The organism is Streptosporangiales bacterium, assembly GCA_009379955.1.
Taxonomy (GTDB): Bacteria; Actinomycetota; Actinomycetes; order Streptosporangiales; family WHST01; genus WHST01.
Window position 1 is genome coordinate 1 of the sequence record WHST01000007.1, and the last position, 57202, is coordinate 57202.

A 57202-nucleotide genomic window follows, 5' to 3' on the forward strand; every position below is an offset into this window, starting at 1 on the left:
CTGGCAACACGGTGCACTCCCCAGCGGCTCGACGACGGGAGCCGTGTGACGCGAGAGTGTCACGCACGGTTCTACGAGCGGCGGCGGGTGCAACTCCCGCCGCCGACTCACCACCGGCTCAAGGACGAGAACACCGGCTGGCGACTGAAGGCCCACCCCGACGGATCCGTCACCTGGACCTCACCCGCGGGCCGCGAGTACACCGAACATCCCCACGACTACGGCGACGCTGAGGCAGGACACTAGGCTGCCGGGGTGACCCTGCCCGCCCTCCGCCATGTCTTCGCGATCCCCATGCGGGAGCGGTTCCGCGGCACCGAGGTCCGCGAGGGCGTGCTGCTGCGCGGCCCTTCGGGGTGGGCCGAGTTCTCGCCGTTCGCCGACTACACGTCCCGCGAGTGCGTGCCGTGGCTCGCCGCCGCGCGGGAGGCCGCGTTCGGCACGTGGCCGGCGGCCGTTCGCATGCATGTGCCGGTGAACTGCACCGTGCCCGCGGTCGGGCCGGAACGTGCGGCTGAGCTGGTCAAGGCGAGCAACGGGTGTACGACGGCGAAGGTCAAGGTCGCTGAGCGGGGTCAGGATGTGCGTGACGACCTGGCGAGGGTCGAGGCGGTGCGCGATGCGCTTGGTCCCGGTGGTCGGGTGCGGGTCGACGCGAACGGTGCCTGGGACGTCGACACGGCGGTCTCGATGATCCGTCGGCTCGATGCCGCTGCGGGTGGCCTGGAGTACGTCGAGCAGCCGTGCGCGGCCGTGGAGGATCTCGCGCTCGTCCGGCGGCGGGTGGACGTGCGGGTCGCGGCGGACGAGTCGATCCGGCGGGCGGCGGATCCGTACCGGGTGGCGGCGCTCGACGCCGCGGACATCGCGGTGCTCAAGGTGCAACCTGTCGGTGGGGTGGCGGCGTGCCTGCGGATCGCGGAGGACATCGGTCTGCCCGTCGTGGTGTCGAGTGCGGTGGAGACGAGCGTGGGGCTCGCGGCGGGCGTCGCGCTGGCCGCGGCGCTGCCCGAGCTGCCGTACGCGTGTGGGCTCGGCACTGTGCCATTGCTCACGCGGGATGTCGTCGATCACTCGCTGTCGCCGATCAACGGTCGGATCCGCGTGGATCGGCCGGAACCTGCCGCCGAACGGCTGACCGCGTGCCGTCCCGACGACGCGACCGTGCGACGCTGGGAGGAGAGAATGTCGGCCGTAGAGGGTGTCTTCGAGGAGTCGTGACGACAGGAGTGTGCCGCCGGTGAATCCGTCGAGCGCGTTCGGACGCGTGTTCGTGGACGAGCTCGTTCGTGGTGGTGTCCGTGAGGCCGTGCTGTCGCCCGGTTCCCGCTCCGCGCCGCTGGCCCTCGTACTCGCCGGGGACGACCGCGTCCGGCTGCACGTGCGGTACGACGAGCGGTCGGCGGCGTACCTCGCGCTCGGTCTGGCGAAGGTGTCGCGGCGTCCCGTCCCGGTGCTGTGCACGTCGGGGACGGCGGTGGCGTCGCTGCACCCGGCGATGCGGGAGGCGTCGCACGCCCGCGTGCCGCTCGTCGCGCTTACCGCGGACCGGCCGCCCGAGATGCAGGCGACGGGCGCCAACCAGACGACCGACCAGGTCGGGATCTTCGGCTCGGCGGCGCGCTGGGCGTTCGACATCGGCGTGCCCGAGCGGCGTGCCGGGGCGGTCGCGCACTGGCGGTCGGTCGCCGCGCGGGTCTGCGCCGTCGCGGTCGACCCGGCGAACGCCGGGCCCGTGCACGTCAACCTGCCGTTGCGCGAGCCGCTCGTGCCCGACGGCGACGACGACTGGATCGAGCCGCTCGACGGGCGTCCGGCCGGCGCGCCGTGGGTGGTCGTCGAGCACCCACGAGCGTCGGCGAGCGTGCTCGCCGACGCTCCGGAACGCGGGGCCGTCGTCGTCGGCGAGGGCTGCGTCGCCCCCGCCGCCGCGGCCCGGCTCGCCGCCGACCTCGCGTGGCCACTGCTGTCCGAGCCGACCGGCGACGCGCGCGTGGGGGCCGAGGCGATCGGCACGTTCCCGCTGCTGCTCGCCGACGACGGCTTCGCCGCCGCGCACCGACCCGACATGATCGTCGTCGTGGGTGCGCCCGGCCTGAGCCGCAGCGTGCTCGCCTGGCTGCGCACGGCGCTCGACCACGTCGTGGTCGAGCCGGTGGCCGGCTTCGCCGACCCGACGCGCACGGCCACGCGCGTGCTGCCCGCGGTGCCCGTGGCCGCGGCACCGAGGCGTACGACGGCATGGCTGCGCTCGTGGCACGACGCCGACGCGGCGGCGCGAGCGGCGGTCGACGCCGTGCTCGACGAGACCGAGGAGCTCGCGGAGCCGCGGGTGGCGCGCGAGCTGATGGCCGCGATGCCCGAAGGCGCGCTGCTGTTCGCGGGCTCGAGCAGGCCGGGACGCGACATCGAGGCGTACGCGATCCCCCGCGCGGGCGTCCGGGTGGTAGGCAACCGCGGCCTCGCCGGCATCGACGGGTCCGTCTCGTCCGCCCTCGGCGCCGCGCTCGCCCACCAGCGCGAGGGCGGCGGTCACGCGTACGCCCTGATCGGCGACCTGGCCCTGCTGCACGACGTGAACGGGTTCGCCGTGCCCCTCGGCGAGCGTAGACCCGACCTCACCCTGGTCGTCGTCGACAACGACGGCGGCGGGATCTTCTCGATGCTCGAGCAGGAGGGCCAGCCCGGGTTCGAGCGGGTCTTCGGCACCCCTCACGACCTCGACCTGGCTTCGGTGCTCGCGGCGTACGGCGTCGCGGCCTCCGACGTCGCCAAGGCCGACGACCTGCGCACCGCGCTCGAGCCCGGTCGCGGCCTGCGCGCCGTGATCGTCCGCACCGACCGGGTGGAGAACGCCGCCGTGCACACCCGCCTCCAGACGTCGGTGACGGCGGCCCTCGCCGTCTAGGCCTGCGCGTCCCTCGCGCGGTCGTGCGCGAGCTTGCCGGCGACGGCGAGCAGGAGGGCCGTCAGTGCCATGAGTGCGACGAAGGTCGGCAGGGCCGCGTGGGCCTCCAGGCCCTCGTGTCCCAGGTAGCCGTCGGGCACCTCGACGAGCCGGTTCCAGACGGCGGCCACACCGGCGAGCACCGCAAGGATCGCCGCGGTGACGGAGGCGCTCGTCTGGAAGGAGAACACCGCGGCGGCCAGCGCGGGAAGAAGGAGAACCACGGCGCCGATCAGTACGACGCTGGGGGCCTCGTGGAACTTGAAGTCGTTCAGCGTCCAGGCGGTGAACTCGCCGTAGCTGCCCGGACCCGTGCCCCCGTCATCGTCCTGGTAGCTCAGCCACGGCAGCGCCATGGTGACCACGGCGGCGACGTAGCACGCGGCGGCGACCGCACGGCACAGCACGGCGTTGTGCGAGGCGACGTCCGGGCCGTGCAACCGCAGCACGTCCAGGGCCTCCTCCCTGGCGACCCGGCGCAGCGCGCGCGTCTCGTCGGTCCGCTGTCGTGGGTCGTCGGCTGCCATGCAGGTCCTCCGGTCGTCTCACCACCGGTGAGGTGGGCACCGGAGAGGCTACCGGGGGAGGATGGGCGGATGAGCGAATCGCAGGTGTCGGCCGTCTTCGTGTCTCCCGTCGGCAAGCTCGGCGTCACGGTCGACGATGCCGGCGTACGGCTGATCGACTTCCTCGGCCACCGGTCGGGGGCGCCGGTCGACGGCGAGATCGCCCACCCGTTGCTGCGTGACGTGCGCGACCAGCTCGCCGCGTACTTCGCCGAGGAGCTCACCGCGTTCGACCTGCCGCTGGCGATGCGCGGCTCGCCGTTCCAGCTGCGGGTGTGGGAGGCGCTGGTCGAGGTGCCGTACGGCTACACCTGGACGTACAAGGAGCTCGCGGAGCGCGTGGGCGGGTCGGCGAACCCGCGGTCGGTCGGCGGGGCGAACGGGCAGAACCCCGTGCCGATCGTGGTGCCGTGCCATCGGGTCGTCGGCGCGAACGGCACCCTCGTCGGGTACGGCGGCGGGCTCGACAACAAGCGGCACCTGCTCGAGCTCGAGGCGCGGGTGCGCATCGCGCACGAGTTCGCGCCGTGACGGCGGATCCGGCGCCGCCCGAGGTGCTCAGGCGCGCGGCGGGAGTGGCGGGCGGGGAGGTCGTCCTGCGGGTGCGCGGTGACGTCCACGAGCTCGTCGTCGACGGGGTGTTCGCGATGGACACCGTCGACACGTCCACCGAACGGCTGCTCGCGTCGGCGGCACTCGCCCGGCTCGACGGCACCGGCCTGCACGTGGTCGTCGGCGGACTCGGCCTCGGCTTCACCCTGCGCGCCCTGCTCGGAGAGGCGCGCGTCGCCCGCGTCGACGTCGTCGAGCTGGAGCCGGCACTCGTCGAGTGGCTGCGCGACGGCGTCGTGCCCGGTGCCGAGCGGGCGCTCGCCGACCCGCGGGTCCGTGTCCACGCCGGCGACGTCCGCGAGGTGGTGCCCACCCTGCCGCCCGGAGCGGTCGACGCCGTGCTGCTCGACGTCGACAACGGTCTCTCGTTCCTCGTGCACGGCGCCAACGCCTCGGTGTACGAGGAGCGCTTCCTGCGCACCTGCCTCGACCGGCTGCGACCGGGCGGCGTGCTCGCCGTCTGGTCGTCCGACGCGGAGCCCGCCCTGCACACCCGCCTGGCCGCGCTGGCCGGCGGGTGCGAGGAGCAGGAGCTCACCGTCGAGCGCGAGGGCAGGACCTTCGCCTACGCCCTCTACGTCGCGCGGGCCGCCGCCGCTACTTCGGCGCCTTCAGCTCGTCGAGCGCCTTGACCGCTCCGGGGTGTAGCTCGACGGGCGCGGTCTTGCGCGCGTTGTCGAGCGTGATCTGCTTCGCGGACGGGTGCACCTTCGCCAGGTCGGCGTTCTTGTCGAAGACCAGCTTGGTGATGGCGCAGGCGTTGGCCTCGGCGAAGTCGTCCTTCACGAGCAGCACGTTGGGCACGTTGATCGTCGGGACGTCCTCGTCGGTCTTGTAGGTGGCCTTCGGGATCGTCGCCTCCTCGTACGTCGTGCTGATCTCCTGCATCTTCGGCAGCTGCGGCGTGACGTCGACGAACTTCACCTTGTCGCCCTGCGACGTGACGAGGTCGGTGATGGCGGGTGTCGGCAGACCGCCGGACCAGAACAGGCCGTCGATCGAGCCGTCCTTCATGCCGTCGACCGTCTTCGTGAGGTCGAGCCGCTGCGCCTTGACGTCCTTCGCGGGGTCGAGCCCTGCCTGCTCGAGCAGGCGGTTCGCGATCACCTCGGTGCCAGACTTCGGCGAGCCGGTGGAGATCGTCTTGCCCTTCATGTCCTCGAGGGAGTCGATGCCGGCGTTCGCGTTGACGACGACGTGGGTGGTGTTGGGGTACAACCGGGTCAGTGCCCTGATCGGCTGCGGCCCGTCGAACGACTCCTTGCCCTCGACCGCGTCGGCCGCGGTGTCGGCCAGCGAGAACGCGACGTCGTACGTGCCGGACACGAGCTGCTCGATGTTCTGCACCGAGGCGCCGGTCTCGGCCGCTGTCGCGCGCAGCTCGGTGTTCTTGCTGATGACCTGGGCGAGACCGCCGCCGAGCACGTAGTAGACGCCGGTGGAGTTGCCGGTGGCGATGGTGATGGAGCCCTTGCCGGCCACGCAGGCATCGCCGCCGCCCCCCGCGGTGGGTTCGCGTTTGCCTCCGCACCCGGCGACCGTGACCGCCATGGCGACGGCGAGTGCCGGTGCGAGCAGTTTGATGAGCGATTTCCTCACGACGACGTCCTCTCAGCAACGAGACGGTGACGGAATCTTCGCACGAGGTGGACGAGGACCGCAGCCGCCACGAACCCGAAGCCGATGCCGATCGTGAGCGGCTGGAGGTAGAGCAGCAGCACGGCCCCAGGGATGCACAGGATGCGTTCGAGCCACGACGCAGGCCCGACGATCCATCCGCCCGTGACGATCGCCAGCGCTGCCACGGCACACGCCGCGACGAGCGTCGTCCAGAGCACGCCGAGCAGCGAGCCCTGGAACAGCAGGTGCGCCCCGTTGTCGGTGAGGACGAACGCCAGCGGGACGAGGAACGCGGGAAGGCTGTACTTGCAGGCCTGCCAGATCGTCTGCATCACCCGGCCGCCGGTGATGGCGGACGCCGCGACCGCGGCGAGCGCGGTCGGCGGCGAGACCTCGGACAGCACGGCGTAGTAGAAGATGAACATCGCGACCTCGGGCGGCGCGACGTTCAAGTCGAGGAGTGCCGGGCCGATGACGACCCAGCTGATGATGAACGACGCGGTCACGGGCACGGCGAGACCGAGCACGCCGACCGCGATCGCCGCCACGAGCGCGGTGAGGATCAGCACGCCGGTCGGGTCGTCGGTGATCGCGCGTGCGACGGAGACGAGCAGGTCGCTCAGCTCCTGCCCCAGGCCGGTCTTGGTGATGACCGACGTGATGATGCCGGCCGCCGCGCAGACCGCGACCACCGCGAGCACCGAGCGGACACCGGCGGACAGTGCCGTGTACAGGCCCTTGACGAAGCCGGTGAGCGAGGCGCCGAGTGGCAGCCGTTCGGCGTGCGGGTCGCGCGGGTCGCGGCGTGCGATGACGCGCTCGGCGAGGCCGAACAGGAGTGCCACGCCCGTCGCGTAGACGACGGCGCGGAACGGCGGGATGTCGAGCGCGAGGAACACGACGATGATGGCGAGGGAGAGGAAGTGGTAACCGAAGCGCAGCAACAGCTTGAGCGCACTCGCGGACGTCACGTCGACGGCCTTGGCGCCGAACCTGCGGGCGTCGATCTCGACGGCGAGGACGATGCCGACGTAGTAGAGCAGGGTGGGCACGATCGCCCAGATGAGGACGTGGAGGTACGACGTCTGCAGGTACTCGGCGATGATGAACGCGGCGGCGCCGAGGGTGGGCGGGGAGAGGATCGCGCCGATGCCGGACGCCGCGAGCATGCCGCCGGCGTTCTCGCGCGGGTAGCCCGCGCGCTTGAGGATCGGCCAGGTCACCGACCCGAGACTGACCGCCGTGGCGGTGCCCGAGCCCGAGACCGTGCCGAGCAGGAAGCCCGAGAGCGCGACCGTACGTCCGGGCGCGGACCGTGACCTGCGGAAGGCGGCGAAGCTGAAGTCGATGAAGAAGCGTCCCGCGCCGGACATGTCGAGCACGGCGCCGTAGATGGTGAAGAGGACGATGTAGCTCGCCGCGACGTCGAGTGGCGTGCCGTAGAACCCGCTCTGGTCGTTGTAGAGCGCGTTGACGATCTGGTCGATGTCGATGCCGGCGTGCGCGATCGGCAGCGACTGCGGCAGGTAGCCGCCGTAGTAGGCGTAGAGGAAGAACGCGACACAGACCCCGGGCAGGATCCACCCCGTCGTACGTCGGCAGGCCTCGAGTACCAGGAGCAGGAGCAGGCCGCCCATGACGACGTCGAGCGGGGTGAGCGAGCCCTGCCGGTCGAGGAATGCGTCGAACCCACCTCCGCCGGCGGCGCCGAACGACACCGGGAGGACGGGGTAGAGGCACGTCACCAGCGTCACCGCCGCGAGCACCCAGTCGAGCACGCCGGGGTTGTCGCCGGTGCCGCGGCGCTTGCCCGTCATCCGGTAGCAGACGAACACGATCGGCAGCACGAACGCGAGGAACAGCATCAGGTAGAACTGGTTGCCGCTGCGCAACGGCAAGAAGACCTGGACGACCACGAAGAGCGACACCGCGAAGCACGCGACCGTGACGGCGATCGCGACCGGTCCGGTCAGATGGCGTGAGGGACGTTCCTCGTCGTGCTGCTCGGCGATCGCGGTGACGTCGGGGCCGTCCTCGTCCTTGGTCGCCGTGGCCATAGGGCGGGACGCTACTGGCATACCCCTGGATCCGGGAAGTGGCGTGCGCGGGAGACTGGCCGCATGACACGTGCCGACCTGAGCAAGCGGCCCGACGAGGTCGCGGCAATGTTCGACCAGGTCGCCGCGCGCTACGACGTCACCAACCTCGTCATGACGCTCGGCCAGGACCGTCTGCTCTGGCGTCCCGCGGTCGTCCGTGCCGTCGACGCGCGGAGCGGTGACCGGGTGCTCGACCTCGCCGCAGGCACGGGGCCGTCGACGGTGCCGCTGGCCGCGCGCGGCGCGACGGTCGTGGCGTGCGACTTCTCCACCGGCATGCTGCGCGTGGGCAGGCAGCGGCACCCCGAGGTGTCGTTCGTCGCGGGTGACGCCATGCGGCTGCCGTTCGCCGACCGGTCGTTCGACGCGGTGACGATCTCGTTCGGCCTGCGCAACGTCGCCGACCCGCGGGCGGCGCTCGCCGAGATGCTACGGGTGACCAGGCCGGGCGGCAGGGTCGTGGTGTGCGAGGTGTCCACGCCGACGTGGACGCCGTTCCGCCGCGCGTACGAGGTGTTCCTCGGCCGCGTGCTCCCCGCCGCGGGCCGGGTGGTGTCGAGCGACCCGGTGGCGTACGACTACCTGGTCGAGTCGATCCGCGACTGGCCCGACCAGCCGACGCTGGCGCGGGTGCTGCAGGCGGCGGGCTGGGAGCGGGTCGCCTGGCGCGACCTGAGCGGCGGTGCCGTCGCGCTGCACCGCGGCTTCCGCCCGGCCGCCTAGGACACCTCGTCCTGCCGGATCGCGCGGACGAACGCCGGCAGGCCGGTCAGCAGGGCGGTGCGCTCGGCGCGGGTCATGCGGGCGATCCAGCGTTCGAAGCTCTCGTGGAAGCCGCCCGCCATCTCGCGGTGCATCGCGCGGCCACGGTCGGTCAGTCGCAGCCGGTGGGTCCGCCGGTTGGCCGGGTCGCGTTCCCGGACGAGGAGGCCCTTGCCCTCCATCACCGCCACGAGCCGGCTCACGCTGCTCTTCTCCAACCGCAGGCGTTCGGCCAGCTCGCGCTGCGACAGCGGCACATCGGTGTCGAGCTCGTGCAGGGCGAACGTCTGGGAGAGGGTGAGCGGCAGCCCGGGCATCGTCTGGTCGGGGTGGAGCAGCCCGGCCATCCGGATCATGTCCATGAAGACGCCGTGCAGCCGCTCCGACTCGGTGCGGTCCACCGCCACCTCCAGGGTCCATCAATAGTTGCAAGTGACAACTGTGCGACGTAGTGTCGATGACAGTTGCACCTTACAACTCTGGAGTGAGTCCGATGCAGGCATCTACCCACCACCACCATCAGACCCGCGTCCTGCCGAAGGTCTTCGCCGGCCACAGCACCCGGGTGTACGACCTCTTGGCCCGCCGCCTGCTGCGCGGGTTCTACCGGCGGATCGCGGAGGACGTCGCCGACGCGGCGCCCGACGGCGGCGCGGTGCTCGACGTCGGCACGGGGCCGGGCGTACTCCTCACCGAGATCGCCCGCCGGCGTGCCGACGTCAGGCTCACCGGGATCGACCTGTCCGCCGACATGGTCGCGACGGCGCAGCGCAACGTCGCCGAGCTTGGCGAGCGGGTGTCCGCCCAGGTGGCCGACGTGGCCGGCCTGCCGTTCCCCGACGACGCGTTCGATCTCGTCGTCACGTCGCTCAGCCTGCACCACTGGGACGACGTCGAGAGTGCCGTCGCCGAGCTCGCCCGCGTCCTGCGACCGGGCGGCCGCCTGTACGTCTACGACTTCCCGGCCGCGCCGTTCAGCGACGTCGTCGCGACGGCGGACGCACGTGGACTGTTCACCGGGGGAGCCTCGCGCCGCACGACCATCAGGACCGGCGTGCTCTTCCCGCGTCGCTGCGTCAGGCACGTCATGTACGCCGCCGGCGGGTGACGTCAGCGGTGCCGTTCCCATGCGGCGCCACGTCCGACGCCGTCGACGGAGACGAGTCCGGCGCGACGCAGGTCGTCCAGGGCGATCCGTATCGTCTGGTCGCTGACTACGGGTAGCGCGGTACGGACGTCGGCTATGCGGAATCGGGCCGGGGCGTGCCGTAGTACGTAGTCGCGCACGCGGTCCTGCTTCGTCCCGCCGGAGCGTGCGGCAGCGGCGCGATCCCCGAAGCGCTCGTAGGCCCCCGCCAGGATCGTCGTCAGGTAGCCGAGCCAGGGCCACGGATCCGACTCGCCGGCGTGCCAGCCATGCGTGGATCGGAGCAGTGTCTCGTAGTACTCGTCGGCTCTGTCGGCAATGCTCTCCTCCAGGCTCACGTAGCGCCCCACCGAGTAGCCGGCATCGAAGAGCAGTGCCGTCGTGACGGCGCGGGTGACCCGGCCGTTGCCGTCCTCGAAGGGGTGGACGACCAGGAGGTCGAGGGCGAACAGCCCGATCACCAGCACGGGATGGTGCCGGCCTGCCCGGTATGCGACATCGAATCGCTCGACGAGCTCGGCGACGTAGAACTCCGTCTCGGCAGCGGCGACCGGACGGAACCGGGTCGTGACGCGACCGTCCGCCGCGCAGTCCACGACCAGGTTGTCGTGCGCCTTGAAGCGTCCTCCAGTGGCGGACGCATGGGCGAAGAGCATGCGATGGACGTGGAGCAGGAGGCCGGCGTTCAGCGGTTTCCAGTTCTCGCGGAAGAGGTAGTCCTGGGCGTCGCGGTAGCCGGCGAGCTCCTGCTCGCTCCGGGTGCGCAGGACGTCGGCCCGCCCGGAGATGATCCGCTCGGCGCGGGCGGGTGAGTCGATGACGACACCCTCGATCGCCGACGACGCGGTGATCGAGGCGATGCGGGCGCGGTCGGCCAGGCTGGTGAGGAGACCCGGGAGCTGCTCCCGGTAGAGCAGCTCCGACCCGCGGCCATGGTCGATCGCGCTCAGGTTGAGTACGACCGCCGCCGGCACCGAACCGAGGATGCCGTCGAGGTCGATGAAGCTCCGCACCGAAACCTCCCGACGAACGACCTAAACACCATAAGATGGTGTGATCTTACTAGGTTTGTGTCGTTCGTTGAGAGATTTCGGAGAGCGCCACCTACGGGGAGTGGCGCTGCAGGAAGGAGTAGACCTCGGTGTCGTCGACGCCGGGGAAGGTGCCGGGGGGCAGCGCCGCCAGCAGGTGGGAGTGGGCGCGGGCGCTCGGCCAGGCGTAGCCGGACCAGCGCTCCGCCAGCTCGCGCGGTGCCGCGCGGCAGCACGTCTGGTCGGGGCAGCCGGACTCGGCGCGCTCGGTGGTGTCGCGGCCGCGGAACCACTTCGAGTGCACGTACGGCACGCCGACCGTGATGGAGAACTCGCCCTCGGCCGCCGGCTCGGTGCGCGCCGTGCACCAGTAGGTGCCACGCGGGTTGTCGGTGTACTGGTAGTACGACGCGAACTTGTCCTGCACGCCGAACACCACCCGCGACGCCCAGTTGCGGCAGGCGAGCTGCCCCTCGACCGCACCCGTCGGGTCGGTGGGGAAGTTGACACCGTCGTTCTCGTACGCCTTGTAGAGCGTGCCGTTCTCGTGTACCCGCATGAAGTGCACAGGGATGGCGAGGTGGTGGGTGGCGAGGTTGGTGAACCGGTGCGCAGCGGTCTCGTACGACACGGCGAACACGTCGCGGAGGTCCTGGACGGCGAGGTTGCGCTCCCCCTTGGCGCGGGTGAGGAAGTCGACGGCCTGCCGCTCGGGCACGAGCAGCGCCGCGGCGAGGTAGTTGGTCTCGACGCGCTGGCTGAGGAAGTCGGCGAAGCTCTCGGGGTCGGTGTGCTTCAGCACGACCGAGCCGAGCGCCTGGAGGACGACGCCGCGCGGGTCGTGCCCGCCGGCGGTCTGGGTCTGCGGCAGGTAGATGCGCCGGTGTCGCTGGTCGATCACCGATCTGGTCGAGTGCGGCAGGTCGCGGACGTGGTGCAGCGTGTAGCCCAGGTGACCGGCGAGATCGGAGATCACGTGGTGCGACAGCGGGCCGCCGCTGTAGCCGACCGCGTCGAGGAGCGTGGCGGCCGCCTGCTCGATGTCGGCGTAGTAGTTCTCGCGTGACCGCATCCGCTCGCGCAGCTCGGTGTTGGCCCTGCGCGCCTCCTCCGGCGTCGCCGCCTGCTCGTGCACCCGCCGTTCGAGCTCGGCCTGCAGGCCCGCGAGCGCCTCGAGCACCTCGGACGGCAGCCGCTTGCCGACCTTGACCCGGGGGAGCTGCAGCGAGGCGTAGAGCGGACCGCGCTGCGCGCGCTCGACGGCGATCTCGAGCGCGGCCCTGCGGTTCGGCGGCGCCGTGCCGAGCAGCTCGCCCATCGGCACGTCGAGGGCGTCCGCGAGCTGCTGCAGCAGCGACAGCCGCGGCTCGCGCCGGCCGTTCTCGACGAGGGACAGCTGGGACGGCGCGCGGCCGACGACCGCGCCGAGCTCGGCGAGCGTCAGGCCCTTGCGCTGCCGCAGGTGCCTGAGTCGCTGGCCCAGGGTGAGGACGTCGACGGCGGGTTGCTCCGGAGACATGGATTCACCATACGGAAACTTCTGCACTTCTTCTACCGCGAATGCGTTGAAGTGGATCATGCTTTGCGAACAGAGTCATAGGTATCCCGTCCGAACGACGACTTTCGGGGAGAGACCGATGACGACCGACACCAGCACCGCCCGTACCGACTCGAAGCTCGTGCAGGCGGCACAGCGCCTGGCCCGCTCCTGGGACGCGGACCCCCGGTGGGCCGACGTGGAGCGTACGTACACGGCGCAGGACGTCATCAGGCTGCGCGGCCGCGTGGTCGAGGAGTACACCCTCGCCAGGCGCGGCGCCGACCGGCTGTGGGACCTGCTGCACAGCGAGGACTACGTCCACGCGCTCGGCGCCCTCACCGGCAACCAGGCGGTGCAGATGGTCCGCGCCGGGCTCAAGGCGATCTACCTGTCCGGCTGGCAGGTGGCGGCGGACGCCAACCTCGCCGGGCAGACCTACCCGGACCAGAGCCTGTACCCGGCGAACTCGGTGCCGGCCGTCGTGCGCAGGATCAACAACGCGCTGCTGCGTGCCGACCAGATCGACTACGCCGAGAACCCCGCCGGCGACGCCGAGTGGCTGGCGCCGATCGTCGCCGACGCCGAGGCCGGCTTCGGCGGGCCGCTGAACGCGTTCGAGCTGATGCGCGGCATGATCGCCGCCGGCGCCGCGGGCGTCCACTTCGAGGACCAGCTCGCGTCGGAGAAGAAGTGCGGCCACATGGGCGGCAAGGTGCTCGTGCCGACGTCGCAGCACGTGCGGACGCTCAACGCGGCGCGTCTCGCCGCGGACGTCTGCGGCGTGCCGAGCCTCGTGATCGCCCGTACCGACGCGCTCGCCGCGAACCTGATCACCACGGACGTCGACGAGCGCGACCAGCCGTTCCTCACCGGGGAGCGCACGGCCGAGGGCTTCTACCGCGTGCACGGCGGCGTCGAGCCGGTCATCGCGCGGTGCCTGGAGTACTCCAAGTACGCGGACATGCTCTGGGTCGAGACGGGCACGCCCGACCTCGAGTTCGCTCGCAAGGTCGCCGACGCCGTGCACGAGAGGTTCCCGAACCAGCTGCTGGCGTACAACTGCTCGCCGTCGTTCAACTGGCGCAAGCACATCGATGACGACACCATCGCGCGGTTCCAGCGTGAGCTCGGCGCGATGGGCTACAAGTTCCAGTTCATCACCCTGGCCGGCTTCCACGCCCTCAACCACTCGACCTACGAGCTGGCGCGCGGCTACGCGGCCGAGGGCATGCCCGCGTACGTGCGCCTGCAGGAGGCCGAGTTCGCCGCGGCCGAGGACGGCTACACGGCGGTGAAGCACCAGCGTGAGGTGGGCACGGGCTACTTCGACCAGGTGAGCACCGCGATCAACCCGGACTCCGGCACGCTGGCGCTGCGCGGGTCGACGGAGGAGGAGCAGTTCTCATGAGGACCGCGACGGTGAATGATGGCCCTGGCACGTTCACGTTCGGCCAGGGAGGTCTGATGCCAGGAAGCGCAACGATCGACGTCGTGGGTCCGAGTGGCGAGAGGTACGGCGAGATCCTCACGCCCGAGGCGCTGGACTTCGTCGCTCGGCTGCACGGGGCGTTCGCCGAGCGCAGGCACGAGCTGCTGACCGCGCGCGGCGAGCGCAGGCGGCTCATCGCGTCCGGCGTCGACCTCGACTTCCGCGACGACACCAGGTCGATCCGTGAGGACATGACCTGGCGAGTGGCGCCGCCGTCGCCCGGGCTGGTCGACCGCCGGGTCGAGATCACCGGGCCGACCGACAAGAAGATGACCGTGAACGCCCTCAACTCGGGCGCGAAGGTCTGGCTCGCCGACCTCGAGGACGCCAACAGCCCGACGTGGTCGAACATGGTCGAGGGTCACCTCAACCTCGCCGACGCCCTCGACCGCAGGATCGACTTCGCGACTCCCGACGGCAAGGAGTACCGGCTGGGTGACGAGCGGGACCTCGCGACGATCGTCGTGCGGCCGCGCGGCTGGCACCTCACCGAGAAGCACCTGCTCGTCGGCGGTGAGCCGGTCTCCGCGAGCCTGGTCGACTTCGGCCTCTACTTCTTCCACTGCGCGCAGCGCCAGCTCGACCGCGGCCAGGGACCGTACTTCTACCTGGCGAAGCTGGAGAGTCACGAGGAGGCGCGGCTCTGGAACGACGTGTTCGTCCTCGCGCAGGAGCTGCTCGGCCTGCCCCGCGGCACTATCCGCGCAACGGTGCTCATCGAGACGATCACCGCGGCGTTCGAGATGGAGGAGATCCTGTACGAGCTGCGCGAGCACTCGGCCGGACTCAACGCCGGACGCTGGGACTACATCTTCAGCATCATCAAGAACTTCCGCACCCGCGGTCCGGACTTCGTCCTGCCCGACCGTGCGGCCGTCACGATGACGGTGCCGTTCATGCGCGCGTACACCGAGCTGCTGGTGAAGACCTGCCACCGGAGGTCCGCGCACGCCATCGGCGGCATGTCGGCGTTCATCCCGAGCAGGCGTGACGCCGAGGTCAACGAGAAGGCGTTCACCCAGGTGCGCGCCGACAAGGAGCGCGAGGCGGGCGACGGGTTCGACGGGTCCTGGGTCGCGCACCCCGACCTCGTGCCGCTCGTCAAGGAGATCTTCGACGGCGTGCTCGGCGAGAAGGAGAATCAGGTCGACCGGCTGCGCGAGGAGGTCAAGGTGTCGGCCGCGCAGCTGCGCGACATCAAGTCGACGCCGGGATCGGTGACGGAGCAGGGGCTGCGCGCCAACGTCGGTGTCGGGCTCGCGTACATCGAGTCGTGGCTGCGCGGGGTCGGGGCCGCCGCGATCAACAACCTGATGGAGGACGCCGCGACCGCGGAGATCTCCCGTTCGCAGGTGTGGCAGTGGATCCAGCAGGGCACGCCGCTCGCCGAGGGAGGCACGGTCACCCGCGACCTCGTCGTCCGCATCCTGGACGACGAGGAGGAGACGCGCACGAAGGCCGCGGGGCCCGCCAACCGCTTCGCCGACGCGCGCCGGCTCTTCGAGGAGGTCGCGCTGGGCGAGGAGTACCCGACGTTCCTCACGATCCCCGGCTATGCCAAGTACCTCGTCGACAGCCAGGCCCGCCGCGCCCACCGCCCCCGATGAGTTGTCAGTCATCCATCGCCGCTGGTACGGCGGTCCCGGGCGGGTGACAAGGGTGGACTCGGTCGTGGTGTCGGTCGCCTCGCGGCCGCAACACGTGAACGGCACCCTCACCGTGCCGGGGCATGGTGAGGGTGCCGTTCACGGGTGCACGCCGAGGGTCATCGGCGGAGCTTCACCTCACCGACATGGACTTCACCTCGTCCCGGCACGAGGTGAAGTCCACGTTGATCACGTGCACGTGATCAAACGGTGCGGGCGGCGAGCCTATTGACGATTCAGACCCTTCAGCGGGCCATGACCCGCTGAGGGTCTGACAACTCTGGTCAGCCGGTCGCCTCGCGCAATCGCTCGTACAGCGGCATGCACGCCGCGGCCACCCTCGCCAGCTCGCCGGACAGCCGCACCTCGCGGGGACGGTACGGGGCGAAGCCGGTCGACCGCTCGACCGCGGCGTACCAGTGCGGTGCCCAGATGCCGTCGCTCTCCCGGCGACCGGAAGGCCAGCGCAGCATGCGGTCGCTGAATTCGACGCCCACGTACGCACACAGCGCGCGCAGGTGCCGTTCCGGGTCGCGCAGGAAGTCGGCCGCGTCGATGACGGGTGGCGGAGTGTCCTCGGCGGCGAGCTCGTCGTAGAGCGCCACCTGTTGCGGGAGCCCGATGTCGTCGGGCGTGACACTCGCTCTCGCCTTCGTGTACGAGGCGACCACCTCGCGCGGGTCGCGGATGAGGAGCACGTTGGTGAGCCGCCTGATCCACGAGCGGTCGACCTCCGGCAGCAGGTGGCCGTTCATGTGCTTCTGGTAGAAGACCGCGGTGCCCGCGGGCACGCTACCGAGCAACGTCTCCACCACGCGACGCCAGTCGGTCTCGCCCGCCGCCACGATCTCGTCGCGTGCCGGGTGGTCGAGGCGTGTCGTCGCGAGGTAGTACGCGTACAACGGCTCGTCCACGACCACGGTGTCGGCGCGGTTCTCCCAGGACCGCATCAGAGCGGTCGAGATGTTGCGCGGTCCCGACCAGACGGCCAGGCGTACGGGGTCGTCGCTCACGGGGGCCATCCTGCCCGAGGCTCCGTCGCACCGCGTCACCGTCGGCCGAGGGCCTAGATCGATTGCATGATGCAGGACTACGCTTGGGCCGCAGTTGACGACCCAGAGCGACAGGCAACGAGGCCGGTTCGCGTGCCTCGTCTCCTTCGCGCCAGTGGTCGGCGCGTGGGCTTCCCGCCCAAGGACGAGATGAGGGAGCCGTCATGGCGGATACCAGTGACCGCGGGGGCGCCGAGGGGACAGCGACGCTACCGAGCCGGTATCTACCGGCCGGCGAGCTGAGGGATCTGCCCGAACCCGTACGGTTGCGCAAGATCGTCGGTGCGAGCGTCATCATCCTGGCCACGGCGATCGGCTCGGGCGAGATCATCCTCTGGCCGTACATCACCACACAGATCGGCTTCGCCTTCATGTGGGCGGCGGTCGTGGGGTTCGGCATCCAGTTCTTCCTGAACATGGAGATCGAGCGTTACACGCTTGCTACGGGAGAGTCGGTGGTCACGGGGTTCTCCCGGCAGTGGAAGCCATGGTGGTGGCTGTTCATCGTCTTCGCGCTGTGCCAGAACTTCTGGCCGGGGTGGGCGACCGGAGCGGCGACCTCGCTGACGTTCGTTCTGGGCCTGGGTGAGGGCGCGCCGATCGTGCCGATCACCATCGCGGGCCTCGTCGCCATCGGCCTGGCGCTCACCCTCTCGCCGGTCGTCTACCAGACGGTAGAGAAGATCCAGGGCGCGATGGTCATCCTCATCATGCTCTTCGTCATCGTCGCGATCCCGGTCGCCACCTCGGGCGAGGCGTGGGGCGCGCTCGTCACCGAGGGCATCGGCAGCCCGGGCTTCCCGGTCGGGCAGGAGGGACTCGGTATCGCGCTGCTCCTGGGCGCGCTGGCCTTCGCCGGTGCCGGCGGTGCGAACAACCTGGTGCAGAGCAACTACATCAGGGACAAGGGCATGGGCATGGGCCAGCACATCCCTCGGATCGTCTCGCCCATCACCGGGCACGAGGAGGCGCGGCCCTCGCTCGGCTACCTGTTCCCGACGACCCCGGAGAACATGCGCCGGTGGCGTGGCTGGTGGCGCATCGCCAACTGGGAGCAGTTCATCACCTTCTTCGTCATCGGTGTGGTCTCGCTGGTCGTCCTGGCCGTACTGGCGTACTCGACCCTGCCGGTGGGACAGGTCGACCAACAGGACCTCTCCTTCCTCCTCCTCGAGGGGCAGACCCTGCAGGCGACCATCGCACCCTGGTTCGGCACCGCCTTCTGGATCGCCGCTGTGCTCACGCTGTTCTCGACGAACCTGGGCATCATCGACTACACCTGTCGGCTGGTCGCCGACCAGCTCAAGATCAACGCCTTCAGGACCAGCACGTTCTGGTCGGAGAGCCGCGTCTACGCGGCGGCCGTGTGGCTGATGATCGCGGTCGGCATCGTGATCCTCGTCGCGGGTCTCGACCAGCCGTTCGTGCTCCTCGTGATCGCGTCGTCCATCGCGGGCGTGCAGATGTTCATCTACTCGGGGCTGCTGATCCTGCTCAACCGCAGGGCACTGCCCAAGCCGTTGCGGGTAGGCGGCATCCGGCTCGCGGTGCTCGCGCTGTCGTTCCTGTTCTTCGGGTTCCTGTCGGTGCTCCTGGTCCTCGACAACCTGGGTATCAGTCTCTGAGATGGCCCCGTGCTGAAGCGACTGTGGCTGCGCATCCTGGTGGCGCTGACGATCTGGATCGCGCTCGTCGCGCTGATGTGGGCCGTGGGCATGCTCGACTGACGGCGTGACAACGCCTTCAGGTCGGGGTCACGCCCGCGCGTGCGGCGACGTCGGCCTCGACCAGGTCGCCGTAGAGCCGCTGCAGCCGTTCGACGGTCGGTCCGCGATGTCCGTCGCCGATGACACGACCGTCGACCTCGCGGACGGGCACGAGGCCGGCGAACGTGCCGGTGACGAACGCCTCCTCGGCGCCGTACACGTCGGTGAGGCTGAACGCCCGCTCGTACGCGGGGATGCCGGCGTCGCGGCAGACGCGCAGCACGTTGCCGCGGGTGATGCCGCCGAGGCAGTACTGACCAGTCGACGTCCACACCTGCCGCTCCCCGTCGGGCCCGCGGCGCACGACGAAGAAGTGCGTGGAGTTGCAGGTGGCGACGAAGCCGTGCGGGTCGAGCATCAGCGCCTCGTCGGCGCCCGCGGTGTAGGCCTGGATGCACGCGGTGATGTCGTTCAGCTTGCTGTGCGCGTTGAGCTTCGGGTCGAGGACGTCGGGGGCGCTGCGCCGCACGTGCACGGTGAACAGCGTGATGCCCTCGGACAGCGTGCGCGGCAACGGCTCCTTGTGCTCCGCCACGACCACGATGGTCGCGGGGCCGACCGTCACCCGGGGATCCTGGTACGGCGTGCTCTTCACGCCCCGGGTGACCATCAGCCGCACGTGGACGCCGTCGGTCATCTCGTTCGCACGCAGCACGGCGTAGACCTCGTCGGTGAGCTCGGCGCGCGTACGCCCGACGTCGAGCGCGATCGCCTTCGCGCCCTCGTACAGCCGGTCGAGGTGGCGGTCGAGGAACGCCGGGTGCCCGCGATGCACCCGCAGTCCCTCCCACACGCCGTCGCCGAGCACGAAGCCGGAGTCGAACACCGACACGACGGCCTCGCCGCGCGGCTTCAGCTCGCCGTTGACGGAAACGAGGATGTCGGCGTTGCGCGGATCGTCGGAGTGGTCATGCGTGCCATGGGCCATGCCGGGACACTAGTACTTGGGCATCACCGGGGTCGCCGACATCGCGGCCGGGTCGTGGAACGCGTAGCTCTCCCTGTTCTTCTCGTACGCCTCCGCGTACGCCGCTACCTTCTCGTCGTCGAGCTCGACGCCGATGCCCGGCCCGTCTGGCACCTCGAGGCAGCCGTCGACGTAGGGGAGCGGGCTCGCGCCCGCCACGACGTCGTCGGTGAGCAGCGACGCGTAGCCCTGGTTGGCGTAGACGAAGTTCGGCGTCGACGCCATCACGTGGACCGCCGCGTACATCGCGACGCCGAGCTCGCCGAGGCTGTGCTTGAGCACCGGCAGCCCGGCCGCCTCGGCCATGCCCGCGGACCGCTTGAGGTTGAGCAGGCCGCCGTCCATCTGGTTGTCGACACTGAGCACGTCCGCGGCCACGTGCCTGATCACCTCGAGCTGGTCCCAGCGCGTCCACGACGCCTCGTTGGCCAGCAGCGGCATCGGCAGGCGCTGCCGCAGGTACGCCATCTCCGGCAGGTTGCGGCCGGAGACGGGTTGCTCCGCCAGCTCGATGCGGTGCGCGTGCATCTCGGTGAGGATGCGGATCGCGGCGGACGACGACCAGGCCTCGTTCGCGTCGACCCGGATCTTGACGTCGGGGCCGCCGCCGTCGCGGATCGCCGCCACGCGCTCGATGTCGATGCGCGGGTCGTCCGACCCGACCTTGAGGTAGAAGGTGCGGAACCCGGCCACCGCGCCCTTGGCGGTGTCGGCGGCGAGCTCCGCGGGCGGCTTGCGGCTCAGGTAGTAGAAGTACTCCACCCGGTCGCGTACCCGGCCGCCGAAGAGGTTGACGAGCGGCTGCCCGCAGACCTTGCCGACGATGTCCCAGCACGCCATCTCGACGGCGCCGATCGCCGGGCTCGTCGCCTTCACGTGGTGCCAGGTGCCGACGACATTGACCCGCTTCATGATCCGCTCGACCGCGAACGGGTCCTCGCCGACCACGAGCGGCTCGATCGACGTCAGGACGGCGTTCACGATGTCGGCGGACGGGTACGCCGCCGCCTCGCCGAGTCCGGTCACGCCCTCGTCGGTCGTGACGCGGACGAGGAGGCTGATCATTCCCTTGCGGGCGCCGAACGCCCAGCGTTCGTCCTCGTGGAACGGCACCGCCACCGGCGTCGCCTCGATGCCTGTGATCCGCAACGGATCCTCCTTCTACGTAGCGATGAGCGGTTCCCGGGAGGCCGAGGTGAGGATCTCGCCTCCCGACGGCGTGACGAGCACGGTGTCGGACACGACGAAGTCGGCGGGGTCCTGGCCGAGCAGCCACGACAGCACGTGGAACGCCATGCCCTCCCGCAGCACCAGGTCGCTGCCCGGGCGGAGCCCGACGACCCGGCTGCCGCCGACCCAGCTCGGCGGGAAGCCGATGCCGACGAGGTAGCCGCAGTGGTGCCTGCGGTACCTGTCGTGGCCGAGCCCTTCGTCGACGACCCGTTGCCAGGCCTCGTACACCTTCTCGGCCCGCACGCCGGGCAGCAGCGCGTCGCGCACCGCGTGGAGGCCGGCGACGGCGATCTCGCCGGCCCGTTCGGTGCCGCGCGGCGGGTCGCCGAGGTAGACCATCCTGGTCATCGGCGCGTGGTACCTTGCCACGCAGCCGGACAGTTCGAGGAACAGCGCGTCGCCGGAGTCGAGCACCCGGTCGCCCCAGGTCACGTGCTCCTGAAGCAGCCGGTCACGCGACCTGATGAGTGGGACGAAGCCCGGGTACTCACTGCCGGCGAGGATCATCGCCTCGTACACGGCCGCGGCCACCCGCCGCTCGGTCGTGCCGGGCGTCACCGCCTCGATCCCCGCCCGCATCGCCGCCGACGTCGTCGCCGCGGCCCGCCTGACGTACGCGACCTCCTCAGGCGACGGCACGAGCCGCGCCTGCTCCACCACGCCGGAGCCGTCGACGAGGTCGCGGTCGACGAACCTCGTGCGGAGCACGTCCCACGCCGCGGGCGGCAGCGCCATCAGGTCCCGCTCCACGCCGATGTGCCCGCCCGCACCCGTCGCCTCGTGGATCGCGCGGGCGACGCCGTCGACCGGCTCCTCGACGTCGGTGTACGGCATGTGCGCGCAGCCGACCGCCTGCGCCGCGACCGTCGGGTGCTCCATCGCCCTGGTGACGAGCAGCGGTGTCGCCGACTCCGGCACGACGAGGGCGTTGAGGGCGAAGAAGCCCTGGCAGTCGAGGCCCGTCAGGTAGTGGATGTTCTCCGCCCCGACGACCACGAGGGCCGACAGCCCGCGATCGGCCATGGTCTGCCTGACCATGCCGAGCCGACGCCCGTACTCTTCGACGGAGAAGCGGGACACTGGGCACTCCTGGGGAACGGTGTTTCCTCGGATGATCAGCGACCCGACCGGGGACCGTCAAGCCCAATTGCGGAGGGAGCACCATGGAGAGCCCGCACCCGATCTGCCGCACGCTCGTCAACACCGGCGTGCACCTCGCTTGACCCGGTTATGTATTGCTCTCATACTTATTCTCTGCCGAGGAGTGGAGAGTGTCATGGGCGGAGCACGGCGTGCAGTGGTGGCGGCGGTCCTGGTCACCGGTCTCGCTGCCGGCTGCGGTGGCGGTGGGGGCGCAGGCGGCGAGAAGGCCGACGCGATCACCGTCGCGGTGTCGTCGAGCCCGAGTGCCACGGCGCTGAAGGCGATCGCGAAGGAGTACACGAAGGAGAGCGGCGTCGCCGTGAAGTTCGTCGACCTCCCGTACAACGAGCTCGCCACCAAGACGCTGCTCGCCGCGCGCAAGCCGAAGCAGGGCTACGACGTGGTCCAGTTCGACAGTCCCATGCTCGCGCCGCTGGTCTCCGGTGGCGCGCTCGCCGACATCGGCGAGCAGGCCGGGTCATCGAAGGCGTACGCACTCGACGACTTCCCCGAGCAGGTGCAGGAGTACGCGAAGTACCGCGGCAAGACGTACGGTCTGCCGCTGTCGACCGAGCCGTACGTGCTCTGGTACAACACCAAGCTGTTCGAGAAGCACGACCTGAAGCCACCGAAGACCTGGGCACAGTACGTCGCCAACGCACGGAAGCTAAAGGCGGCCGGCGCGTACGGGAGCGACTCCGGGTTCGGCAGCCAGATCGGCGGGTACTACTGGCTCGAGTCCCTCTACCTCTCGGGCGGTCAGCTGCTGAAGCCCGGCACGTGCACGCCCGACCTCGACAGCGACGTCGCGCGCAAGGCGACAGAGACGTACCTGTCGTTGAAGCCGCACACGCCGGCGACCGCGGTGAACGGCGGCGGCAACGAGATGACGACCGCGTTCGTGCAGGGCGACGTCGGGCAGATGGTCAACGCGACCGGCTACTACTCGATCATGGCCGACCCGAAGCAGTCGAAGATTCCGGGTGACTTCGACGCGGCCCTGCCGCCCGGTGTCGACGACGGGGGCCGCACGCTGCTGTTCGGCTGGCTGATCGGCGTCGGGAAGAACGCGAAGGCGCCCGACGAGGCCTGGGACTTCCTCGAGTTCGCGCTCGGCAAGGAGTCGGCGTCCAGGCTGATCGACGAGGGTGCCCCGCCGCCGGCTCGGCAGTCGCTGCTCGACGACCCGGCCGCGACGAAGGAGCTGCCCTACTTGCCGACGCTCGTCGAGGCGTCGAAGAAGGGTGAGCACCTGCCGTACCTGAAGCAGATGCCCGAGATCATCACCGCGCTGTCGGCCGAGCTCAGCAAGGCGGCGACGGGTGACTGGACCGCCGAACGCCTGACCGCGTCGGCGAACGGCAAGGTGAAGGACGTCCTCGCCGGGGTGGACAGCTGCGCGTGACGGCACTCGCGCCGACCTCGCCGGGCCGGAACGCCTCGCGCCGCCGTAACCTCACCCGGTGGGCGGGCACGCTGTTCACCGGACCGGCGTGGGTACTGCTCCTGGCGGTGGTCCTCGCGCCGCTGGTGACGGCGGTGTACGCGTCGACGACCGACGAGAGCCTCACGTCGATCGAACGGACCGGTGTCGGCGGGCAGAACTACGCGACCCAGGTGTTCGACGGCGCGTTCGCAAGTAGCCTGTTCGTGACCGTCGCGATCATCGTGCTGAGCCTCGCCGTGCAGGTGCCGGTGGGCTACGCGCTCGCCCTCGCGCTCGCGCGGCCGTTCCGCGGGCGCGTGGTGTTCCGCGCCGCCGTGACGATGCCGATGATGCTGACGCCCGTGGCCGTCGGGCTGATGTGGCGCTTCCTCGCCGACCCCGACCTCGGCGTCGTGCGCTGGATCGCGTCGACCGTGCACGAGTCGGCGCATCCCAACCTGCTCGGCCACCCGGTCTCTGCACTGCTGCTCGTCGTCGTGGTGAACTCCTGGATCAACGTCCCGTTCGTCACCCTGCTGCTGCTCGCGGGGCTGATCGGCATCCCCGACGAGCTGTACGAGGCCGCGGCACTCGACGGCGCCAACCGGTTCCAGGTCGGGCGCTACGTCACGTTGCCGATGCTGGCCCCGGTCCTCGGCGTCGCGTGCCTGCTCAGGGTCGCGGCCGACTACCGGATGTTCGACCTCGTCTACACCGTGACGAGAGGCGGGCCGGGAGACGCGACGCGCAACCTGTCGATGCTCGCGTACCAGCAGGGCCTGGTGAACTTCCAGATCGGTCGCGCCTGTGCGATCGCCGTGGCGATGGCGGTCATCGCGCTGCCGGCGTATCTCCTGTTCTCCCGGGTGACCCGATCGTGAGGCGCCCGCGGCCGATCGGCGCGTACGTCGTCCTCACCGTGGCGGGACTCGTCGCGCTGCTGCCCGTGCTCTGGACGCTATCGACGTCGTTCAAGACGCAGGTCGAGGCGCAGGGCTACCCGCCGTCGCTGGTGCCGCGCGACGCCACGTTCGACAACTACGCCGGGCTCTTCGCCTCGAGCGACTTCGTCAACGCCCTCGTGACGACGGGGGTCGTAGCGGTCTTCGCGACGGTGCTCGTGCTCTGTGTCTCGTACCCGTGTGCGTACGCGCTCGTCCGGATGCGCCCGCACGGCCGAGGTCTGCTGATCCTGCTCGTCACGTTCGCGCAGACGGTGCCCGGCATCGTGTTCGTCATCCCGCTGTACTCGCTGTCGCTGCGGGTCGGGCTGTACGACACGCGCCTGCTGCTCGTGCTGGTGTACGCGGGGTTCCTCACGCCGTTCGCGACGCTGATCCTCTCGTCGTTCATCCGCGGCCTGCCCGTCGAGATCGAGGAGGCCGCGCTCGTCGATGGGGCCGGGCGCCTCGGCGTCGTCCTGCGCATCGTGCTGCCGATGACGCGCCCGGGCCTCGCGTCCGCGGCGGTGTTCACCGGGTTGTACGCGTGGAACGAGTTCCTCATCCCGGTCATCCTCGGCGGCGAGCTCGCGCGGCCGCTGACCGTGTACGTCGCGTCGTTCGTGACGCAGAAGACGATCGAGTGGGGTCCGCTGACGGCCGCCGTGACCGTCGTCCTGCTCCCCGTCGTCATCGTCGTCGTGGCGTTGCAACGCCATCTCGTCGCCGGGCTGACGACCGGCTCGATGAAGGGGTGAGAGCGGGTGACTGAAGAGACGTTGCGACGGCTGCGGGTCGGGATCGTCGGGGCCGGTGTCATGGGCACGGTCTACGCCGGCGCGATCGCGCGCGGCGACACGCGGTGGCGCGCGAGCGTCGCGGGGATCTGCGACCGCGACGTCCTGGCCGCGAACCGGCTGGCGGCCGACTGCGGCGCACCGGCGTACACGGACCTCGCCGAGATGCTGGAACGGGAACGGCCCGACCTCGTCTATGTCGCCGTGCCCGACCACCTGCACAAGGAGCCGTTCCTCACCTGCATGGAGCACCGCGTCCCGTGCCTCGTCGAGAAGCCGCTGGCGACGACGCTGCCCGACGCGGTCGAGATGCGCGACGCCGCGCGTGCGGCCGGGGTCGTCACCGAGGTCAACTTCGCCAACCGCTTCAACCCCGCGTTCGTCCGGATGCGCGAGGCGATCGTCGCCGGTGACGTCGGCGAGGTGGTCGGGGTCAACGCGCGGTTGAGCAACGTGCTCGACTACCCGCTGCGCGCGCTGTCGTGGGCGGGACGGACGACGTGCGGCTGGTTCCTGCTGAGCCACGTCTTCGACCTGGCGCACTGGCTGACCGGCGCGTCCGCCGTCGACGTCACCGCGCACGGAGTCAAGGGCCGCCTGGTGGCCGACGGCGTCGACACGTACGACGTCATCCAGTCGCTGGTGCGCTACGACGCGGGGTTCGGCGGGATCTATGAGTCGGCGTGGGTGCTGCCGGACTCGCTGCCTGCGGGCGTCGACTTCAAGGTCGAGCTGCTCGGCACCGAGGGAGCGCTCTATGTCGACACCCAGGACCAGATGGTCCACCTCGCGACGTCCCGCCGCTTCACCTATCCGGGCACGCTCGACTGGACCCAGACCCGGCTTTCGGCGTTCCTCGACCGCGTCGCCGAGAACGACGTCCCGGCCGGGGTGCTCGACGACGGGGTGGAGAACACGGCACTCCTCGTTGCCCTGCACGACGCGATCACGGCGGGGGCGACCGTGCGGCTCGCGGAGCAGGTGCGATGACCGCGCTGCGGGTCGGCGCGGCGAGCCGCGTGCTCACGCCGGAGGTCGGCCGCGCGATGGCCGGGTACGCGGCACGTCGCGGACCCGCCACGGCCGTGGTCGACGACCTCTACTGCCAGGCGGTCGTCCTGCGTGACGGCGACACGACGGTGGCGCTCGCCGTCTGCGACCTCCTGTACGTGACAGGCCCGCTGACCGCGGCGGTGCGCGCCGAGCTGTCGAGCCGGCTGGGTGTGCCGGGGCAGCACGTCATGCTCGCGGCGACGCACACCCACTGCGGTCCCGCCGGCCTCGGCTCGACGCCGGACGACGAGTCGCTGCGTGAACGGCTGGTGGCCGGCATCGTCGACGCGGTCGCCGATGCCGCGGACGCCGCGGTGCCCGCCCGCCTGGTCGCCGGGCGCACGCACGTGCCGGGAGTCGCGTGCAACCGGCGCGATCCCGACGGTCCCGTCGACGACGTCGTGCGGGTCGTGACGGCACTGCCGGTCGACGGTGACGATGCCATCGCGGTGCTCGTGAACTTCGCCTGCCACGCGACGGTGCTCGACCACGAGACGTGCGCGTACTCCGCCGACTACCCGGGTGCTGTCCGGCGCGCGGTCGAGAGCCTCTGCGGCGGTCATGCGATCTTCCTGCAGGGCTGCGCGGGCGACGTCAACCCGGCGTTCGCCGCCCAGACGCCCGCCGAGGCACGGCGCGTCGGCCACGTCGTCGGTGCCGCCGCCGCCGAGTGCGCGCTGCGGCTGTCCTGGCTCGGCCGGGACAGGCGGACCATCAACCTGAGCCGGCGCGAGCAGCTCGCCGTACCGGGGTCCGTGGACGGCGACGTCGTCCACCCGGCGCCGCTGTCCGCGGCGGAGGAGGAGATTGTCGCCACCGTCCGCGTGCGTCCCGACCTCGAACAGGTTCGTCGCGAGCAGGCGGACGTCACGACCGGGCCCCGCGCGGTGGAGCTGTGGATCGAGGAGCTGTTCGCCGCCGAGCCGTGGCACTTCGCGAGCATGGACCGTCCGCCGGGTGACACGGCGGCGCTGCCGGTCCAGATGCTGCGGCTCGGCGCCGACCTCGCCGTCGTCGGCCTGCCCGGCGAGCCGTTCACGGCGACCGCGGCGGCGATCAGGGACGCCACGTCGAGCACGGTGCTCGTCGCCGGGTACGCGAACCTCGCCGCCGGGTACCTGCCGACGCGCGAGGAGTTCGAGCGCAGCGGCTACGAGGTCGGCAGCACGCAGTACGTCCCCGGCACCGCCGAGGAGCTGGCGGAGGCGGCCGTACGCCTGCTGGCCGGCGCGAGGGAGACCTGATCGTGCCGGCGGGGTCGGGCACCCGCCGCGGGCGGGGATCGTCGAGGCTGCTCCGTACCGCCGATGTCGGTGCCGCCAACCGGGCACGGGTGCTGCAGGCGCTCGCCGACCACGGCCCGCTGTCGCGTGCCGACCTCGCCAGGCTCGCCGACGTCCCGCGGGCGACCATCGGCAGCATCGTCGCGAACCTGCTCGCCTCCGGCGTACTCGAGGAGACCGCGCCGCGACGTCAGGCGAGTGGCGCGGGTAAGCCGGCGCGGCCGCTGTGGTTCGGCGCCGACGTCGGCCTCACCGGCGGCGTGCTCGTCCGTCCCGGCACGATCGAGACCGCGGTCGTGAGCACGAGCGGCGAGATCGTGAGCAGGGGAGCGAGCCCGTTCGCGGTGTCCGCGAGCCGCGCCGACCTCGACCGGCAGCTCGTCTCCGCGGCGGCGGCGGTCCTGCGGCCGTACCGCGGCCGGCTGGTGGGGACGGGCGTGGCGATGCCGGCGAGCTGCGACGGGGAGACCGGCGAGGTGGTCGCGTGCACGCCCGTGCCCGGGCTGGTCGGCACGCGGCTGCCCGCGCTGCTGCGCCGCGCGACCGGGGTGCCCGTCGTCCTGGAGGAGGACGCGCGCGCACTCGCGGTCGGCCAGCGGTGGTTCGGTCAGGCGCGCGGCGTCGACGACTTCGTCGCGGTGCAGATCGGCGCGGGCATCGGGGCCGGCATCATGCTTGACGGCCGGCTGTACCGCGCCGGCCCCGCGACGTCGGAGATCGGGCACACCTGCGTCGACATCCGCGGTGAGCGGTGCCGGTGCGGGCTGACCGGGTGCTGGGAGACGATCGCGTCGCTTCGCTGGCTGCGGCGCGAGGCGGTCGCACGCCGCCTGCGCGCCGGCCGCACCCTGACCCCCGGCGGGCTCGTCGAGCGGGCCGGCGACCCTGCGGTCGCGGACCTGCTCGACACGTACGCCGACCACGTCGCGGTCGGCATTGCCAACCTCGTCCAGCTGCTCTCGCTGCGCGTGTTCATCCTGCACGGCGAGGTCGTCGGCGGCGGTGAGCCGCTGCGCCTGCTGATCGAGCGGGCGGTCGTCCGGCGGACCCTGCCGGTGCTCGCCGGCGCAGTGCGCGTCGAGTTCGCCGCCCTAGACCAGGACGCCGGCCTCCTGGGCGCCGCAGCAGCGGCACTGACGAAAGAGCTGGCGATAGTGGCCTGACGTAGCGCGGTGCGCCAGGGTCAGCCCAGTCGCTGCCTGGCACGCAGCTTGCGGAGCGCGTCCTCGCGTCGCGGGTCGTCGGCCTTCGTCCTCGCGCCGCTCTCCGCCTGGCAGAACTCGTCGGTCTCCGGCAGGCTGCCGCCGAGCAGGAACCGTGTGGTCGCGTTGTCCGCGCAGGCGTTCCCCTCGGTCAGGTAGACGCCGTGGCCGCCGCCGTCGACGGTGACCATGCGGGCACGCTTGCCCAACGCCCGTCTGAGGTCGACGGCGCCGCTCTCGATCGTCGCCGGGTCACGGGTGTTCTGCGGGATCAGCACGTTCGCCGGGCCGTCGTCGGTGATCTCCACGGTCTTGTCCAGCGGCGGCTGCCAGAACGCGCACGGCGAGATGTTCGCGGCGAAGGCGCCGAGGAGCGGGTAGCGCCTGCGGTCGGTCCGCACGTCCTTCTTGTACGAGGCGACCGCGCGCGGCCAGGACGTGTCGTTGCACAGGATCGACAGCAGGGTCGCGGCGCTGCTGTCCTCCGGCGGGGCCGCGCGCAGCAGACCGGCCTCGCGCGCGGTCTCGCGCGCCCCGGCGGCGTCGTCGAGCTTCAGCTGCTGCCAGGCCTGCGCGAACGCCGGGAACCCGTCCTCGCCGTAGAGCGTTCCGCGCATGATCTGCCGGAAGGTGCTGCCGTCGATGCCGCCGACCGGCTCCTTCGCGAGCTTGTGCGCGAAGGCGAGGAAGTTGCGGCGGACCTGTGCCGGTGTCGCGCCGAGCCCGAACGTGAGGACCGCCCGCTGGGGTCCCCGGTCGTGGTGCCAGGGCCCGCTGGGGTCCCCGGCTGTGGTGCCTAGGAGCGTGGGTCAGTAACACGCCAATACGGACCCACGCTCCTAGGCCCGCTGGGGTCCCCGGTGTGGTTCCGGCCCCCGCCGGGGTCCCCAGCCGGTACCGGAGGGTCGGGAAGGGGTGGCAAACCAGGGCTGAACTGGAGGAGTAGTCTGGCGCCTGGTACTCGTGAAGCGATTCACAAGTGCACCCGAGAACGCCAGGCTCGGGGCGGGAAGCGACGAGGAAGAGCCGTGTCCGACAGCCGCTCAGCGCAGGTGCCCACGGAGCACGCCGACGTCATCGTCGTCGGCGCGGGACCGTCCGGGTCCACCGCGGCGTACTACCTCGCCCAGGCCGGTGTCGACGTCCTCGTGCTGGAGAAGACGTCGTTCCCCCGCGAGAAGGTGTGCGGCGACGGCCTCACCCCGCGGGCGGTCCGTTCGCTGGTGCAGATGGGCATCAGCACCCAGGCCGCCGGCTGGGTCCACAACCACGGGCTGCGCATCTACGGCGGCGGCATGCGGCTCGAGCTGCCGTGGCCCGACCTCGCCGAGTACCCGAACGTCGGCCTCGTCCGCACCAGGCTCGACTTCGACGAGATCCTCGCCAGGCATGCCGAGAAGGCCGGCGCCCGGCTGCTGGAGAAGACCAACGTCACCGGCCCGATCGTCGACGAGCGGTCCGGACGGATCGCCGGCGTGACCGCCAAGCGCGAGGGTGGCCCCGTCGAGTACCGGGCGCCGCTCGTGCTCGCCTGCGACGGCAACTCCACCCGGCTGTCGATCGCGATGGGCCTGCGCCGGCGTGAGGACCGCCCGATGGGCGTCGCCTACCGCCGCTACTACGAGAGCCCGCGCCACGACGACGACTGGCTGGAGTCGTGGCTGGAGCTGTGGGACGGCGAGAAGCTGCTGCCCGGCTACGGCTGGGTCTTCGGCGTCGGCGACGGCACGTCCAACGTCGGCCTGGGCATCCTCAACGCCTCGGCGTCGTTCGGCAACGTCGACTACCGCGAGCTGCTGCGGCGCTGGACCGGCGCAATGCCGGAGGAGTGGCAGTTCAGCGAGCCCCACGCCACCTCGCCGATCCGCGGGGCGGCGCTGCCGATGGGCTTCAACCGCGCACCCCTCTATACCAGGGGCATGCTGCTCGTCGGGGACGCCGGCGGCCTGGTCAACCCGTTCAACGGGGAGGGCATCGCCTACGCGATGGAGTCCGCCGCGCTGGCGGCCGACGTCATCGTCCAGGCACTCGCCCGGCCGACGCTCGGCGCGAGGGAGCGGACGCTGGAGTCGTACCCGCGGGTGCTCAAGGAGAAGTACGGGGGCTACTACACGCTGGGCCGGATCTTCGTCCGGATGATCAGCAACCCCCACCTGATGAAGGTCGCGACGAGGCACGGCCTGCCGCACCCCACCCTGATGCGGTTCACGCTCAAGCTGCTCGCGAACCTCACCGACCCGCGGGGCGGCGACGCCTTCGACAGGGTCATCAACGCCATGACCAAGCTCGCGCCCGCGGCATGATCCCGCGAGCGTGGGGAGGGGGCCGCGGTCCTACACTGACGCGCGGCGCAGGTGCAGGTTCGGCGCGACCCGGTACTGCCGGTAGATGGGAGAGACGAGGATGAGCCTCTACGTTCCGATCCTCGTGCTCGCCGTACTCGCGTTCGCGTTCGCGGGGGTGACGATCGTGCTCGGTGCGCTCACCGGGCCGAAGCGCTACAACCGCGCGAAGGTCGAGGCCTACGAGTGCGGTATCGAGCCGACCCCCCAGCCCGCCGGTGGCGGCCGGTTCCCGGTGAAGTACTACCTCACCGCGATGCTCTTCATCATCTTCGACATCGAGATCATCTTCCTCTACCCGTGGGCCGTCGCGTTCGACTCGCTCGGCCTCTTCGGGTTGGTCGAGATGGTGCTGTTCCTCCTCACGGTGCTCGTCGCGTACGCCTACGTCTGGCGTCGAGGCGGGCTCGAGTGGGACTGACAGGCGTGGCGGGATTCCGGGTGCGGCGGACGACTAGCGGGACGTAGCGGAGGACGACATGGGCATCGAGGAGAAGCTGCCGAGCGGCTTCCTGCTGACGACGGTCGAGAAGGCGGTGGGCTGGGTCCGCCGGTCCTCGCTGTGGCCGGCGACGTTCGGCCTGGCGTGCTGCGCGTTCGAGATGATGACCGCGGGCGGGCCGCGGTACGACCTCGGCCGGTTCGGCATGGAGGTCTTCCGCGCGTCGCCGCGCAGCGCCGACCTGATGATCGTCGCCGGCCGGGTGAGCCAGAAGATGGCGCCGGTGCTGCGGCAGGTCTACGACCAGATGCCGGGCCCCAAGTGGGTGCTGTCGATGGGCGTCTGCGCGTCGAGCGGCGGCATGTCCAACAACTACGCGATCGTGCAGGGCGTCGACCACATCGTGCCCGTCGACATCTACCTGCCGGGCTGCCCGCCGCGGCCGGAGATGCTCATCGACGCGATCGTGAAGCTGCACGACAAGATCGAGAACGAGAAGCTCGGCGTCAACCGCGAGCGCGAGGAGGAAGAGGCCGAGCGCGCCGCGCTCGAGGCCCTTCCCACGTCCGGGTCGCGAGGGGTGGGTCGGTGACTGGCAGCGCAGGAGTGAGCGAGCTCGCCGGAGGTAGGGGTCGCGACGCGACCTCGGCCGGTGTTCGCCCGGCCGCGGCCCCTGCCGTAGGCGGGCGAGAGAGCGGGCGCGCATGACACAGGACGTCAGCGGGGCGGACAACTCCCCGGAACGGCGCGCGGCTGACGACGTCCCGGCGCGGCCGACGTACGCGCGCGGGATGTTCGGCAACCGCGACACCGGCGACACCTCCGGCTACGGCAGGCTGCGCCGGCCGGTGCCGTTCCCCGGGCCGTCGCAACGGCCGTACGGCGAGCCGTTCGACGAGATCGCCGACGCGTTCGAGGGCGCGTACGACGGGTACGGCGACGCGGTCGAGCAGGTCGTCGTGGACCGCGGCGAGATCACCTTCCACGTGCGACGCGAGCGGCTCGTCGAGGCGCTGCGGGTGCTGCGCGACGACCCGGCGCTGCGCTACGAGATGTGCCTCGGCGTGTCCGGCGTGCACTACCCGACCGACGAGGGACGCGAGCTGCACGCGGTCTACCCGCTGCTCTCGATCAGCTACAACCGGCGGATCAGGCTCGAGGTCACCTGCCCCGACGCCGACCCGCACCTGCCGTCGATCGTCTCGGTCTACCCGACGAACAACTGGCACGAGCGTGAGGCGTACGACTTCTTCGGCATCGTCTTCGACGGCCACCCGGCGCTGACGAGGATCGAGATGCCGGACGACTGGGTGGGTCACCCCCAGCGCAAGGACTACCCGCTCGGCGGGATCGCGGTCGAGTACAAGGGCGCTTCCATCCCGCCGCCGGACGAGCGGAGGGCGTATAACTGATGAGCACTCAGGACATCTACGGCGGGCCGACCGAGGACTCCGCGGGGCGCACCTTCACCGTCACCGGCGGCGACTGGGACACCATCGCCGACGCCGCGGCCGCCGACGAGGAGGGCAAGCTCGTCGTCAACATGGGGCCGCAGCACCCGTCGACGCACGGGGTGCTCCGGCTGATCCTCGCCCTCGACGGCGAGACGGTCACCGAGTGCAGGTTGGCCATCGGCTACCTGCACACGGGAATCGAGAAGAACTGCGAGTACCGCACGTTCACCCAGGGCGTCACGTACGTCACCAGGGCCGACTACGTCATGCCGTTCTTCAACGAGGTCTCGTACTGCCTGTCGGTCGAGCGACTGCTCGGCATCGAGGACGACATCCCCGAACGCGCCAACATCATCCGCGTGCTGATGATGGAGCTCAACCGCATCTCGTCGCACATGGTGGCCATCGCCACCGGAGGTATGGAGATCGGCGCGATCGCGGTCATGACGTTCGGGTTCCGCGAGCGGGAGCTGGTGCTCGACGTGTTCGAGCTGATCACCGGCCTGCGGCTCAACCATGCGTACATCCGGCCGGGCGGCGTCATCCAGGACCTCCCGGACGGCGCCATCGACAAGGTGCGCGAGTTCGTCAAGGTGATGCGCACGAACCTCGGCGACTACGAGAAGCTGCTCAACGGCAACGCGATCTTCCAGGGCCGTACCAGGGGCGTCTCCGTCCTCGACCTGCCCGGCTGCCTGTCGATGGGCCTGACCGGACCCGTGCTCCGCTCCGCCGGGCTCCCGTGGGACCTCCGCAAGCAGGAGCCGTACTGCGGCTACGAGGACTACGACTTCGACGTCATCACCGGCACCGGCGCCGACGCGTTCGACCGGTACGTGATCCGGGTCGAGGAGATGAAGGAGTCCCTGAACATCATCGAGCAGTGCCTCGAGCGGCTCGGTCCGCCGGGGTCGGCGCCGGTGATGGTCGAGGACCCGAAGATCGCCTGGCCCGCGCGCCTCGCGGTCGGGGCCGACGGTCAGGGCAACTCCCTCGACCACATCAGGCACATCATGGGGACCTCGATGGAGGCACTGATCCACCACTTCAAGCTCGTCACCGAGGGCTTCCGGGTGCCCGCCGGACAGGCGTACGTCCCGGTCGAGTCGGCGAAGGGCGAGCTGGGCTGCCACGTGGTGTCCGATGGCGGTACGCGGCCGTACCGCGTGCACATGCGTGACCCCTCGTTCGCCAACCTGCAGGCAGTGCCCGCGATGGTCGAGGGCGGCATGGTGGCCGACGTGATCGTCGGCATCGCGAGTGTGGACCCGGTGCTCGGAGGAGTGGACAGGTGACCGCCACAGACCAGTCGTCGACGGACGTGTTCGGCGAGGAGATCCGGGCGCAGGCGCAGCAGATCATCGCGCGCTACCCCGCGGGCCGGAGCCGGTCCGCGCTGCTGCCGCTGCTGCACCTGGTGCAGTCGGTCGAGGGCTACGTCACCCCGGCGGGCATCAGGTTCTGCGCGGAGACGCTCGACCTCAGCGAGGCCGCGGTCACGGCGGTGTCGACGTTCTACACGATGTACAAGCGGCAGCCGACCGGCGACTACCTCGTGAGCGTCTGCACCAACACGCTGTGCGGCGTGCTCGGCGGCGACGACATCTACGAGGCGCTGCACGACGAGCTCGGCATCGAGCCCAACGAGACGACCGACGACGGCCGGGTCACGCTGGAGCACGCCGAGTGCCTGGCCGCGTGCGACTACGCGCCCGTCGTCACCGTCAACTACGAGTACTTCGACCAGCAGTCGCCGGAGTCGGCCGTCGAGATCGTCCGCGAGCTGCAGGCCGGGCGCACACCGCTCCCGACGCGGGGCGCACCGCTGTGCACGTTCCGGCAGATCGGCCGCCAGCTCGCCGGGTTCTCCGACGAGCGGCCCGACGCGCTCGCCGGTGGCGTCGTGGGCGAGCCGTCGCTCGCCGGTCTGCGCCTCGCCGAGGAGCACGGCATGGCCGACGACGCGCGCAGGCGGCTGCGCGCCGACGAGAAGACCGACGACACGGTGACCGACGACGGGGAAGGGGACTGAGGTGCCGATCACCCCGGTGCTCACCGCCCGCTGGGCGACCGACGAGTCCTGGACACTGCGCAGCTACCGCAACGACGAGGGCTACGACGCGCTGCGCCAGGCCCTGGGCACGCCGCAGGACGAGCTGATCCAGCTGATCAAGGACTCCAGCCTCCGTGGCCGTGGCGGCGCGGGCTTCCCGACCGGCATGAAGTGGGGCTTCATCCCGCAGGGCGACGAGAAGGCCCACTACCTCGTGGTCAACGCCGACGAGGGCGAGCCGGGCACCTGCCGCGACATCCCGCTGATGATCGCCGACCCGCACGCGATGATCGAGGGCATCGCGATCGCGTGCTACGCGGTGCGCGCGCACCACGCGTTCGTCTACGTCCGCGGCGAGGCCGTCCACGCGTTGCGCCGGGTGCAGAACGCCGTGCGCGAGGCGTACGACGCGGGCTTCCTCGGTAGGGACATCCTCAGGTCGGGCTTCGACCTCGAGGTCACGGTGCACGCGGGCGCGGGCGCGTACATCTGCGGCGAGGAGACCGCGCTGCTCGACTCGCTCGAGGGGTTCCGCGGCCAGCCGCGGCTCAAGCCCCCCTTCCCCGCGACGCACGGGCTCTACCAGTCGCCGACGGTCGTCAACAACGTCGGCACGCTGGCGTCGGTCCCGCACATCGTGCGGCACGGCGCCGACTGGTGGAAGGGCATGGGTCCCGAACGCTCGCCCGGCACGAGCATCTTCTCGCTGTCGGGCCGGATCAGGCGTCCCGGGCAGTACGAGGCGCCGATGGGCACCACGCTGCGCGAGCTGCTCGACATGGCCGGCGGCATTCGCGACGGGCACGAGCTGAAGTTCTGGACCCCCGGCGGTTCGTCGACGCCGATGTTCACCGCCGAGCACCTCGACGTCCCGCTCGACTTCGACTCGGTGGCGGCCGCGGGCTCGATCAACGGCACCAGCGCGGTCATGGTCTTCGACGACTCCGACTGCGTGGTGCGCGCGGCGAAGCGGTGGTCGGAGTTCTACGCGCACGAGTCGTGCGGCAAGTGCACGCCGTGCCGCGAGGGCACCTTCTGGTACGTGCAGATCTACGAGCGGCTCGAGTCGGGCGGTGCCACCGCCGAGGACCTCGACACGCTCCTCGACCTGTCGGAGAACATCCTCGGCCGGGCGTTCTGCGCGCTGGGTGACGGCGCGGTCAGCCCGGTCACCTCGTCGCTGAAGTACTTCAAGGACGAGTACGTCCAGCACTACGAACAGGGCGGCTGCCCGTTCCGCCGCGGCGGGCGAGGCAAGGCCAAGGCGCTTGCGGGAAGCGAGAGCGCATGACCATCACCGAGGGCAAGGCGGGACCGCCCGCCGAGCGGCCGGCCGGCATCGTGACCGTGACGATCGACGGCGTCACCCTCGACGTCCCCGAGGGCACGCTGATCATCCGTGCGGCCGAGCTGATCGGCACCGCGATCCCGCGGTTCTGCGACCACCCGCTGCTCGAGCCGATCGGCGCGTGTCGGCAGTGCCTCGTCGAGGTCACCGACATGGGCAACGGTCGCGGCATGCCCAAGCCCCCCGCGTCCTGCACCACCGTGTGCATGGACGGCATGGTCGTGAAGACGCACGAGAGCTCCGAGGTCGCCGCGAAGGCACAGCGCGGCGTCATGGAGCTGCTGCTGATGAACCACCCGCTCGACTGCCCGGTCTGCGACAAGGGCGGCGAGTGCCCGCTGCAGAACCAGGCGATGAGCAACGGCCAGGGCGAGACGCGGTTCCACGACGTCAAGCGCACGTATCCCAAGCCACTCGCCATCTCCTCGCAGGTGCTGCTCGACCGCGAGCGGTGCGTGCTGTGCGCGCGGTGCACGCGGTTCTCCGAGCAGGTGGCGGGCGACCCGTTCATCGAGCTGCTCGAACGCGGCGCCCTGGAGCAGGTGGGGGTTTCTGCGGAGAAACCGTTCGACTCCTACTTCTCCGGCAACACCACACAAATCTGCCCGGTCGGAGCGCTCACGAGCACGTCGTACCGCTTCCGCTCGCGGCCGTTCGACCTGGTGTCGACGCCGTCGGTCTGCGAGCACTGCGCCAGCGGCTGTGCCAACCGCACCGACCACCGCCGCGGCACCGTCATGCGCCGGCTCGCGGGCAACGACCCCGAGGTCAACGAGGAGTGGAACTGCGACAAGGGCAGGTGGGCGTTCCGCTACGACACCCTGCCCGACCGTCTGCAGGTACCGCTCGTCCGTGACGACGACGGCCGGTTGACGCCGACGTCGTGGCAGGAGGCACTGCACATCGCCGGGCAGGGTCTTGCGGCCGCGCGCGGGAGGGCCGGTGTGCTGACCGGTGGCCGCCTCACGCTCGAGGACTCCTACGCGTACGCGAAGTTCGCCCGTGTCGCGCTCGGCACCAACGACGTCGACATGCGGGCGCGGCCGCACTCCGCCGAGGAGACCGAGTTCCTCGCCGCGCACGTGGCCGGCACCGGGCTCGGCGTCACGTACACCGACCTCGAGACCGCGCCGGCAGTCGTCCTCGCCGGCTTCGAGGCCGAGGAGGAGTCGCCCATCGTCTTCCTGCGGCTGCGCAAGGCCGCACGCAAGCGGGGCACGTCGGTCTACGCGCTCGCGCCGTACGCCACGACCGGGCTCGTCAAGACCTCGGGCACGCTGGTCGAGACCGCGCCCGGCACGGAGTCCGAGGTGCTCAACGCGCTCGCGATCGGTGGCGCCGACGCGGGTCTCGACGCGGCCGGCACCGCAGCCGCCGATGCCCTGCGCCAGGAGGGTGCGGTGCTGCTGGTCGGCGAGCGGCTGGCGAGCGTGCCCGGCGCGCTGTCCGCGGCGTCCCGGCTGGCACGGGCGACCGGCGCGCGGCTGGCGTGGATCCCCCGCCGCGCGGGCGAGCGCGGCGCCGTCGAGGCCGGCACGCTGCCCAACCTGCTGCCCGGCGGACGTCCCGTCGACGACGTCGAGGCGCGCGCGCAGCTGTCGCGCACCTGGGCGATGCGCGACCTGCCGATCACGCCGGGACGCGACACGGCGGAGATCCTCCGTGCGGCCCGTTCCGGCGAGATCGGCGCGCTCGTCGTCGCGGGTGTCGACCCCGACGACCTGCCCGACCCGGCGGGCGCGCTCGACGCCCTCGAGTACACGCCGTTCATCGTCAGCCTCGAGCTGCGCGCCGGCTCGGTGACCGACCGGGCCGACGTGGTCCTGCCGGTCGCGGCCGTGGCCGAGAAGGACGGCACGTTCGTCGACTGGGAGGGCAGGGAGCGCGCGTTCGAGGCGGTCTTCGCCGAGCGTGCGGCGATGTCCGACCTGACGGTGCTCAACGCGCTCGCCGACCAGATGGACGTCCACCTCGGGCTGCCCGACGCGTCGACCGCGCGGCACGAGCTGCGCGGTCTCGGCGAGTGGAGCGGCACCCGGGCTCCGGCGCCGAACACCCCGGCCGTCGACAAGCCGCGCCCCGCGACCGGTCAGGCCGCGCTAGCCACCTGGCACCTGATCCTCGACGCGGGTCGCCTGCAGGACGGCGAGCCGTACCTCGCGGGCACGGCGCACCAGGCGCATGCGCGCCTGTCCGCGGCCACGGCGGCGGAGGTCGGCGTGGGCGACGGCGGCGCGCTCACCGTCAGCACCGGTCAGGGCTCCGTCACGCTGCCGCTCGTCGTCACCGACATGCCGGAGCGCGTGGTGTGGCTGCCGACCAACAGTCCCGACTGCTCGGTACGCCGCGACCTGCGGGCCGACGCCGGTGACGTCGTGACACTGTCCGTGGGAGGTGCGGCGTGATCCAGCGAAGGAGCTCGACGAGCGCCTCGGAGGTAGGCGCCGCGTCGCGGTCGGCACCGGCTCTTACCTCATCGCGGCGTCTGCCGGAGAGGCGTGAGGAGGCGGTCGCGAATGTATGACGCGCTGATCTTGGCCGAGGAGCCGGGACGGGCCATCTTCGGGCACGACCCGTGGTGGATCATCCTCATCAAGGCGGTCGCGGTCTTCCTCTTCCTCACGCTCTTCACGGTGTTCAACATCATGTACGAGCGCAAGGTCGTGGCCCGCATGCACGTGCGGCTGGGGCCCAACCGGCACGGGCCGAACGGGTGGCTGCAGAGCCTCGCCGACGGCCTGAAGCTGATCCTCAAGGAGGACATCAACCCCCGCGGCGTCGACAAGATCACCTTCTGGATCGCGCCGGCGATCGCCGCCGGCGCCGCGTTCACGGCGTTCGCGGTGATCCCGTTCGGCCCCGAGGTCTCGATGTTCGGGGTCACGACGCAGTTGCAGCTCGCCGACTTCCCCGTCGCCGCGCTGTTCTTCCTGGCGATGAGCTCGCTCGGCATCTACGGCATCGTGCTCGGCGGCTGGGCGAGCGCGTCGCCGTACCCGCTGCTCGGTGGGCTGCGGTCGTCGGCGCAGATGATCAGCTACGAGGTGGCGATGGGCCTCTCGTGGGTGACGGTGTTCATGGTGGCCGGTTCGATGTGGACGTCCGACATCGTGGCGGCGCAGGCCGACCAGTGGATGCTGGTGCAGACGGCTTTCGTCCCGTTCGTCATCTACATGATCGCGATGGTCGGTGAGACCAACAGGGCGCCGTTCGACCTGCCGGAGGCAGAGGGCGAGCTGGTCGGCGGCTACCACACCGAGTACTCGTCGGTGAAGTTCATGAACTTCTTCCTCGCCGAGTACGTGAACATGGTCACCGTCTCGGCGATCGCCACGACCATGTTCCTCGGCGGCTGGCGCGCCCCGTGGCCGATCTCCCTGTGGGAGAACGCCAACCAGGGCTGGTGGCCGCTGCTGTGGTTCTTCGGCAAGCTGCTGCTCCTGCTGTTCGTCTTCATCTGGCTGCGCGGTACGCTGCCGCGGCTGCGCTACGACCAGTTCATGAAGCTGGGCTGGAAGGTCCTCATCCCCGTCGCGCTCGGCTGGGTGATGTTCGTCGGTGCGATGCGGCACGCGACGTCGTACGGCACGACACCGCGGATCATCGTGGCCGTCGCGCTGTTCGTGGTGCTGATCGCCGGCTACGCGCTCTGGGACCGCAGCCAGCGCCGGCGCGAGCGGGCCGAGGCGGCCGAGGACGAGGACTACGCCAAGCGGATCGAGGAGGACCCCATGGCAGCGGGTTATCCGGTGCCCACGCTCGACGCTCCTCATCTGCGTGACGTCGCACACCGGGAGGTGACACCGCGTGGCTGACATCAAGGGCTTCGGGGTGACCTTCTCGACGATGTTCAAGAAGACATTCACGGAGCTGTACCCCGAGGTCAGGAAGGACACGTTCCCGCGGTTCCACGGCCGGCACCAGCTGAACCGCTGGCCCGACGGCCTGGAGAAGTGCATCGGCTGCGAGCTGTGCGCGTGGGCGTGCCCGGCGGACGCGATCTACGTCGAGGGCGCGGACAACTCCGACGACGACCGCTACTCGCCCGGGGAGCGGTTCGGGCGGGTCTACCAGATCAACTACCTGCGCTGCATCCTGTGCGGGCTCTGCATCGAGGCATGCCCGACGCGCGCGCTCACCATGACCAACGAGTACGAGCTGGCCGACGACAACAGGAACGAGCTCATCTACACCAAGGAGATGCTGCTCGCCCCGCTGCGCGAGGGCATGGAGGCTCCGCCGCACCCGATGCGTCTCGGCGAGACGGAGACCGACTACTACGTCCACGCCACCCGCGAGGACGTCAGCACCGAGAAGCCGCGGGAGGACGTGTGACGAGCACTTCCGCGAAGGAGCTCCGCGAGGGAGGAGGCGGTCGCGGATGACGAGCACGGTCGGCTTCTGGTTCGCGGCGGTGGTGCTGCTCGTCGCCGCGGGGGCGGCGGGCGCGACCCGGCGCTACATCCTGTCCGGTGTCATCGGCACCATCGGGCTGCTCTCGATCCTGTTCGCGCTCGGCGGCATGCCGGTCGCGCACGGCGGCGAGGCGGCGACGTTCTGGATCTGCTCGCTGGTCGCGGTGCCGGCGGCCGTCACGATGGTGGCGGCGAAGAAGGCCGTGCACAGCGCGCTGTGCCTCGCGGTCGTGATGATCACGCTCGCCGTGCTCTACGCCGTGCTCGAGGCGCCGTTCCTCGCGTTCGTGCAGATCATCGTCTACACCGGCGCCGTCCTGATGCTGTTCCTCTTCGTACTGATGCTCGTCGGCGTCGACTCTTCCGACGCGTTGACCGAGACGATCCGCGGCCAGCGCGTCGCGACGATCGTGCTGGGCTTCGGGTTCCTGCTGCTCATGCTGTCCGGCGTGGGTGCGGCTCTGTCCTCCACGTCCGCGGGCAGCCTCGAACGCGCGAACGCCGACGGCAACGTCCTCGGCATCGCGACCGACCTGTTCACCACGTACGTCTTCGCGTTCGAGGTGACGAGCGCGCTGCTCATCACGGCGGCCCTCGGCGCCATGGTGCTCGCACACCGGCAGCAGACGAAGGTCGGCCAGAAGGTCCTCGGCCGCCGGCGGATCGCTGGTCCCGACCCGGGACCGATGTCTCCTCCCGGCGTGTACGCCCGCCACAACTCGGTCGACACGCCCGCGCTCCTTCCCGACGGCACGCCGTCGGAGCTCTCGGTGCACCAGGTGTTCCGCACCAGGGGCGTCGTCCGCGAGGTGGAGACCACGCCGGGCGGTGCCGTGACGGTCGCTCCGGAGGAGCCGCCGAGCGAGCAGGAGAAGGGCGAGCTGTCCGAGGGCGAGAGGAAGGGCGACTGACTCATGGAGGACGGCTCATGACACCTCTCGCGTACCTGCTGCTCTCGTCCACGCTGTTCCTCATCGGCGCGGGAGGCGTGCTGCTGCGCCGCAACTCGATCATCGTCTTCATGAGCGTCGAGCTGATGCTCAACGCCGCCAACCTCGCGTTCGTGGCGTTCTCGCGCATGCACGGCGAGCTCGACGGTCAGATCGTGGCGTTCTTCGTGATGGTGGTGGCCGCCGCCGAGGTCGTGGTCGGCCTGGCCATCATCATGACCATCTTCCGTTCCCGCAGGTCGGCGTCCGTCGACGACGCCAACCTGCTCAAGTTCTGAGAGGCACTGACAGATGCCCCCAGGTGCTGTGGCGCTCGCTGCCGAGCCGATGCATCCGGCCGCGGCGAGCGGTGCCTTCTCGCTGTCCTGGCTGCTCGTCGCCCTGCCGCTGGTCAGCGCGGCCGTCCTCCTGCTCGGCGGGCGCCGCACCGACCGGTGGGGGCACCTGCTCGGCTGCGCCTCGGTCCTCGGCTCGTTCGTCATCGGCCTCGTCACGTTCTTCTCGCTGATCGCGCGAGCACCCGGTGACCGTACGGTCGCCCAGCACCTCTTCAGCTGGGTCGCGGTGGGCAGGTTCGAGGTCGACTGGGGCTTCCTGATCGACCCACTGTCGATCTGCTTCGTGCTGCTCATCACCGGCGTCGGGTCGCTGATCCACGTCTACTCCGTCGGCTACATGGAGCACGACCCCGACAAGCGGCGCTTCTTCGCGTACCTCAACCTGTTCATCGCGGCGATGCTGCTGCTCGTCCTCGGCGACAGCTACCTGATGCTCTACATCGGGTGGGAGGGCGTCGGCCTCGCCTCGTACCTGCTCATCGGCTTCTGGCAGCACAAGCCGGCGGCGGCGGTCGCGGCGAAGAAGGCGTTCGTCGTCAACCGGGTCGGCGACTTCGGCCTGTCGATCGCGGTGTTCCTGATGTTCTCGATGTTCGGCGCCGTCTCGTTCACCGGCGTCTTCAACGGGATCGACGAGGCGAGCAACGGCGCGCTCACCGTCATGGGGCTGCTCATCCTGCTCGGCGCGACGGGCAAGTCGGCCCAGGTGCCGCTGCAGTCCTGGCTGCTCGACGCCATGGAGGGCCCGACCCCGGTCTCGGCGCTGATCCACGCGGCGACGATGGTCACGGCCGGCGTCTACGTCATCGTCAGGTCCAACCCCATCTTCGAGGCGGCGCCCAACGCGCAGATCGCGGTCACGGTGGTCGGCGCGGTCACGCTGCTGTTCGGCGCGTTCATCGGGTGCGCCAAGGACGACATCAAGAAGTCGCTCGCCGGTTCGACGATGAGCCAGATCGGCTACATGCACCTCGCGGCCGGTCTCGGACCGGTCGGCGCCGCGTTCGCCATCGCGCACCTGCTCGCGCACGGCACGTTCAAGGCGGTGCTGTTCCTCGGCGCCGGCTCGGTGATGCACGCGACCAACGACCAGGTCGACATGCGCAGGTTCGGCGGTCTGCGCAAGAAGATGCCGATCACGTTCTGGACGTTCATCCTCGCGTGGGCGGCGATCATCGGCGTTCCGCTGTTCGCCGGCTGGTGGACCAAGGACAAGATCATCGAGTCCGCGTTCGCGCACGGGCCCGTCGCCGGCTGGCTGCTCGGCGGTGCCGCCGCACTCGGCGCCGCGATCACCGCGTTCTACATGACCCGCATGGTCATCATGACGTTCTTCGGCAAGCAGCGCTGGGACGACGACGTCCATCCACACGAGTCACCACCGGTGATGACGGTGCCGCTGATCATCCTGTCGATCGGCTCGGTGTTCGGCGGCTGGTTCCTCATCGGCGGTGACCGGCTGGCGCACTTCCTCGAGCCGGTCGTCGGCGAGGCGCACCACGTCGAGCCGCCGCTCACGGCGACGACGATCACCGTCGGCCTGGGCGTCCTGATGGTCCTCGGCGTGCTGCTCGCCTGGCTGATGTACGGGCGACCCGCGGTGCCGGAGGTCGCACCCGTCGGCAACGCGCTCGTCCGCGCCGGCCGCCGCGATCTCTACGGCGACGCGTTCAACGAGTCGGTGTTCATGCGCCCCGGCCAGTACCTCACGCGGTCGCTGGTGTTCTTCGACAACCGGCTCGTCGACGGCGCGGTGAACGGCATCGCCGGCCTCGTCGGCAACACTTCGTTGTGGTGGCGGCAGGCGCAGACCGGTTTCGTCCGCTCGTACGCCCTGTCGATGCTGCTCGGCGCGGCCGTGGTGTCGGCGCTCGTCCTGATCGTGGTGGTGCTGTGACCGTCCCCTGGATCACCATTATCGCGGTGCTGCCGCTGATCGGGTCGATCGTCATCGCGGCGCTGCCGCGCACGAGCACGCAGTTCGCCAAGCGGCTCGCGCTGTTCGTCTCGCTGCTCGTCCTCGTGCTCACGGCGATCATGGCCGCGCAGTTCAGGCTCGACGGCCCGCGCTTCCAGTTCGTCGAGAGCTACCCGTGGATCCCGCAGTTCGGCGTCCGCTACGCGGTCGGCCTCGACGGGATCGGCCTCGTCCTCGTCGCGCTCACCGTCATCCTCGTGCCGATCGCGCTGATGGGCGCGTGGCGCGAGAAGGGCGCCGTCCGCGGCAAGAACGGCCCAGGCGCCAAGGGCTACTTCGCGCTGATCCTCGCGCTCGAGACTGCGATCATCGGCGTGTTCGCCGCCACCGACCTGTTCGTGTTCTACGTGCTGTTCGAGGCCATGCTCATCCCGATGTACTTCATGATCGGGAGGTACGGCGGTCCTCGGCGGCAGTACGCCGCGGTGAAGTTCCTGCTGTACAGCCTGCTCGGCGGCCTGCTGATGCTCGCCGCGGTGATCGTGCTCGCCGTGACGGCCAGGCAGCAGGGCGAGACGACGTTCGCGTTCGAGGCACTGCGCAACCTCAGCATCGACGAGTCGACGCAACGCTGGCTGTTCCTCGGCTTCTTCATCGCGTTCGCGATCAAGGCGCCGCTGTGGCCCTTCCACACCTGGCTGCCCGACGCGGCGTCCGAGGGGCGACCGACCAGCGCGATCCTGCTCGTCGGCCTGATGGACAAGGCCGGCACGTTCGGCATGATCCGCTACTGCCTCGAGCTGTTCCCCGACGCCGCGCACTTCTTCACCCCCGCGGTGATCGTGCTCGCCGTCGTCGGCGTCCTCTACGGCGCGCTCGCCACGATCGGGCAGAAGGACATCGTGCGGCTGATCGCGTACACGTCGGTGTCGCACTTCGGGCTGATCGTGCTCGGCATCTTCGCGATGACGTCCCAGGGCCAGGTCGGCGCGACGTTCTACATGCTCAGCCACGGGTTCTCCACCGGTGCGCTGTTCCTGCTGGCCGGCATCATGATCGCCAGGCGCGGCTCGCGGCAGATCGACGACTTCGGCGGGGTCATCAAGGTCGCGCCGGTGCTCGCCGGCACGTTCCTCGTCGCGTGCCTGTCCGGCCTGGCCATGCCGGGACTGTCGACGTTCGTCAGCGAGTTCCTCGTGCTGCTGGGCACGTTCACCCGCTACCCGGTGCTCGCGGTGATCGCCACGCTGGGCATCGTCCTCGCGGCGCTGTACATGCTGTGGCTGTACCAGCGCACGATGACCGGGCCGGGCGGGCCCGAGGTCGCGAAGATCAAGGACCTGGGCAGGCGCGAGAAGCTCGCGGTCGCGCCGCTCGTGGCGCTGCTGCTCCTGCTCGGTCTCTTCCCCAAGCCCGTGCTCGACGTCATCGACCCCGCGGTCCAGCAGACGATGACGAGGCTCCAGGTGCAGGACGTGAGTGCCGAAGGGAACAACCCGTGAACGCGCCCGTCATCGAGTACACCCAGCTGCTGCCGGTCCTGATCGTGTTCGGCGCGGCGATCGTCGGCGTGCTCATCGAGGCGTTCGTGTCACGGGACAGCAGGCGTGCGCTGCAGATCCCGCTGACCTTCGCGTCCCTGGTGGCGGGGTTCGTCACGCTGTTCTTCATCGACGATGTCCCCAACGCCGCCGCGATGGGCGCGATCGGCATCGACGCCCCGACCCTCTTCATCCAGGGCACGATCCTGCTGCTCGCGATCGTGAGCGTGCTGCTGGTCTCGGAGCGCAAGGTCGACGGTGGTGGTCCGTTCGTCGCGGAGGCCGCGGCGCTGCCGGGCAGCGAGCAGGAGCGGCGCGGCCTGCAGGAGGGCGCGCAGCACACCGAGGTCTACCCGCTGGTGTTGTTCGCGGTCGGCGGCATGCTGCTGTTCCCCGCGTCCAACGACCTGCTGATGATGTTCGTGGCGCTCGAGGTCATGTCGCTCCCGCTGTACCTGCTGTGCGGACTCGCCCGCCGCCGGCGGCTGCTGTCGCAGGAGGCGGCGCTCAAGTACTTCCTGCTCGGCGCGTTCGCATCGGCGTTCTTCCTCTACGGTGTCGCGCTGCTGTACGGCTACGCGGGCACCATCAGGCTCGCCGGCATCGCCCAGGCCGCGAGCACGAGCGCGCAGAGCGACATCCTGCTCTACGCGGGACTCGCCCTGCTGGCCGTCGGCCTGCTGTTCAAGCTCGGCGCCGTCCCGTTCCACGCCTGGACCCCCGACGTCTACCAGGGCGCGCCCACGGCGATCACCGCCTTCATGTCGGCGTGCACCAAGGTCGCGGCGTTCGGTGCGCTGCTGCGCGTCTTCTACGTCGCGTTCGGCGGGCTGCGCTGGGACTGGCGGCCGATGATGTGGGTGATCGCGATCCTCACGATGGTGGTCGGCTCGGTGCTCGCGATCACGCAGACCGACATCAAGCGCATGCTCGCCTACTCGTCCATCGCACACGCGGGCTTCATCCTCACCGCGGTGATCGACACCTCGACCCAGGGCCTGTCGAGCGCGCTGTTCTACCTGGCGGCGTACGGGTTCTCGGTGATCGGTGCGTTCGCGATCGTCACCCTCGTCCGTGACGGCGGCGGTGAGGCCAACGACCTGTCCCGGTGGGTGGGCCTGGGTCGCCGGTCACCGGTGGTCGCGGCGATCTTCGCGTTCTTCCTGCTCGCCTTCGCCGGCATCCCGTTGACCAGCGGGTTCACCGGGAAGTACGCCGTGTTTCTCGCGGCGGTCGACGGCGGCGCGCTGCCGCTGGTGATCGTCGGTCTGTTGAGCAGCGTGGTGGCCGCCTTCTTCTACGTGCGGGTCATCGTGCTGATGTTCTTCCAGCAGCCGAAGGAGGAGGCCGCGACCGTCGCCGTACCGAGCATGTACACCTCGATCGCCATCGGACTCGGGGTAGCGGTTACGGTGGTGCTTGGCATCGTGCCTGGTCCGGTGCTGCAGCTGGCGCAGCAGGCGGCCCAGCACCTGTTCGTCGGCTGAGGGGAGTGGAGCGGCATGTCCCGCGGCTCCTCGATCGGCACTGCCTTTCCGGTCGCCGACCCCGCCCTCGACACGTCGTTGCGGCTGCGCCTCGAGGCGGTCGAGGAGCTCCTCCTGCAGTCGGTCAAGAGCGAGTACCCGTTCGTCTCCGAGACCTCCAGCCACCTGCTCGTCGCCGGTGGCAAGAGGTTCCGGCCGTTGCTGACGCTGCTCGGCGCGCACTTCGGTGACCCCGAGGCGTCCGGCGTCGTGCCGGCGGCCGTGGTGGTCGAGCTGACCCACCTGGCGACCCTGTACCACGACGACGTCATGGACGAGGCCGTCCTGCGCCGCGGGGCGCAGAGCGCCAACGCTCGCTGGGGCAACACGGTCGCGATCCTGACCGGCGACTTCCTGTTCGCGCGGGCGTCCGACCTGCTCGCCGACCTCGGCCCGGAGTGCGTGCGCATCCAGGCCCGTACCTTCGAACGCCTGGTGCACGGCCAGATTCGCGAGACCGTCGGCGCCGAGGAGGGCGCCGACACCGTCGCCCACTACCTGCGGGTGATCGGCGACAAGACCGCGTCGCTCATCGCCACGTCCGGCCGTTTCGGCGCCTTGCTCGGCGGCGCCGACGACGCTGTGGTCGGCCACGTGACCCGCTATTGCGAGCGCATCGGCATGGCGTTCCAGCTGAGCGACGACCTGCTCGACATCGTCGGCGACTCCACCGAGTTCGGCAAGACCCCCGGCACCGACCTGCGCGAGGGCATCCACACCCTCCCGGTGCTGTACGCGCTGCGCTCCGGCGACCCCGCCGACGCCCGCCTGCACGACCTGCTCGCCACCGACTTCGACGACGACGCCAGGCACGCCGAGACCCTCGCGCTGCTGCGCGCCCACCCGGCGATGCGCGAGGCTCACGACGACCTCGTCCGCTGCGCCGAGGACGCCCGCGCCGCCCTCGAACCCCTCCCCGACGTCCCGTCCAGAGCCGTCTTCGAGTCCCTCTGCGACTACGTGGTGGCCCGCACCGTCTGACCCGCAGCGCCGCACCGTCTGACCCGCAGCGCCGCACCGTCCCACGCTGGTTCCACGTCACATGGCACTACCGGACCACCGGCGACTTCACATGGCACTGCCTGGTCGAATGCCGCCTATGTCCCGGTTCGTCGCCGGTAGTGCCATGTGAGGTGAGCGACCGGCCCGGTAGTGCCATGTGACGTGGGTGCGGGGTCACTGTCCACATATCGCGGTGGGTGACTCGTGCTCCGGGGTAGTCGTGCCGATGTACGGGACATGGACGACGACATCGTGACCCGCGCGAGCGCGGTTCGGAACGGGCGTACCAAGGGCCAGATCGACTACCTGGTCGACGTGGGGCAGTGGGTGCGGTTACGCGACGGCATCTACTGTCCGCGGGCCGCCCTGGACACCGTCTCGTCGGAGCGTGCGCGCCACCGCCTCCTCGTGCTGGCGGCTCAGCGGTGCCTGCGCGACGAATCGGTCGCGAGCATGTGGTCGGCGGCGCGACTGCACGGACTCCCGGTCCCGCCGACATGTGACCACGAGGTCGAGCTCACCCGCGAGACGAGTCGAGTTCGGCGCTATCCCGGGTTGCATGTGCGGGTTGCCGCGCTGCCGCCCGATCACCTGGCGTCGCTCGACGGCGTGATCGCGACGTCTGCTGCCAGGACGGTCGTCGACCTGGCCAGGAACCTTCCGCTCATCGACGGTGTGGTGGTCGCCGACGCCGCACTCCATCAGGGCCTGACGACGAAGGTCGATCTCGTCTCGGTCGTCAAGACGTGCCGACGTTGGCCGGGCGCCGCGCAGGCGCGTGGAGTGGTCGAGTTCGCGGACGGCGGAGCTGAGTCCCCGCTGGAGTCGAGGTCCCGTGTACGCCTCGTCCGCGACCTCGGCCTACCGACGCCGGAGCTCAACGTCGTGATCCCCGGTAGGGACGGGCGGCCGCTCGCGCGAGTCGACATGTACTGGCCGGAGTACCGAACGATCGGCGAGGCCGACGGCGCCATGAAGTACGGGGGAGGTGCGAGCACGCTCTTCCGCGAGAAGCTGCGCGAGGACGACCTGCGCGATCTCGACTACCAGTTCGTCCGCTGGACGTGGTGGGACATGGAAGGGCGGGCGATCCAGGTCGTCGCGCGCATCCGGCGGGCGTTCGCCCGCTATGCGGCGTGATACGTCAGCCACCCCCGCCGGTCACCGCGCGCAGCGCCTCGGCCAGGTCGCGGCCCGAGGGGGCGCGGTCGGGGTCGATGAGCCACTGGCCGAGCACGCCGCTCAGCAGTGCCGAGTAGAACGAGCCGAGGGTGCGGCTCTGCTCGTCGGTGACGTCCGCCTCGTCGATGCCCTGGATCACGGCGACCAGCCCGCGGCGTCCCTCCTCCTGGCCGGCGGCGAGCTGCGCGCGGAGCTCGGGGGACCGGCGGGCCTGCAGGAAGCTCTCGAAGCTGGCGGCCGCGAGCTCGGGCTGCCGGGTCGCCACTTCGAGGAGCCCCGTCCAGGCCGTCGCGAACCGCTCGATCGGGTCGCTGACGTCGTCGTCCGGCATCGCCGTGGCGAACTCCGCGCCCCACGAGTCCATGACCTCGAAGAGCGCGGCGTTGAGCAGCGCCTCCTTCGAGCCGAAGTGGTACCCGATCGCGGCCAGGCTGGTGCCCGCTGCCGAGGCAATGTCGCGCGCGGTGATCTGGGCGTATCCCTTCTCGCGCAGACACCGCACCGCGCCGCCCAGCAGGTCTTCCCGGTTACCCATGCGGTGACTGTAGCGCACGTCTGAGACGAACGTCTTGCACAAATGTCTCAGACGTGCGTACGATCCTCGGCATGGAGCACACCCCGGAACACACCCGCATCCTCGTCTCGGGCGGCGGCATCGCCGGCCTCGCACTCGCGTACTGGCTGCGCCGATACGGCTTCCGCCCTACCGTCGTCGAGCGGGCTGCCGCCCTGCGCGGGGGCGGTCAGGCCGTCGACCTCCGCGGAGCCGCACGCGACGTCGCCGAACGCATGGGCCTGATGCCCGACATCAGGTCGGCGCACACCGGTACCCGCGGCATGGCGTACGTCGACAGGCGCGGCCGCCGGCTGGCGTACATGGACACCGAGTCGTTCGGCGACTCGGGCGGCGCGATCGCCGACATCGAGATCCTGCGCAGCGACCTGGTGCGGATTCTTCTCGCGGCCGCGCAGGACGGCGTCGAGTACCTCTTCGACGACTCGATCACCGCGCTCACCGAGACCCCGGACGGTGTCGAGGTCGGGTTCGAACGGTCCGCGCCGCGCGTCTTCGACCTCGTGGTCGGCGCGGACGGAACGCGCTCGAACGTCCGCCGTCTCGCGTTCGGCCCCGACGACGGCTACGTCACCGACGGCGGCCACTACCTGGGAATCTTCGCGACGACGACGCCGTACGACCTCGACGGCTGGCAGGTCATGTACGCGATGCCGGGCAGGCTGGCGGGCCTGTACCCGACCGGGAGTGAGGGTGACGCGCGGGCGATGCTGTTCTTCCGCTCACCGCCGCTCGACGTCGACCGGCGCGACCTCGACGCGCAGCGGCGCGTGCTCGCGGACGCCTTCGCCGGCCAGGGGTGGGAGGTGCCCCGGCTGATCGAGGCGATGTGGCAGGCGCCCGACCTGTACGTCGACCGCGCGGCGAAGGTGACGATGGACCGCTGGTCGAGCGGCCGGGTCGTGCTGCTCGGGGATGCGAGCTTCGCCGGCTCGGTCGGCATGGGAACGAGCATGGCGCTGGTGGGTGCGTACGTCCTGGCGGGGGAGCTTGCCGTCGCCCGCGACCACCGCGCCGCCTTCACCGCGTACGAACGCGCGCTACGCGATTACGTGACGGCGTGTCAGAAGCCGCTGCCCGGCGGCGAGCGCGGGTTCCTGCCGCCGACGCGGCTGGAGATCTGGCTGCGCATCAGGTGCTCCGCCTGATGACGCGGCTTCCCGGCAAAGGACTGCTCACCGGCGGTCTGCAGGACACGGCCAACGCCGTCACGCTGAAGGACTACCGGTCGCCTCGCGTCGCCGGGAGGTGACCGGTGACGACGGTCAGTGGCCCTGCCAGGTCGGGCGTTCCTTCGCGAGGAACGACGCGACGCCGTGCACGAAGTCGTCGCTGCCGAACACCGTCCGCACGATGTCGTCGCCGTCCGGCAGCGCGGCCACCCGCAACCGGTGCACCGCCTCCTTGGCCGCCCACATGGTGAGCGGCGCGTGCTGCAGCAGGCGGTCGGTCACCTTGGCGGCGCACGCGTCGAGAGCGCCGTCGTCGCAGACCTCGGCGACGTAGCCCGCGGCGTGCGCCTCGTCCGCCGTGAACAGCCGGGCACGCAGCAGCATGTCCAGCGCCCTGGCTGGGCCGAGGTGGTGGACGAGGAGCGAGTACGAGTTCATCGACAGGCAGTTGCCGACCGTACGGGCGATCGGCACGCCGAAGCGCCCGCTGCGGGTGGCGACGCGGATGTCGCACACCAACGCGATCGCGAGCCCGCCGCCGACGCAGTAGCCGGACACCGCCGCGACCGTCGGCACGCGCACCCGCTCCAGCCGGCCGACCACCTCGCCGATCCGCGCCTCGTACGCGACACCGTCGTCGCCGCCGCTGAACTCGCGGAAGTGCGAGATGTCGGTGCCGGCGACGAACGCGCCGTCACCGGCACCCCGCAGCACCATCGCCCGTATTCCGGCGCCGTCCGCGCGTGCGCAGGCGTCGGCGAGGGCGTCGTACATCTCCCACGTCATCGCGTTGCGCTGCTCCGGCCGGTTGAACGTGACCCGCAGCACGGCGCCGTCGCGTTCGACGAGCAGTTGGTCAGACACGTGTCGTCTCCCTTCCCGGGTTCGCCTCGTCGCCCGCGCGCGACCGCCGCAGCCGGCGCCGCAGCGGCGGCCCGGCGACGAAGAGCACGGCGACGAGGAGGATCACGACGCAGATCGGCCTGGTCAGGACGATCGCCAGGTTGCCGTCGCCCAGTGCGGAGGTCTGCACGAGGGCCTTCTCGAACAGTGTGCCGATGACCAGCCCGAGCACGAGCGGCGCGATCGGCAGGTCGTACCGCTTCATCAGGTATCCCACGACGCCGAAGAAGAAGACGAGCAGCACGCTGAAGTAGTTGTTCCCGATGGCGTACGCGCCGACGAAGCTGGTGAAGAGGATCAGCGGGTACATGTACGCGTACGGCAGGCGGAGCAGCTGCGCGAACACCGGCGCCATCGGCAGGTTGAGGACGAGCAGGATCACGTTGCCGATGAAGAACGACGCGAGCAGGCCCCACACGAGCTCCGGTTGTTCCGTGAACAGCAGTGGTCCCGGCTGGATGCCGTAGATGGTGAACGCACCCAGGAGCACGGCGGTCGTCGCGCCGCCTGGGATGCCGAGCGTGAGCGTCGGGATGAAGTTGGCGTTGGCGGCGGAGTTGTTCGCGCTCTCCGGGGCGGCGACACCCTCGATCGCGCCCTTGCCGAACTCGTCGCGGTGCTTGGACACGCGCTTCTCGATCCCGTACGCCATGAACGACGCGAGCGTCGACCCGGCGCCCGGCAGGCAGCCGAGCAGGAACCCGATGACGCTGCCGCGCCCGATGGCACCGCGCGAGCGCGCGATGTCGGCCCGCTTGATCACCAGGTCGCGGAAGCGGGCGCGGATCGGGTCGACCGCCCCGACGCGGATCTGGTACAGCACCTCGCCGACGGCGAAGAGGCCGATCATCACCTGGACGTACGGGATGCCGGACAGCAGGTTGACGCTGCCGAACGTGAAGCGCGCCGTGTCACCCGCCGCGTCGGTACCGACGCAGGCGAGCAGCACGCCGGCGACGGCCATGGCGAGGCTCCTGAGCTTCGACTCCCCGGAGAAGCTCACGATGGTGGCGAGGCCGAGGGCCATCACGGCGAGGTTCTCCGGCGGGCCGAAGTCCAGCGCGAACCGCGCGAGCGGGGGAGCGACGGCGGAGAGGAGCAGCAGCGAGAACACCGCTGCCACGAACGAGCCGATGGCCGCGATCGCCAGTGCGGGACCCGCGCGTCCCTGCCGCGCCATCTGGTAGCCGTCGATCGTGGTGACGACGCTCGACGCCTCGCCCGGCGTGGAGATCAGCACCGAGGTGATGGTGCCGCCGTACTGCGAGCCGTAGTAGATGCCCGCCAGCATGATGAGGGCGGTGACCGGCTCGAGGGTGAGCGTGAGCGGGATGAGCACGGCCACGCCGGTGCTCGAGCCGAGTCCGGGGAGCAGGCCGATGATCGTGCCGAGCAGCACTCCGACGAAGCACCACAGCAGGTTCGTCGGGGTGAACGCGGTCTCGAAGCCGAGCAGGAGGTTCTGCAGCATCGACCGTCACGCCCCCAGGATCGCGAAGGCACCCCACGGCAGCGGGATCTTCATGAACAGGACGAACACCAGGTAGACGAACGCCGACGCCGCGGCCGCGACCAGCAGCGAGGTCGTGAAGCGGCGCCGTTCGACCCATGCGGACACGACGAGCACCATCAGGCCGAACGAGACGATGAACCCGAGGACGAGGACGAGGACGACTGTCGCCGTCACGAGCCCGAACACGGTCCACAGGATCCGCACCCGCTGCCGCCGAGTGCGTCCCATGACGTCGACGTCCGGCCCGTCCTCGGGCGCGGAGCGCTCCGCCGGTCGCCGCACCACCCGCACGGCGAGCACGGCGCTCAGCACCGCGAGCAGGACACCGCAGACGAGCGGCAGGAAGCCGGGTCCGACGCGGTTCCCCGAGACGAGGATGCCGTAGCCGAACGAGGTCACCGCCACGGTTGCGCCGATGACGGTGAGGCCGCCGTAGACGGCGACCTCACCGGGACGCAACGGCAATTCGCTCACGTCAGCACCTTGCGGAGCACCTCGTCGTTCTCATCGAGGTACGACGAGAAGTCGTCGCCGTACGCCGTGACGGGCTGGAGGTAGTTCGTGTCGATGTACTTCTGGTAGTCGTCGGACTCGGCGAACTTCTTGGCCACGGTCACCCAGCCCTCGCGCTGTGCGGCGGTGATGCCGCCGGTCGCGAGCACGCCGCGGAACTGCGCGAACGAGACGTCGATGCCCTGCTCCTTCGCCGTCGGGATGTCCTTCAGCTTGTCGTACGTGTACCGCTTCGGCGCGTACGCGCACAGCGCCTTGAGGTCGCCTGAGTCGAGCTGGCCGATCACCTCGCCGGGGTTGAGCGAGGCGATGTCCAGCTGGTCGCCGAGCAGTGCCGCGACGAGTTCGCTGCCGGACTCGAACGGGACGCGGTCGAACTTCGCGCCGTTCTGCTGTTCGGTCAGCGTGAGCACGATGTTGTCGAGTCCGGTCTTGCCGGAGATCCCGGCGACGACTCGCTCCTTCTTCGACTTCGCGACCACGTCGGCGCAGGTCTTCATCGGCGAGTCCTTCGGGACGACCAGCAGCGTATAGTCCTCGCCGACCTTCATGATCGGGGTGAAGTCCTCGCGCGTGAACTTCACCTTCTGCGTCAGCGGCAGGGCGAGCAGCGACGTCTCGGTGGCGAGGAGGTAGCGTGCGTTGCCCTTGCGGGACAGGAAGGACGAGTACCCGACCGCGCCCGACCCGCCGTCGCGGTTCTCGACGTTGACGTTGAGACCCTTCGCGGACTTCTCCAGTCCTGCGGCCATCGCGCGGCCCGCCAGGTCGCTGCCCCCGCCGGGTGCGAACGGGACGATCATCGTCGCGTTGCCGGTGGGTTTCCAGGCGCCGCCCCCGGTTTCGTCCGCCTGACCACCGCCCGCCATGTCGCCGCATCCGGTGAGGAGTGCGGCGACGAGGGTGACTCCGGTGATCGATGCTGTCGTCGTACGGTTCCGGCGCATGCTGTTCCTCCAGGTGGTCCCCGTCGAAGGGCTAGAGCGGGTCGGGGAGTGGCGGCGTGGTGTCGCCGTCCGCCGGCTCCTCGCCGGGCACGCCGACGACAGCGCCGCGCACGAGCTCGTCGACCTGCGCGGGTTCGTAGCCGATCTCGGCGAGGACGTCGGCCGAGTCGCCGCCGAGGAGGGGACCCGCGGCGCGACGGGTGGTGGGCGTGGCGGAGAGGCGGACCGGCGAGCCGAGCTGCCTGACCGGGCCCAGCACCGGGTGCGGAGCGTCCCAGAAGAAGTCCCGTACCGTGAGGTGCTCGTCGGTGAAGACCTCGTCGGTGGTGGCGAGGGGAGCGCAGGGCACCCCGGCCGCGTCGAGCGTCGCCACCAGGTCGGCCGTCGTGCGCGCCGCCGTCACTTCCTCGATCGCGGGGATGAGCGAGTCGCGGTTGGCCTGCCGGTCGAACGCGCTGCCGTAGCGCGGGTCGTCGCGGATCGCGTCGAGCCCGAGCGCCCCGCAGAACGCGGGCCATGTCCTGGCGGTGACCGCGCCCACGGTGATCCAGCCGTCGGCGGTGCGCACGGCCTGGTACGGCGCGGTCGACTGGTGTGCGGAGCCCAGCCGCTCGCCCGGCTCGCCGGTGGCGAAGAACCGGCCGGCCTCCCAGATCGCGAACGAGACGCCGGCCTCGTACAACGACACGTCGACGTGCTGGCCCTCGCCGGTGAGCTCCCGCGCGCGCAGCGCGGCGACCGCGCCGAGCGCGCCGTACAGGCCGCAGACGAGATCGCAGATCGGGACGCCGACCTTCACCGGTCCGCCGTCGGGCTCGCCGGTGACGCTCATGAGTCCGGAGCGCGCCTGCGCCATGATGTCGAGACCCGGCAGGTCGGCGAGCGGGCCGTCGAGCCCCCAGCCGGACGCCGAGACGTACACCAGCCGCGGGTTGATCGCGCGTACCGCGTCGTAGCCGAACCCCAGTCGGGCGAGGGTGCCTGGCCGCAGGTTCTGCACCAGGACGTCGGTGTCGGCGAGCAGCCGCCGGAGCACGTCCTTGCCCGCGTCGGCCTTGAGGTCGAGGGCGAGCGACCGCTTGTTCCTGTTGAGCCGGATGAACGGCGAGCTGTGGCCCTCGAGGAACGGGCCGGTGGCGCGGACCGGGTCGCCGCCGTCGCGGTTCTCGACCTTGATCACGTCGGCGCCGAGGTCGGCGAGTTGCATGGTCGCGAACGGCGCCGCCATGAACGCCCCGATCTCGACGACGCGCACGCCGGCGAGTGATCCTGTCGGTGCTGTCGCGTGCTCCGCCATGCCCGAACGACCTCGCTGTCGTCGTGGGGGACTGCAGTAGCCTATTGTCTACAACAGACAGATTCGATCTGACAAGACCGGATGGCGGTTGGTCAGGAGAGGACGGTCGTGACCGTGACCGACGCGTCGGCGCCGCACGCGGGCACGCGGGCGCCCAGGATCGCGACGCCGCCGAGCCTCGTCGACCTCGCGGTCGACACGTTGCGCCGGATGATCCTGCGCGGTGATCTGCCGCCCGGCGCCCGCCTGGTGGAGAACCAGCTCACCCACGAGCTGGGCATCAGCCGCCCGCCGCTGCGCGAGGCGTTGCGCATCCTGGAGCGCGAGGGCCTGGCCGTCCAGCAGCCGCGTCGAGGCGTGATCGTCGCGCCGCTGACCCTCCACGACGTGTACGAGATCTTCACCATGCGCCGCGAGCTCGAGCTCTTCGCCGTACGCCTGGGGGTCCCGGTGCGCGACCCGGCGCGGCTCGACCGCTGCCGGGTCGGGTTGGCGGCCATGGAGAGCGCGGCCCGAGCCGACGACGTGGCGACACACGCCGAGGCCGCCTTCGAGTTCCACGTGTCGGTGATCGCGCTCGCCGGTCATCGCCGGCTGGAGGACGCGTACCGTCGGATGCAGCTGCAGATGCTGCTGTGCATCGCGATGAACAGGCGGGCACGTGGGATCGGTGAGAACCTCCTCCAGGACGTCGCGCGGCACCGGCGGCTGCTGGTCAAGATCGAGGCCGGTGACCCTGCGGTCGTCCTCGACGAGCTGATGCACCACGGAGACCGCACGTTCCTCGACGGCATCGAGGACCGCCTGGACGGCCACAGCGAGGTCGCCCTGGAGTGGCTCGCCGCGGTCCGCGGTGGCAGTCACGAGCTCTAGGAGACCCGGTTGCGGCGCAGCCAGAGCAGGCCGGCCACGGGCAGCACGAGCGGGATGAACAGGTAGCCGCGCCCGTACGCCGACCAGACGGTCTCGTCGGGGAACGCCGCCGGGTCGACGAGGCTCGCCGTGCCGACCGCGAGCACCCCGAGCAGCTCGACCGTGCACGAGGCGATGGCGATGCGCCATGACGCCCGCCCGCTGCGCGCCATCATGACGGTCGCGAGCGCGTACACGACGGCCGAGAACGCCGACAGGAGGTACGCCAGCGGCGCCTCGGCGAACCGGTCGGCGATCTGCACGGCGGCGCGTGCGCCGGCCGCGACCGTAAAGACCGCGTAGACGCCGACGAGGACCCGGCCGGGTCCGCTGCGTCGCTTGCGTACCGGCTCAGGCACCGGCCCACACCTGGTTCATCCGCGCGACGAGGACCGGCACGACGAGGCACGCGACGGCGAGCACCGCCGAGCTCCACCTGCTGCGGTCCATGAACCCCCACACCATGCCCACCGGCAGGACGAGCAGCGAGCCGAGGAGGTAGAGCAGGAACGTCGCCATGCCGTCCGCGGGACGTTCG

The 57202-nt window shown here is 70.6% G+C and carries 54 protein-coding genes (1 of these 54 cut by a window edge); 35 read left to right on the forward strand and 19 right to left on the reverse strand.

All coding sequences use genetic code 11. From position 1 onward, the window contains the following. Positions 1-45 precede the first annotated feature (45 nt). Genes GEV10_03375 through menD form a run of 3 tightly spaced genes read left to right on the forward strand, consistent with a single transcriptional unit; the run spans position 46 to position 2908 of the window. A complete protein-coding gene (locus GEV10_03375) occupies positions 46-246 on the forward strand; it encodes a hypothetical protein (protein ID MQA77515.1) in 201 nt (66 codons plus the stop codon). A gap of 48 nt (positions 247-294) precedes the next feature. Next, positions 295-1221 carry an o-succinylbenzoate synthase gene (locus GEV10_03380; GenBank protein MQA77516.1) on the forward strand — a complete coding sequence of 309 codons (927 nt, stop codon included), beginning with the start codon at positions 295-297 and terminating at the stop codon, positions 1219-1221. 19 nt (positions 1222-1240) lie between these two features. Continuing rightward, positions 1241-2908 (forward strand): 2-succinyl-5-enolpyruvyl-6-hydroxy-3-cyclohexene-1-carboxylic-acid synthase, encoded by a 1668-nt coding sequence (gene menD / locus GEV10_03385; protein MQA77517.1) that lies wholly within the window; start codon positions 1241-1243, stop codon positions 2906-2908. Here menD and GEV10_03390 read toward each other — a convergent pair. Continuing rightward, on the reverse strand, positions 2905-3474 hold the full coding sequence (locus GEV10_03390; protein ID MQA77518.1) for a hypothetical protein: 570 nt from the start codon (positions 3472-3474) through the stop codon (positions 2905-2907). The two genes, menD and GEV10_03390, sit on opposite strands and share 4 nt — an antisense overlap. 69 nt (positions 3475-3543) lie before the next feature. On the opposite strand from GEV10_03390, the gene GEV10_03395 reads away from it, so the two are divergent. Then, positions 3544-4044 carry a methylated-DNA--[protein]-cysteine S-methyltransferase gene (locus tag GEV10_03395; protein ID MQA77519.1) on the forward strand — a complete coding sequence of 167 codons (501 nt, stop codon included), beginning with the start codon at positions 3544-3546 and terminating at the stop codon, positions 4042-4044. After that, positions 4041-4757: a hypothetical protein gene (locus tag GEV10_03400; GenBank protein ID MQA77520.1), complete on the forward strand. Its 717-nt coding sequence runs from the start codon at positions 4041-4043 to the stop codon at positions 4755-4757. Before GEV10_03395 ends, GEV10_03400 begins: the two co-directional genes overlap by 4 nt. Here GEV10_03400 and GEV10_03405 read toward each other — a convergent pair. Next, entirely contained in the window at positions 4723-5676 is a 954-nt protein-coding gene (locus GEV10_03405) for a TAXI family TRAP transporter solute-binding subunit (protein MQA77521.1), read from the reverse strand. The genes GEV10_03400 and GEV10_03405 overlap by 35 nt on opposite strands. 44 nt (positions 5677-5720) lie before the next feature. Further along, positions 5721-7802 (reverse strand): TRAP transporter fused permease subunit, encoded by a 2082-nt coding sequence (locus GEV10_03410; protein ID MQA77522.1) that lies wholly within the window; start codon positions 7800-7802, stop codon positions 5721-5723. Between the two features lie 63 nt (positions 7803-7865). Here GEV10_03410 and GEV10_03415 point away from each other — a divergent pair, with 63 nt between their 5' ends. After that, positions 7866-8567, forward strand: coding sequence for a demethylmenaquinone methyltransferase (locus GEV10_03415; GenBank protein MQA77523.1), 702 nt, complete (start codon positions 7866-7868; stop codon positions 8565-8567). Here the strand turns inward: GEV10_03415 and GEV10_03420 are convergent. After that, a complete protein-coding gene (locus GEV10_03420; GenBank protein MQA77524.1) occupies positions 8564-9007 on the reverse strand; it encodes a MarR family transcriptional regulator in 444 nt (147 codons plus the stop codon). The genes GEV10_03415 and GEV10_03420 overlap by 4 nt on opposite strands. A 56-nt stretch (positions 9008-9063) precedes the next feature. Between GEV10_03420 and GEV10_03425 the strand changes: the two genes are divergently transcribed. Beyond that, a complete protein-coding gene (locus tag GEV10_03425; protein ID MQA77525.1) occupies positions 9064-9714 on the forward strand; it encodes a methyltransferase domain-containing protein in 651 nt (216 codons plus the stop codon). Positions 9715-9716: 2 nt separating this feature from the next. On the opposite strand, the gene GEV10_03430 is transcribed toward GEV10_03425, so the two are convergent. Further along, complete coding sequence (locus GEV10_03430; protein ID MQA77526.1) at positions 9717-10766, reverse strand: Fic family protein; 1050 nt, start codon at positions 10764-10766, stop codon at positions 9717-9719. Between the two features lie 91 nt (positions 10767-10857). Further along, positions 10858-12363, reverse strand: coding sequence for a helix-turn-helix domain-containing protein (locus tag GEV10_03435; GenBank protein MQA77527.1), 1506 nt, complete (start codon positions 12361-12363; stop codon positions 10858-10860). A gap of 58 nt (positions 12364-12421) precedes the next feature. Between GEV10_03435 and aceA the strand changes: the two genes are divergently transcribed. Both aceA and GEV10_03445 read left to right on the forward strand, forming a co-directional pair. Beyond that, positions 12422-13732, forward strand: coding sequence for an isocitrate lyase (aceA, locus tag GEV10_03440; GenBank protein ID MQA77528.1), 1311 nt, complete (start codon positions 12422-12424; stop codon positions 13730-13732). 56 nt (positions 13733-13788) lie between these two features. After that, positions 13789-15420 carry a malate synthase A gene (locus GEV10_03445; protein ID MQA77529.1) on the forward strand — a complete coding sequence of 544 codons (1632 nt, stop codon included), beginning with the start codon at positions 13789-13791 and terminating at the stop codon, positions 15418-15420. Between the two features lie 323 nt (positions 15421-15743). On the opposite strand, the gene GEV10_03450 is transcribed toward GEV10_03445, so the two are convergent. Then, complete coding sequence (locus GEV10_03450) at positions 15744-16481, reverse strand: HAD family hydrolase (GenBank protein MQA77530.1); 738 nt, start codon at positions 16479-16481, stop codon at positions 15744-15746. A 194-nt stretch (positions 16482-16675) separates the two neighbouring features. Between GEV10_03450 and GEV10_03455 the strand changes: the two genes are divergently transcribed. Beyond that, a complete protein-coding gene (locus GEV10_03455; GenBank protein ID MQA77531.1) occupies positions 16676-18136 on the forward strand; it encodes a hypothetical protein in 1461 nt (486 codons plus the stop codon). A 118-nt stretch (positions 18137-18254) separates the two neighbouring features. Here GEV10_03455 and GEV10_03460 read toward each other — a convergent pair whose 3' ends face one another. The 3 genes from GEV10_03460 to GEV10_03470 are packed head-to-tail and all read right to left on the reverse strand — an operon-like array spanning position 18255 to position 21515. Beyond that, positions 18255-19205: an aminotransferase class IV gene (locus GEV10_03460; protein MQA77532.1), complete on the reverse strand. Its 951-nt coding sequence runs from the start codon at positions 19203-19205 to the stop codon at positions 18255-18257. A 9-nt stretch (positions 19206-19214) separates the two neighbouring features. Beyond that, the gene (locus tag GEV10_03465) at positions 19215-20393 is read right to left on the reverse strand and encodes a mandelate racemase (GenBank protein ID MQA77533.1); all 1179 of its coding nucleotides are present in this window, start codon (positions 20391-20393) and stop codon (positions 19215-19217) included. 12 nt (positions 20394-20405) lie between these two features. After that, positions 20406-21515: a M24 family metallopeptidase gene (locus tag GEV10_03470; GenBank protein MQA77534.1), complete on the reverse strand. Its 1110-nt coding sequence runs from the start codon at positions 21513-21515 to the stop codon at positions 20406-20408. Here GEV10_03470 and GEV10_03475 point away from each other — a divergent pair. Genes GEV10_03475 through GEV10_03500 form a run of 6 tightly spaced genes read left to right on the forward strand, consistent with a single transcriptional unit; the run spans position 21451 to position 28283 of the window. Further along, positions 21451-23025 carry an extracellular solute-binding protein gene (locus tag GEV10_03475; GenBank protein MQA77535.1) on the forward strand — a complete coding sequence of 525 codons (1575 nt, stop codon included), beginning with the start codon at positions 21451-21453 and terminating at the stop codon, positions 23023-23025. The two genes, GEV10_03470 and GEV10_03475, sit on opposite strands and share 65 nt — an antisense overlap. Beyond that, positions 22947-23927 (forward strand): ABC transporter permease subunit, encoded by a 981-nt coding sequence (locus GEV10_03480; protein MQA77536.1) that lies wholly within the window; start codon positions 22947-22949, stop codon positions 23925-23927. Before GEV10_03475 ends, GEV10_03480 begins: the two co-directional genes overlap by 79 nt. After that, a complete protein-coding gene (locus GEV10_03485; protein ID MQA77537.1) occupies positions 23924-24745 on the forward strand; it encodes an ABC transporter permease subunit in 822 nt (273 codons plus the stop codon). The genes GEV10_03480 and GEV10_03485 overlap by 4 nt, the downstream gene beginning before the upstream one ends. A gap of 6 nt (positions 24746-24751) precedes the next feature. Then, entirely contained in the window at positions 24752-25774 is a 1023-nt protein-coding gene (locus GEV10_03490; protein ID MQA77538.1) for a hypothetical protein, read from the forward strand. After that, positions 25771-27081 carry a hypothetical protein gene (locus tag GEV10_03495; GenBank protein MQA77539.1) on the forward strand — a complete coding sequence of 437 codons (1311 nt, stop codon included), beginning with the start codon at positions 25771-25773 and terminating at the stop codon, positions 27079-27081. Before GEV10_03490 ends, GEV10_03495 begins: the two co-directional genes overlap by 4 nt. Beyond that, the gene (locus GEV10_03500; GenBank protein MQA77540.1) at positions 27078-28283 is read left to right on the forward strand and encodes an ROK family protein; all 1206 of its coding nucleotides are present in this window, start codon (positions 27078-27080) and stop codon (positions 28281-28283) included. Before GEV10_03495 ends, GEV10_03500 begins: the two co-directional genes overlap by 4 nt. Positions 28284-28303: 20 nt before the next feature. On the opposite strand, the gene GEV10_03505 is transcribed toward GEV10_03500, so the two are convergent. After that, the gene (locus GEV10_03505) at positions 28304-28939 is read right to left on the reverse strand and encodes a hypothetical protein (GenBank protein MQA77541.1); all 636 of its coding nucleotides are present in this window, start codon (positions 28937-28939) and stop codon (positions 28304-28306) included. Between the two features lie 411 nt (positions 28940-29350). On the opposite strand from GEV10_03505, the gene GEV10_03510 reads away from it, so the two are divergent. The 17 genes from GEV10_03510 to GEV10_03590 all read left to right on the forward strand — a co-directional run bounded on the left by GEV10_03510 (position 29351) and on the right by GEV10_03590 (position 48791). Continuing rightward, entirely contained in the window at positions 29351-30625 is a 1275-nt protein-coding gene (locus tag GEV10_03510; protein MQA77542.1) for a geranylgeranyl reductase family protein, read from the forward strand. Between the two features lie 100 nt (positions 30626-30725). Then, positions 30726-31085: an NADH-quinone oxidoreductase subunit A gene (locus GEV10_03515; GenBank protein MQA77543.1), complete on the forward strand. Its 360-nt coding sequence runs from the start codon at positions 30726-30728 to the stop codon at positions 31083-31085. Between the two features lie 58 nt (positions 31086-31143). Further along, positions 31144-31698, forward strand: coding sequence for an NADH-quinone oxidoreductase subunit B (locus GEV10_03520; GenBank protein ID MQA77544.1), 555 nt, complete (start codon positions 31144-31146; stop codon positions 31696-31698). 112 nt (positions 31699-31810) lie between these two features. Next, positions 31811-32518, forward strand: a complete 708-nt coding sequence (locus GEV10_03525) for an NADH-quinone oxidoreductase subunit C (protein MQA77545.1) — start codon at positions 31811-31813, stop codon at positions 32516-32518. After that, entirely contained in the window at positions 32518-33855 is a 1338-nt protein-coding gene (locus GEV10_03530; protein ID MQA77546.1) for an NADH-quinone oxidoreductase subunit D, read from the forward strand. Before GEV10_03525 ends, GEV10_03530 begins: the two co-directional genes overlap by 1 nt. Then, complete coding sequence (nuoE, locus tag GEV10_03535) at positions 33852-34592, forward strand: NADH-quinone oxidoreductase subunit NuoE (protein ID MQA77547.1); 741 nt, start codon at positions 33852-33854, stop codon at positions 34590-34592. Before GEV10_03530 ends, nuoE begins: the two co-directional genes overlap by 4 nt. A gap of 1 nt (position 34593) precedes the next feature. Continuing rightward, positions 34594-35904, forward strand: a complete 1311-nt coding sequence (gene nuoF, locus GEV10_03540) for an NADH-quinone oxidoreductase subunit NuoF (GenBank protein ID MQA77548.1) — start codon at positions 34594-34596, stop codon at positions 35902-35904. Then, positions 35901-38366, forward strand: a complete 2466-nt coding sequence (locus GEV10_03545) for an NADH-quinone oxidoreductase subunit G (protein MQA77549.1) — start codon at positions 35901-35903, stop codon at positions 38364-38366. Before nuoF ends, GEV10_03545 begins: the two co-directional genes overlap by 4 nt. Positions 38367-38477: 111 nt before the next feature. Further along, positions 38478-39776, forward strand: coding sequence for an NADH-quinone oxidoreductase subunit NuoH (nuoH, locus tag GEV10_03550; GenBank protein MQA77550.1), 1299 nt, complete (start codon positions 38478-38480; stop codon positions 39774-39776). Positions 39777-39807: 31 nt separating this feature from the next. After that, entirely contained in the window at positions 39808-40296 is a 489-nt protein-coding gene (gene nuoI / locus GEV10_03555; GenBank protein MQA77551.1) for an NADH-quinone oxidoreductase subunit NuoI, read from the forward strand. Between the two features lie 187 nt (positions 40297-40483). Beyond that, positions 40484-41287, forward strand: coding sequence for an NADH-quinone oxidoreductase subunit J (locus GEV10_03560; GenBank protein MQA77552.1), 804 nt, complete (start codon positions 40484-40486; stop codon positions 41285-41287). Between the two features lie 17 nt (positions 41288-41304). Continuing rightward, complete coding sequence (gene nuoK / locus GEV10_03565) at positions 41305-41604, forward strand: NADH-quinone oxidoreductase subunit NuoK (protein MQA77553.1); 300 nt, start codon at positions 41305-41307, stop codon at positions 41602-41604. 49 nt (positions 41605-41653) lie between these two features. Further along, positions 41654-43561: an NADH-quinone oxidoreductase subunit L gene (gene nuoL, locus GEV10_03570; GenBank protein MQA77554.1), complete on the forward strand. Its 1908-nt coding sequence runs from the start codon at positions 41654-41656 to the stop codon at positions 43559-43561. Next, positions 43558-45084: an NADH-quinone oxidoreductase subunit M gene (locus GEV10_03575; GenBank protein ID MQA77555.1), complete on the forward strand. Its 1527-nt coding sequence runs from the start codon at positions 43558-43560 to the stop codon at positions 45082-45084. The genes nuoL and GEV10_03575 overlap by 4 nt, the downstream gene beginning before the upstream one ends. Then, a complete protein-coding gene (gene nuoN, locus GEV10_03580; GenBank protein ID MQA77556.1) occupies positions 45081-46610 on the forward strand; it encodes an NADH-quinone oxidoreductase subunit NuoN in 1530 nt (509 codons plus the stop codon). Before GEV10_03575 ends, nuoN begins: the two co-directional genes overlap by 4 nt. Before the next feature lie 15 nt (positions 46611-46625). Further along, entirely contained in the window at positions 46626-47630 is a 1005-nt protein-coding gene (locus GEV10_03585; GenBank protein ID MQA77557.1) for a polyprenyl synthetase family protein, read from the forward strand. Positions 47631-47888: 258 nt separating this feature from the next. Continuing rightward, complete coding sequence (locus tag GEV10_03590) at positions 47889-48791, forward strand: hypothetical protein (protein ID MQA77558.1); 903 nt, start codon at positions 47889-47891, stop codon at positions 48789-48791. Between the two features lie 4 nt (positions 48792-48795). Here GEV10_03590 and GEV10_03595 read toward each other — a convergent pair whose 3' ends face one another. Next, positions 48796-49368, reverse strand: coding sequence for a TetR family transcriptional regulator (locus GEV10_03595; protein MQA77559.1), 573 nt, complete (start codon positions 49366-49368; stop codon positions 48796-48798). 71 nt (positions 49369-49439) lie between these two features. Between GEV10_03595 and GEV10_03600 the strand changes: the two genes are divergently transcribed. Beyond that, positions 49440-50555 (forward strand): NAD(P)-binding protein, encoded by a 1116-nt coding sequence (locus tag GEV10_03600; protein ID MQA77560.1) that lies wholly within the window; start codon positions 49440-49442, stop codon positions 50553-50555. A 117-nt stretch (positions 50556-50672) separates the two neighbouring features. On the opposite strand, the gene GEV10_03605 is transcribed toward GEV10_03600, so the two are convergent. The 5 genes from GEV10_03605 to GEV10_03625 all read right to left on the reverse strand — a co-directional run bounded on the left by GEV10_03605 (position 50673) and on the right by GEV10_03625 (position 55752). Then, on the reverse strand, positions 50673-51443 hold the full coding sequence (locus GEV10_03605; protein MQA77561.1) for an enoyl-CoA hydratase: 771 nt from the start codon (positions 51441-51443) through the stop codon (positions 50673-50675). Then, positions 51436-52953 carry a tripartite tricarboxylate transporter permease gene (locus tag GEV10_03610; protein ID MQA77562.1) on the reverse strand — a complete coding sequence of 506 codons (1518 nt, stop codon included), beginning with the start codon at positions 52951-52953 and terminating at the stop codon, positions 51436-51438. Before GEV10_03610 ends, GEV10_03605 begins: the two co-directional genes overlap by 8 nt. Positions 52954-52959: 6 nt before the next feature. Beyond that, on the reverse strand, positions 52960-53469 hold the full coding sequence (locus tag GEV10_03615) for a tripartite tricarboxylate transporter TctB family protein (protein ID MQA77563.1): 510 nt from the start codon (positions 53467-53469) through the stop codon (positions 52960-52962). Then, positions 53466-54377 (reverse strand): tripartite tricarboxylate transporter substrate binding protein, encoded by a 912-nt coding sequence (locus GEV10_03620; protein MQA77564.1) that lies wholly within the window; start codon positions 54375-54377, stop codon positions 53466-53468. Before GEV10_03620 ends, GEV10_03615 begins: the two co-directional genes overlap by 4 nt. Before the next feature lie 109 nt (positions 54378-54486). Then, positions 54487-55752, reverse strand: a complete 1266-nt coding sequence (locus GEV10_03625; GenBank protein ID MQA77565.1) for a CoA transferase — start codon at positions 55750-55752, stop codon at positions 54487-54489. 81 nt (positions 55753-55833) lie between these two features. On the opposite strand from GEV10_03625, the gene GEV10_03630 reads away from it, so the two are divergent. Further along, positions 55834-56625, forward strand: a complete 792-nt coding sequence (locus tag GEV10_03630) for a GntR family transcriptional regulator (protein ID MQA77566.1) — start codon at positions 55834-55836, stop codon at positions 56623-56625. Here the strand turns inward: GEV10_03630 and GEV10_03635 are convergent. Continuing rightward, entirely contained in the window at positions 56622-57023 is a 402-nt protein-coding gene (locus tag GEV10_03635; protein ID MQA77567.1) for a hypothetical protein, read from the reverse strand. The genes GEV10_03630 and GEV10_03635 overlap by 4 nt on opposite strands. Further along, positions 57016-57202: the 3' portion of a hypothetical protein gene (locus GEV10_03640; GenBank protein ID MQA77568.1), read on the reverse strand. It continues 176 nt past the right edge of the window; only the last 187 of its 363 coding nucleotides appear in the window; its start codon lies beyond the right edge, outside the window; it ends in the stop codon at positions 57016-57018. The genes GEV10_03635 and GEV10_03640 overlap by 8 nt, the downstream gene beginning before the upstream one ends.

Coding starts and splice junctions, on each gene's coding strand:
- GEV10_03380 (MQA77516.1), top strand. CDS start 295: ATGCGGGAGCGGTTCCGCGGCACCGAGGTCCGCGAGGGCGTGCTGCTG.
- GEV10_03390 (MQA77518.1), bottom strand. CDS start 3,474: ATGGCAGCCGACGACCCACGACAGCGGACCGACGAGACGCGCGCGCTG.
- GEV10_03395 (MQA77519.1), top strand. CDS start 3,544: ATGAGCGAATCGCAGGTGTCGGCCGTCTTCGTGTCTCCCGTCGGCAAG.
- GEV10_03405 (MQA77521.1), bottom strand. CDS start 5,676: ATGGCGGTCACGGTCGCCGGGTGCGGAGGCAAACGCGAACCCACCGCG.
- GEV10_03410 (MQA77522.1), bottom strand. CDS start 7,802: ATGGCCACGGCGACCAAGGACGAGGACGGCCCCGACGTCACCGCGATC.
- GEV10_03415 (MQA77523.1), top strand. CDS start 7,866: ATGACACGTGCCGACCTGAGCAAGCGGCCCGACGAGGTCGCGGCAATG.
- GEV10_03425 (MQA77525.1), top strand. CDS start 9,064: ATGACAGTTGCACCTTACAACTCTGGAGTGAGTCCGATGCAGGCATCT.
- GEV10_03435 (MQA77527.1), bottom strand. CDS start 12,363: ATGATCCACTTCAACGCATTCGCGGTAGAAGAAGTGCAGAAGTTTCCG.
- aceA (MQA77528.1), top strand. CDS start 12,422: ATGACGACCGACACCAGCACCGCCCGTACCGACTCGAAGCTCGTGCAG.
- GEV10_03445 (MQA77529.1), top strand. CDS start 13,789: ATGCCAGGAAGCGCAACGATCGACGTCGTGGGTCCGAGTGGCGAGAGG.
- GEV10_03450 (MQA77530.1), bottom strand. CDS start 16,481: ATGGCCCCCGTGAGCGACGACCCCGTACGCCTGGCCGTCTGGTCGGGA.
- GEV10_03455 (MQA77531.1), top strand. CDS start 16,676: ATGGCGGATACCAGTGACCGCGGGGGCGCCGAGGGGACAGCGACGCTA.
- GEV10_03460 (MQA77532.1), bottom strand. CDS start 19,205: ATGGCCCATGGCACGCATGACCACTCCGACGATCCGCGCAACGCCGAC.
- GEV10_03475 (MQA77535.1), top strand. CDS start 21,451: ATGTTCTCCGCCCCGACGACCACGAGGGCCGACAGCCCGCGATCGGCC.
- GEV10_03470 (MQA77534.1), bottom strand. CDS start 21,515: ATGGTCAGGCAGACCATGGCCGATCGCGGGCTGTCGGCCCTCGTGGTC.
- GEV10_03495 (MQA77539.1), top strand. CDS start 25,771: ATGACCGCGCTGCGGGTCGGCGCGGCGAGCCGCGTGCTCACGCCGGAG.
- GEV10_03505 (MQA77541.1), bottom strand. CDS start 28,939: ATGCGCGGAACGCTCTACGGCGAGGACGGGTTCCCGGCGTTCGCGCAG.
- GEV10_03515 (MQA77543.1), top strand. CDS start 30,726: ATGAGCCTCTACGTTCCGATCCTCGTGCTCGCCGTACTCGCGTTCGCG.
- GEV10_03520 (MQA77544.1), top strand. CDS start 31,144: ATGGGCATCGAGGAGAAGCTGCCGAGCGGCTTCCTGCTGACGACGGTC.
- GEV10_03525 (MQA77545.1), top strand. CDS start 31,811: ATGACACAGGACGTCAGCGGGGCGGACAACTCCCCGGAACGGCGCGCG.
- GEV10_03530 (MQA77546.1), top strand. CDS start 32,518: ATGAGCACTCAGGACATCTACGGCGGGCCGACCGAGGACTCCGCGGGG.
- GEV10_03545 (MQA77549.1), top strand. CDS start 35,901: ATGACCATCACCGAGGGCAAGGCGGGACCGCCCGCCGAGCGGCCGGCC.
- nuoH (MQA77550.1), top strand. CDS start 38,478: ATGTATGACGCGCTGATCTTGGCCGAGGAGCCGGGACGGGCCATCTTC.
- nuoI (MQA77551.1), top strand. CDS start 39,808: ATGTTCAAGAAGACATTCACGGAGCTGTACCCCGAGGTCAGGAAGGAC.
- GEV10_03560 (MQA77552.1), top strand. CDS start 40,484: ATGCCGGTCGCGCACGGCGGCGAGGCGGCGACGTTCTGGATCTGCTCG.
- nuoK (MQA77553.1), top strand. CDS start 41,305: ATGACACCTCTCGCGTACCTGCTGCTCTCGTCCACGCTGTTCCTCATC.
- nuoL (MQA77554.1), top strand. CDS start 41,654: ATGCATCCGGCCGCGGCGAGCGGTGCCTTCTCGCTGTCCTGGCTGCTC.
- GEV10_03585 (MQA77557.1), top strand. CDS start 46,626: ATGTCCCGCGGCTCCTCGATCGGCACTGCCTTTCCGGTCGCCGACCCC.
- GEV10_03590 (MQA77558.1), top strand. CDS start 47,889: ATGGACGACGACATCGTGACCCGCGCGAGCGCGGTTCGGAACGGGCGT.
- GEV10_03595 (MQA77559.1), bottom strand. CDS start 49,368: ATGGGTAACCGGGAAGACCTGCTGGGCGGCGCGGTGCGGTGTCTGCGC.
- GEV10_03600 (MQA77560.1), top strand. CDS start 49,440: ATGGAGCACACCCCGGAACACACCCGCATCCTCGTCTCGGGCGGCGGC.
- GEV10_03610 (MQA77562.1), bottom strand. CDS start 52,953: ATGCTGCAGAACCTCCTGCTCGGCTTCGAGACCGCGTTCACCCCGACG.
- GEV10_03620 (MQA77564.1), bottom strand. CDS start 54,377: ATGGCGGGCGGTGGTCAGGCGGACGAAACCGGGGGCGGCGCCTGGAAA.
- GEV10_03625 (MQA77565.1), bottom strand. CDS start 55,752: ATGGCGGAGCACGCGACAGCACCGACAGGATCACTCGCCGGCGTGCGC.
- GEV10_03630 (MQA77566.1), top strand. CDS start 55,834: ATGGCGGTTGGTCAGGAGAGGACGGTCGTGACCGTGACCGACGCGTCG.